At 71.1% G+C, this 56,968-nt stretch carries 47 protein-coding genes and 1 pseudogene (1 of these 48 only partly in view); 22 read left to right on the plus strand and 26 right to left on the minus strand.

Annotated elements, in window-relative coordinates:
• Nucleotides 1-189 precede the first annotated feature (189 nt).
• The 3 genes from pdhA to LQ326_RS30815 are packed head-to-tail and all read left to right on the plus strand — an operon-like array spanning nt 190 to nt 3,849.
• Nucleotides 190-1,425: a pyruvate dehydrogenase (acetyl-transferring) E1 component subunit alpha gene (gene pdhA, locus LQ326_RS30805; protein WP_234542323.1), complete on the plus strand. Its 1,236-nt coding sequence runs from the start codon at nt 190-192 to the stop codon at nt 1,423-1,425.
• A gap of 2 nt (nt 1,426-1,427) precedes the next feature.
• On the plus strand, nt 1,428-2,408 hold the full coding sequence (locus tag LQ326_RS30810) for an alpha-ketoacid dehydrogenase subunit beta (RefSeq protein ID WP_234542324.1): 981 nt from the start codon (nt 1,428-1,430) through the stop codon (nt 2,406-2,408).
• 10 nt (nt 2,409-2,418) lie between these two features.
• Nucleotides 2,419-3,849 (plus strand): dihydrolipoamide acetyltransferase family protein, encoded by a 1,431-nt coding sequence (locus tag LQ326_RS30815; protein ID WP_234542325.1) that lies wholly within the window; start codon nt 2,419-2,421, stop codon nt 3,847-3,849.
• A 150-nt stretch (nt 3,850-3,999) separates the two neighbouring features.
• On the opposite strand, the gene LQ326_RS30820 is transcribed toward LQ326_RS30815, so the two are convergent.
• Entirely contained in the window at nt 4,000-4,935 is a 936-nt protein-coding gene (locus LQ326_RS30820) for a BRO-N domain-containing protein (RefSeq protein ID WP_234542373.1), read from the minus strand.
• A gap of 173 nt (nt 4,936-5,108) precedes the next feature.
• Here LQ326_RS30820 and LQ326_RS30825 point away from each other — a divergent pair.
• From LQ326_RS30825 to LQ326_RS30835, 3 genes and pseudogenes are all read left to right on the plus strand, one after another.
• Nucleotides 5,109-5,201, plus strand: a pseudogene (locus LQ326_RS30825) (XRE family transcriptional regulator); the annotation flags it as partial.
• Between the two features lie 35 nt (nt 5,202-5,236).
• Nucleotides 5,237-5,422, plus strand: coding sequence for a DUF397 domain-containing protein (locus tag LQ326_RS30830; protein WP_234542326.1), 186 nt, complete (start codon nt 5,237-5,239; stop codon nt 5,420-5,422).
• On the plus strand, nt 5,419-6,267 hold the full coding sequence (locus LQ326_RS30835) for a dienelactone hydrolase family protein (protein WP_234542327.1): 849 nt from the start codon (nt 5,419-5,421) through the stop codon (nt 6,265-6,267). The genes LQ326_RS30830 and LQ326_RS30835 overlap by 4 nt, the downstream gene beginning before the upstream one ends.
• A 42-nt stretch (nt 6,268-6,309) precedes the next feature.
• Here LQ326_RS30835 and LQ326_RS30840 read toward each other — a convergent pair whose 3' ends face one another.
• The gene (locus LQ326_RS30840; RefSeq protein WP_234542328.1) at nt 6,310-7,209 is read right to left on the minus strand and encodes a D-alanyl-D-alanine carboxypeptidase family protein; all 900 of its coding nucleotides are present in this window, start codon (nt 7,207-7,209) and stop codon (nt 6,310-6,312) included.
• 196 nt (nt 7,210-7,405) lie between these two features.
• Here LQ326_RS30840 and LQ326_RS30845 point away from each other — a divergent pair, with 196 nt between their 5' ends.
• Both LQ326_RS30845 and LQ326_RS30850 read left to right on the plus strand, forming a co-directional pair.
• Nucleotides 7,406-8,056: a GntR family transcriptional regulator gene (locus tag LQ326_RS30845; RefSeq protein WP_234542329.1), complete on the plus strand. Its 651-nt coding sequence runs from the start codon at nt 7,406-7,408 to the stop codon at nt 8,054-8,056.
• Nucleotides 8,053-9,372: an MFS transporter gene (locus tag LQ326_RS30850; protein WP_234542330.1), complete on the plus strand. Its 1,320-nt coding sequence runs from the start codon at nt 8,053-8,055 to the stop codon at nt 9,370-9,372. The genes LQ326_RS30845 and LQ326_RS30850 overlap by 4 nt, the downstream gene beginning before the upstream one ends.
• Before the next feature lie 103 nt (nt 9,373-9,475).
• Here LQ326_RS30850 and LQ326_RS30855 read toward each other — a convergent pair whose 3' ends face one another.
• Nucleotides 9,476-10,237: an SAM-dependent methyltransferase gene (locus LQ326_RS30855; protein ID WP_234542331.1), complete on the minus strand. Its 762-nt coding sequence runs from the start codon at nt 10,235-10,237 to the stop codon at nt 9,476-9,478.
• A gap of 99 nt (nt 10,238-10,336) precedes the next feature.
• Nucleotides 10,337-11,161, minus strand: a complete 825-nt coding sequence (locus LQ326_RS30860) for a maleylpyruvate isomerase family mycothiol-dependent enzyme (RefSeq protein WP_234542332.1) — start codon at nt 11,159-11,161, stop codon at nt 10,337-10,339.
• Between the two features lie 220 nt (nt 11,162-11,381).
• On the opposite strand from LQ326_RS30860, the gene LQ326_RS30865 reads away from it, so the two are divergent.
• Nucleotides 11,382-12,200: a carbon-nitrogen family hydrolase gene (locus LQ326_RS30865; RefSeq protein ID WP_234542333.1), complete on the plus strand. Its 819-nt coding sequence runs from the start codon at nt 11,382-11,384 to the stop codon at nt 12,198-12,200.
• An 11-nt stretch (nt 12,201-12,211) separates the two neighbouring features.
• Here the strand turns inward: LQ326_RS30865 and LQ326_RS30870 are convergent, their stop codons facing one another.
• Nucleotides 12,212-12,706, minus strand: a complete 495-nt coding sequence (locus tag LQ326_RS30870; RefSeq protein WP_234542334.1) for an LURP-one-related/scramblase family protein — start codon at nt 12,704-12,706, stop codon at nt 12,212-12,214.
• A 195-nt stretch (nt 12,707-12,901) separates the two neighbouring features.
• On the opposite strand from LQ326_RS30870, the gene LQ326_RS30875 reads away from it, so the two are divergent.
• Together LQ326_RS30875 and LQ326_RS30880 are read left to right on the plus strand one after the other, a co-directional pair.
• Complete coding sequence (locus LQ326_RS30875) at nt 12,902-13,747, plus strand: calcium-binding protein (RefSeq protein WP_234542335.1); 846 nt, start codon at nt 12,902-12,904, stop codon at nt 13,745-13,747.
• Nucleotides 13,748-13,853: 106 nt separating this feature from the next.
• Nucleotides 13,854-15,722: a thioredoxin-like domain-containing protein gene (locus LQ326_RS30880; RefSeq protein WP_234542336.1), complete on the plus strand. Its 1,869-nt coding sequence runs from the start codon at nt 13,854-13,856 to the stop codon at nt 15,720-15,722.
• 78 nt (nt 15,723-15,800) lie between these two features.
• On the opposite strand, the gene LQ326_RS30885 is transcribed toward LQ326_RS30880, so the two are convergent.
• The 5 genes from LQ326_RS30885 to LQ326_RS30905 form a co-directional block, all read right to left on the minus strand.
• On the minus strand, nt 15,801-15,959 hold the full coding sequence (locus LQ326_RS30885) for a hypothetical protein (protein ID WP_181805044.1): 159 nt from the start codon (nt 15,957-15,959) through the stop codon (nt 15,801-15,803).
• A gap of 63 nt (nt 15,960-16,022) precedes the next feature.
• A complete protein-coding gene (locus tag LQ326_RS30890) occupies nt 16,023-16,937 on the minus strand; it encodes a glycosyltransferase family 2 protein (RefSeq protein ID WP_372497001.1) in 915 nt (304 codons plus the stop codon).
• A gap of 377 nt (nt 16,938-17,314) precedes the next feature.
• Nucleotides 17,315-17,551 carry a DUF6458 family protein gene (locus LQ326_RS30895; RefSeq protein WP_234542337.1) on the minus strand — a complete coding sequence of 79 codons (237 nt, stop codon included), beginning with the start codon at nt 17,549-17,551 and terminating at the stop codon, nt 17,315-17,317.
• 96 nt (nt 17,552-17,647) lie between these two features.
• Nucleotides 17,648-18,970 (minus strand): M18 family aminopeptidase, encoded by a 1,323-nt coding sequence (locus LQ326_RS30900; RefSeq protein ID WP_234542338.1) that lies wholly within the window; start codon nt 18,968-18,970, stop codon nt 17,648-17,650.
• Between the two features lie 81 nt (nt 18,971-19,051).
• Nucleotides 19,052-20,878, minus strand: a complete 1,827-nt coding sequence (locus tag LQ326_RS30905) for an acyl-CoA dehydrogenase (RefSeq protein ID WP_234542339.1) — start codon at nt 20,876-20,878, stop codon at nt 19,052-19,054.
• A 176-nt stretch (nt 20,879-21,054) separates the two neighbouring features.
• Between LQ326_RS30905 and LQ326_RS30910 the strand changes: the two genes are divergently transcribed.
• The 4 genes from LQ326_RS30910 to LQ326_RS30925 all read left to right on the plus strand — a co-directional run bounded on the left by LQ326_RS30910 (nt 21,055) and on the right by LQ326_RS30925 (nt 26,524).
• Nucleotides 21,055-21,537, plus strand: coding sequence for an SseB family protein (locus tag LQ326_RS30910; protein ID WP_181805049.1), 483 nt, complete (start codon nt 21,055-21,057; stop codon nt 21,535-21,537).
• 382 nt (nt 21,538-21,919) lie between these two features.
• Nucleotides 21,920-23,875 (plus strand): NHL repeat-containing protein, encoded by a 1,956-nt coding sequence (locus LQ326_RS30915; RefSeq protein WP_234542340.1) that lies wholly within the window; start codon nt 21,920-21,922, stop codon nt 23,873-23,875.
• 113 nt (nt 23,876-23,988) lie between these two features.
• Nucleotides 23,989-24,966, plus strand: a complete 978-nt coding sequence (locus LQ326_RS30920) for a pirin family protein (RefSeq protein ID WP_234542341.1) — start codon at nt 23,989-23,991, stop codon at nt 24,964-24,966.
• Between the two features lie 499 nt (nt 24,967-25,465).
• Nucleotides 25,466-26,524 carry an AI-2E family transporter gene (locus LQ326_RS30925; protein ID WP_234542342.1) on the plus strand — a complete coding sequence of 353 codons (1,059 nt, stop codon included), beginning with the start codon at nt 25,466-25,468 and terminating at the stop codon, nt 26,522-26,524.
• Nucleotides 26,525-26,572: 48 nt separating this feature from the next.
• Here the strand turns inward: LQ326_RS30925 and LQ326_RS30930 are convergent, their stop codons facing one another.
• Entirely contained in the window at nt 26,573-28,687 is a 2,115-nt protein-coding gene (locus tag LQ326_RS30930) for a SpoIIE family protein phosphatase (protein ID WP_234542343.1), read from the minus strand.
• 168 nt (nt 28,688-28,855) lie between these two features.
• Here LQ326_RS30930 and aspS point away from each other — a divergent pair, with 168 nt between their 5' ends.
• Both aspS and LQ326_RS30940 read left to right on the plus strand, forming a co-directional pair.
• Nucleotides 28,856-30,619, plus strand: coding sequence for an aspartate--tRNA ligase (gene aspS, locus LQ326_RS30935; RefSeq protein WP_234542344.1), 1,764 nt, complete (start codon nt 28,856-28,858; stop codon nt 30,617-30,619).
• A gap of 143 nt (nt 30,620-30,762) precedes the next feature.
• Complete coding sequence (locus tag LQ326_RS30940) at nt 30,763-31,692, plus strand: intradiol ring-cleavage dioxygenase (protein WP_234542345.1); 930 nt, start codon at nt 30,763-30,765, stop codon at nt 31,690-31,692.
• Between the two features lie 65 nt (nt 31,693-31,757).
• On the opposite strand, the gene LQ326_RS30945 is transcribed toward LQ326_RS30940, so the two are convergent.
• The 9 genes from LQ326_RS30945 to LQ326_RS30985 all read right to left on the minus strand — a co-directional run bounded on the left by LQ326_RS30945 (nt 31,758) and on the right by LQ326_RS30985 (nt 45,394).
• On the minus strand, nt 31,758-33,164 hold the full coding sequence (locus tag LQ326_RS30945) for an FG-GAP-like repeat-containing protein (protein WP_234542346.1): 1,407 nt from the start codon (nt 33,162-33,164) through the stop codon (nt 31,758-31,760).
• Between the two features lie 63 nt (nt 33,165-33,227).
• Nucleotides 33,228-33,704, minus strand: coding sequence for a hypothetical protein (locus LQ326_RS30950; RefSeq protein ID WP_234542347.1), 477 nt, complete (start codon nt 33,702-33,704; stop codon nt 33,228-33,230).
• Between the two features lie 157 nt (nt 33,705-33,861).
• Nucleotides 33,862-36,555: an HD domain-containing protein gene (locus LQ326_RS30955; protein ID WP_234542348.1), complete on the minus strand. Its 2,694-nt coding sequence runs from the start codon at nt 36,553-36,555 to the stop codon at nt 33,862-33,864.
• Nucleotides 36,556-36,564: 9 nt separating this feature from the next.
• Complete coding sequence (locus tag LQ326_RS30960) at nt 36,565-37,050, minus strand: hypothetical protein (RefSeq protein ID WP_234542349.1); 486 nt, start codon at nt 37,048-37,050, stop codon at nt 36,565-36,567.
• A gap of 110 nt (nt 37,051-37,160) precedes the next feature.
• Nucleotides 37,161-38,618, minus strand: coding sequence for an AAA family ATPase (locus tag LQ326_RS30965; protein WP_234542350.1), 1,458 nt, complete (start codon nt 38,616-38,618; stop codon nt 37,161-37,163).
• Nucleotides 38,619-38,807: 189 nt separating this feature from the next.
• Nucleotides 38,808-40,424, minus strand: coding sequence for a methionine--tRNA ligase (metG, locus tag LQ326_RS30970; protein WP_234542351.1), 1,617 nt, complete (start codon nt 40,422-40,424; stop codon nt 38,808-38,810).
• A 108-nt stretch (nt 40,425-40,532) separates the two neighbouring features.
• The gene (locus tag LQ326_RS30975; RefSeq protein ID WP_234542352.1) at nt 40,533-42,299 is read right to left on the minus strand and encodes a VWA domain-containing protein; all 1,767 of its coding nucleotides are present in this window, start codon (nt 42,297-42,299) and stop codon (nt 40,533-40,535) included.
• A gap of 258 nt (nt 42,300-42,557) precedes the next feature.
• Entirely contained in the window at nt 42,558-44,513 is a 1,956-nt protein-coding gene (locus LQ326_RS30980) for an FUSC family protein (protein ID WP_234542353.1), read from the minus strand.
• 77 nt (nt 44,514-44,590) lie between these two features.
• A complete protein-coding gene (locus tag LQ326_RS30985; protein ID WP_234542354.1) occupies nt 44,591-45,394 on the minus strand; it encodes an alpha/beta fold hydrolase in 804 nt (267 codons plus the stop codon).
• Nucleotides 45,395-45,472: 78 nt separating this feature from the next.
• On the opposite strand from LQ326_RS30985, the gene LQ326_RS30990 reads away from it, so the two are divergent.
• Nucleotides 45,473-46,810, plus strand: coding sequence for an aminotransferase-like domain-containing protein (locus tag LQ326_RS30990; RefSeq protein WP_234542355.1), 1,338 nt, complete (start codon nt 45,473-45,475; stop codon nt 46,808-46,810).
• A 234-nt stretch (nt 46,811-47,044) separates the two neighbouring features.
• Here the strand turns inward: LQ326_RS30990 and LQ326_RS30995 are convergent, their stop codons facing one another.
• A complete protein-coding gene (locus tag LQ326_RS30995; protein ID WP_234542374.1) occupies nt 47,045-47,956 on the minus strand; it encodes a hypothetical protein in 912 nt (303 codons plus the stop codon).
• Nucleotides 47,957-48,317: 361 nt separating this feature from the next.
• On the minus strand, nt 48,318-48,758 hold the full coding sequence (locus tag LQ326_RS31000; RefSeq protein ID WP_234542356.1) for a hypothetical protein: 441 nt from the start codon (nt 48,756-48,758) through the stop codon (nt 48,318-48,320).
• An 86-nt stretch (nt 48,759-48,844) separates the two neighbouring features.
• Here LQ326_RS31000 and LQ326_RS31005 point away from each other — a divergent pair, with 86 nt between their 5' ends.
• Together LQ326_RS31005 and LQ326_RS31010 are read left to right on the plus strand one after the other, a co-directional pair.
• Nucleotides 48,845-50,002 (plus strand): PP2C family protein-serine/threonine phosphatase, encoded by a 1,158-nt coding sequence (locus LQ326_RS31005; protein ID WP_234542357.1) that lies wholly within the window; start codon nt 48,845-48,847, stop codon nt 50,000-50,002.
• 496 nt (nt 50,003-50,498) lie between these two features.
• Nucleotides 50,499-51,554 (plus strand): hypothetical protein, encoded by a 1,056-nt coding sequence (locus tag LQ326_RS31010; protein WP_234542358.1) that lies wholly within the window; start codon nt 50,499-50,501, stop codon nt 51,552-51,554.
• A 38-nt stretch (nt 51,555-51,592) separates the two neighbouring features.
• On the opposite strand, the gene LQ326_RS31015 is transcribed toward LQ326_RS31010, so the two are convergent.
• Nucleotides 51,593-52,357 (minus strand): NPP1 family protein, encoded by a 765-nt coding sequence (locus tag LQ326_RS31015; RefSeq protein WP_234542359.1) that lies wholly within the window; start codon nt 52,355-52,357, stop codon nt 51,593-51,595.
• Nucleotides 52,358-52,583: 226 nt separating this feature from the next.
• Entirely contained in the window at nt 52,584-52,745 is a 162-nt protein-coding gene (locus LQ326_RS31020) for a hypothetical protein (RefSeq protein WP_234542360.1), read from the minus strand.
• Nucleotides 52,746-52,905: 160 nt separating this feature from the next.
• On the opposite strand from LQ326_RS31020, the gene LQ326_RS31025 reads away from it, so the two are divergent.
• Complete coding sequence (locus LQ326_RS31025) at nt 52,906-54,249, plus strand: helix-turn-helix domain-containing protein (protein WP_234542361.1); 1,344 nt, start codon at nt 52,906-52,908, stop codon at nt 54,247-54,249.
• Between the two features lie 195 nt (nt 54,250-54,444).
• Here LQ326_RS31025 and LQ326_RS31030 read toward each other — a convergent pair whose 3' ends face one another.
• Together LQ326_RS31030 and LQ326_RS31035 are read right to left on the minus strand one after the other, a co-directional pair.
• The gene (locus LQ326_RS31030; protein WP_234542362.1) at nt 54,445-55,236 is read right to left on the minus strand and encodes a hypothetical protein; all 792 of its coding nucleotides are present in this window, start codon (nt 55,234-55,236) and stop codon (nt 54,445-54,447) included.
• 123 nt (nt 55,237-55,359) lie between these two features.
• Nucleotides 55,360-55,926 (minus strand): TetR/AcrR family transcriptional regulator, encoded by a 567-nt coding sequence (locus LQ326_RS31035; protein ID WP_234542363.1) that lies wholly within the window; start codon nt 55,924-55,926, stop codon nt 55,360-55,362.
• 124 nt (nt 55,927-56,050) lie between these two features.
• Between LQ326_RS31035 and LQ326_RS31040 the strand changes: the two genes are divergently transcribed.
• Nucleotides 56,051-56,968, plus strand: the 5' portion of a protein-coding gene (locus LQ326_RS31040; protein WP_234542364.1) for a saccharopine dehydrogenase family protein. The gene runs 207 nt beyond the window's last position; 918 of the gene's 1,125 nt are visible here — the first part of the coding sequence; its start codon is at nt 56,051-56,053; its stop codon lies beyond the right edge, outside the window.

The raw sequence follows: 56,968 nt of genomic DNA on the forward strand, positions 1-56,968 counted from the left end.
CAGGTCAGGAGGGGTTTCCCAGAAATGTGGAGCACTGGGTAACGTGCTTGTTGCAGGGCGCTCGCCGGGGCACCTGTTACGCCTGTTCCCGGCCGAGTGGCACCCACCCCGTGCCACGGGTGTCGGAAACAGGTGAGCCGCACTGGTTCACCCGGCAACCCCGGGGGCCGGACCGACGGAGGAGCACACGTGACCGTGGACAGCAGTGCCGCGAGCGAACCGCGACGCAGCGCCGCAGGCAAGGCCGGTACCACCGGCAGCAAGACCGGCACCAAGCGCACCACCCGCACCACCAGCCGAAGCACCACGCGTGCCGCCACTGGCAGTGGCACGCGCACGAGCACCGATCCCGAGCTCGTCCAGCTGCTGACGCCCGAGGGCAAGCGGGTCAAGAACGCCGAGTACGACGCGTACGTCGCCGGGATCACCCCCGAGGAACTGCGCGGCCTGTACCGCGACATGGTGCTCACCCGCCGCTTCGACGCCGAGGCCACCGCCCTGCAGCGCCAGGGCGAGCTGGGCCTGTGGGCGTCCCTGCTCGGCCAGGAGGCCGCCCAGATCGGCTCCGGCCGGGCCACCCGCGAGGACGACTACGTCTTCCCGACCTACCGCGAGCACGGCGTCGCCTGGTGCCGCGGGGTCGACCCGACCAACCTGCTGGGCATGTTCCGCGGCGTCAACCACGGCGGCTGGGACCCCAACAGCAACAACTTCCACCTCTACACGATCGTCATCGGCTCCCAGACGCTGCACGCCACCGGCTACGCGATGGGCGTCGCAAAGGACGGCGCGGACAGCGCGGTGATCGCCTACTTCGGTGACGGCGCCTCCAGCCAGGGCGACGTCGCCGAATCGTTCACCTTCTCCGCGGTCTACAACGCCCCGGTCGTGTTCTTCTGCCAGAACAACCAGTGGGCGATCTCGGAGCCCACCGAGAAGCAGACCCGCGTCCCGCTCTACCAGCGCGCCCAGGGCTTCGGCTTCCCCGGCGTCCGGGTCGACGGCAACGACGTGCTGGCCTGCCTCGCGGTCACCAGGTGGGCGCTGGAGCGCGCCCGCAGCGGCGAGGGCCCGACGCTGGTCGAGGCGTTCACGTACCGGATGGGCGCCCACACCACCTCCGACGACCCCACCCGCTACCGGGGCGACGAGGAGCGGCTGGCCTGGGAGGCCAAGGACCCGATCCTGCGCCTTCGCCGGTACCTGGAGGCCTCGAACCACACGGACGACGGGTTCTTCGCGGAACTCGAAGCCGAGTCCGAGGCGTTGGGCAAGCGAGTACGCGAAGCGGTACGGGCCATGCCGGACCCGGACAAATTCGCCATCTTCGAGAACGTGTACGCGGACGGGCACGCGCTCGTCGACGAGGAGCGAGCCCAGTTCGCCGCCTACCAGGCGTCGTTCGCGGACGTAGAGGGGGTCTGACCATGGCAGCGGAAAAGATGGCTCTGGCCAAGGCGATCAACGAGTCGCTGCGCCGCGCGCTGGACTCGGACCCCAAGGTCCTCGTCATGGGCGAGGACGTCGGCAAGCTCGGCGGCGTCTTCCGCGTCACCGACGGTCTGCAGAAGGACTTCGGCGACAGCCGCGTCATCGACACCCCCCTCGCCGAGTCCGGCATCGTCGGCACGGCGATCGGCCTCGCGCTGCGCGGCTACCGCCCGGTGGTGGAGATCCAGTTCGACGGCTTCGTCTTCCCGGCGTACGACCAGATCGTCACCCAGCTCGCCAAGATGCACGCCCGCTCGCTGGGCAAGGTCAAGATGCCGGTCGTCGTCCGCATCCCCTACGGCGGCGGCATCGGCGCGGTCGAGCACCACTCCGAGTCGCCGGAGTCGCTGTTCGCGCACGTGGCGGGCCTGAAGGTCGTCTCGCCCTCCAACGCCTCCGACGCGTACTGGATGATGCAGCAGGCCATCCAGAGCGACGACCCGGTGATCTACTTCGAGCCCAAGCGCCGCTACTGGGACAAGGGCGAGGTCAACACGGAGGCCATCCCGGGTCCGCTGCACAAGGCCCGGGTGGTCCGTGAGGGCACCGACCTGACCCTCGTCGCCTACGGCCCGATGGTGAAGCTCTGCCAGGAGGCCGCCGACGCGGCCGCCGAGGAGGGCAAGTCGCTGGAGGTCCTGGACCTGCGGTCCGTCTCCCCGATGGACTTCGACTCGATCCAGGCCTCGGTCGAGAAGACCCGCCGCCTGGTCGTGGTCCACGAGGCACCGGTCTTCTTCGGTTCGGGCGCGGAGATCGCCGCCCGCATCACCGAGCGCTGCTTCTACCACCTGGAGGCGCCGGTTCTCAGGGTCGGCGGCTACCACGCCCCCTACCCGCCGGCCCGCCTGGAGGACGAGTACCTGCCGGGCCTTGACCGGGTGCTCGACGCCGTCGACCGTGCCCTGGCGTACTGAGGAGAGGGTCGTGACGACGATGACGGAAGCGTCCGTACGCGAGTTCAGGATGCCGGACGTGGGCGAGGGGCTCACCGAGGCCGAGATCCTCAAGTGGTACGTGCAGCCCGGTGACACGGTGACCGACGGTCAGGTGGTGTGCGAGGTCGAGACGGCGAAGGCGGCCGTCGAACTCCCCATCCCCTACGACGGCGTGGTCCGCGAGCTGCGCTTCGCCGAGGGCACCACGGTGGACGTGGGCACGGCGATCATCGCGGTCGACGTGACGGGCGGGGCGCCGGCCGCCGAGCCCGCCGCGGCCCCGGCCGCGGCCGCGGCGCCAGAGTCGGAGAAGAAGCCGGAGGGCCGCCAGCCGGTCCTCGTCGGCTACGGCGTGGCGGCCTCCTCCACCAAGCGCCGCCCCCGCAAGGGCCCGGAGGTCACGGTCGCGGAGGCGGCGGTCCAGGCGGCGGTCCAGCAGGAGCTGAACGGCCACGCCCCCGCTCCGGCCCCCGCCCCCGCCCCTGCCCCCGTCCCGGCCGCCGGGGATGGCCCCCGTCCGCTGGCGAAGCCGCCGGTGCGCAAGCTGGCGAAGGACCTGGGCGTCGACCTGGCCACGGTGACCCCGTCCGGCCCGGACGGCATCATCACCCGCGAGGACGTGCACGCCGCGGTGGCGGTGCCGGAACCGGTGGCGGCGGCCGAAGCGCCGGCACCCGCCGCTCCCATGGCAGCCCCCGCCGTCGCGTCGTACGACACCGCCCGCGAGACCCGCATCCCCATCAAGGGTGTCCGCAAGGCGATGGCGGCGGCCATGGTCGGCTCCGCGTTCACCGCACCCCACGTCACCGAGTTCGTGACGGTGGACGTGACGCGCACGATGAAGCTGGTGGAGGAGCTGAAGCAGGACAAGGACCTGCAGGGCCTCCGGGTCAACCCCCTCCTCCTCATCGCCAAGGCGTTGCTGGTCGCTATCAAGCGCAACCCGGACATCAACGCGTCCTGGGACGAGGCGAACCAGGAGATCGTGCTCAAGCACTACGTCAACCTGGGCATCGCCGCGGCCACCCCGCGTGGCCTGATCGTGCCGAACATCAAGGACGCCCACGCGAAGACACTCCCGCAACTCGCGGAGGCGCTCGGCGAGCTGGTCGGCACGGCCAGGGACGGCAAGACGTCGCCCGCCGCGATGCAGGGCGGCACGGTGACCATCACCAACGTCGGCGTCTTCGGCGTCGACACGGGCACGCCGATCCTCAACCAGGGGGAGGCGGCGATCCTGGCCGTCGGCGCGATCAAACTCCAGCCGTGGGTCCACAAGGGCAAGGTGAAGCCGCGTCAGGTCATGACCCTGGCCCTGTCCTTCGACCACCGGCTGGTGGACGGAGAGCTGGGCTCCAAGGTGCTGGCGGACGTGGCGGCGATTCTGGAGCAGCCGAAGCGGTTGATCACCTGGGGGTGAACCTTCCGCGCCCCTCTCTGACCTGTGCGGACGCTAAGAGCGTAAGTTCTCCTTACGGTCTCGCGGACACTCTCGGGCCGGGGTAATAGGCTGACGTCGGGCGGCCGCAACTACGGATTGCGACCGCCCACTTCCCTTCCTTCGCCGCTCTCAGGGCTGGTTCAGCACGTAGACCGGCGCCCCGTCCTCCGTCCCACCTCGCGAGTGAATGCAGGCGTGCTTGCGCAGCAGACGGAGACACTCGTTGACGCGGTGCACCGTCAGGCCGGTACGCCCGGCGATCGATTCGAGCGGCTCGCGCAGCTCACCCTTCTCGACGAGGACGGGGGCGATCACGACGGCCACCGTCCATACGTCCTCGGTCACGGACAACCGCCGCCGCCAGTCGGCGAGTACGGACTCGGTGGTCGGGAGGGCCGTGGGCCCGCCGTGGGGCGTACGACGTTCGAGGACGGGGGCGTCGAGCCGGTCCGCGATGCGTTCCATGGCGTGCACCATGGCTTGCTGCACGGCGAGTGAGGCTTTCTGGAGCTCGATCGATTCGCGCTGACCGTTCGCCAACTGCTCATCGAGCTGAAGGTTGTGCGCCTCAAGACGGACGATGGCCTCGGCCACTTGCTCAGGCATGGCGTACGCGATGGGTGCGCCCGGCTCGGTCGGCTGCACCTCGGCTTCTTCGAGAGTGTAAGAACCCTCTCGCTGAACTGTCTCGATGACCTCCGCGACCCACTGCTTGAAGGGGGCGCAGGCGGGCTTCGTACAGGCCTGGACGAGGAGGATCAGACCTTGGAGATCGATGAGATTCAGGTCTCGGCGCCACTCCCTACCTGCGGGAATGCTGAGACCGTGACCTCCAGTCACGGTCTCAAGACACTCTCGATGCGCCTCCGGTACGTGATCCGCCAGTGCCTTACCAGGCGTGGTGTATCCGAGTTCCTTGCAGACATCCACCGCCGGAAACCAGCGCCTCCCGTCCGGCACGGTCAGCCGTCGTACTCGCGCTCCGGTCGCCGCGTACACGAAGTCGCTGATGTCGATGGCCTCGTGGCGGCCGGCGGGTTTCGCCTTCTTGTCGGGTTCGTTCATGTGAACCACCTCCGCCGCGGAACCTAGGGTGAAAAAAAATCGAATATGCCAGTCAAATACCCTGATATTCATGAATGCGAGGGAAGAACTCGCGTTCTGCTGCGGTGAGCGGCTCGGGTATGGCAAAGGCCGTCGCAGCGGTGGTCCCCTTCGTCGCCGGTTCCCACCCTGGCATGACCAGCTCTTTCAACGTCGTTTCGTTCGCTGGACCCGGCGCGATGGACGTGGTCTACATGGACACGAGCTCGTCTACGCTGTGGCTGGAGAGTGAGAGGGACGCATTCGCAAGGAGTTGTGAGCGGTGCCGTTCTTTCAGTTCGTCAAGTCCAGCTACAGCAGCGGCAACGGTGAGTGCGTCGAAGTCGCCCGCAACATTCCCCGTGTCGTGGCTGTCCGGGACTCCAAGGACGTGGGCGGGCCAATGATCCGGGTCTCTGCGTCGGCCTGGGCATCGTTCGCGATATCCGTGGGACGCTCTCGGGTATGAGCGCTCGCCGGGCACCGGCCGTGGACCCGGGATCGGCACTCGAGTGGGGCGACCGGCACGCTGTTGACGGCAGCGCCGTAGAGCGGACGTTTCTTCTGGACAGGCGGACCGGCGCTGTTCCGGGCGTGCTCTGGCTGCCGTCCGCGTCCCTCTCGTCGCCGCCCGCCCTGGTCCTGCTGGGGCACGGTGGCAGCGGGCACAAGCGAAGTGAGCGCATCGTCGGCCTGGGCCGTTGGTTCGCCGCACGGGGCATTGCCGCTCTCGCGATCGACGGGCCGTACCACGGTGACCGGGTTCCCGGTCCGTTGAGCGTCGCGGAGTATCAGTCCCGCCTGGTCGAAGAAGGGATCGACGTCGTTCTCGACCGGATGGCCGAGGACTGGCAGGCGTGTGTGGACGCTGTCGCCGGCGTGGGTGTCGTCGACGGGGACAACCTCGGCTATCTCGGGATGTCCATGGGAACCCGCTTCGGCCTCCCCCTGACGGCCACCCTGGGGGACCGGCTCCGCTGCGCGGTCCTGGGCAAGTTCGGCCTCGGCCAGGCCCCGGCCCTGCCCAGCGGACTGGCTGTCCCGGAACGCGTCGCGACGGACGCCGGACGGACCACCGCCCCCGTCCTGTTCCACATCCAATGGGATGACGAGATCTTTCCCCGGGACGGGCAACTGGCCCTCTTCGAGGCGTTCGGGTCGAGGGAGAAGGCGCTGGTCGGTTTCACCGGCCGCCATGGCGAGACCCAGGACGCTGCCGTCGACCTGTGGCGGGACTTCGTGTGCCGCCACCTTGCCGCCGGCTGGGCCGAGGGCGGGGAAAGGCGAAGGCCCGCCGCGGACCTTCCGTTCTAGTGGTCGCTGCGGCGGGCCTTCGTCGGATCGGTGCGCGGTGGGTCAGATCTTCGAGAAGCCGTAGTTGAGGAGCTTCGTGGCGTCCGTCGCGCGCTGTGCGTACGTGGTGGAGGCGAGGACGGTGCCGATGACCGTCTTGCCGTTGCGGGTCGCGGCGAAGACGAGGCAGGCGCCCGCCTCGGGGCCGGAACCGGTCTTCACGCCGATGGCGCCGCTGTAGCTGCTGAGCAGCGTGTTGGTGTTGGTCCAGGTACCCATGGTGCGGGTGGAGCCGGTCTTGGTGATCGTCTTCGCCGTGTACGCCTTCGTCTTGACGACCGTGCGGAACGTCGAGTTCTTCATCGCGCTGCTGGCGATTTTCGTCAGGTCGCGCGGCGTCGAGTAGTTGTTGCCGTTGCCGATGCCGTCGAAGGAGTCGAAGTGGGTGTGGGTCAGGCCCAGGTTCTTCGCGGCGGTGTTCATCTTGGAGATGAAGTTGGCGACGCGCTTGGCGCGGGTGGTGCCCGAGCCGTACGTGTCCGCGAGCGCGTAGGCGGCGTCGCAGCCGGACGGCAGCATCAGCCCGTAGAGCAGCTGACGGACGGTGACCTTGTCGCCGACGATCAGGTGCGCCTGGGAGGCGTTGTTGGCGACGACGTAGTCGCTGTACGCCTTCTGGATCGTGACCTTCTTGTCGAGGTTCAGGTTCGACTGTGCGAGCACGACCTTGGCGGTCATGATCTTCGTCGTGGAGCCTGTCGAACGCTTGGTGTCGGCTGCCTTCGTGTACAGCGTCTTCGCGTTCGCGTTGTTCATGACGTAGCCGCCCTTGGCCACGATCGAGGGCGCGGTGACGGCCTGCGCGGGAGCCGCGGTGAGGGCGCCGGTGGCGAGCATCGCGCCGGACGTGACGGCGACGGCGACGGCCCTGCGGAGAGTGGTGCCCTTATTACCGGTAATCAACTGAAATACCCCGAGTCGAGTCGAGTCGTAATGCCCCTGGCGTGCGGCCGAGTTGGGGGTGCCAAAGCGAGTGGGGCCGCACGAGTGTGACACGTAAGTAGCACAGATGGTTGTGCGGCCGCTGAGAGCGATTTACCTCACGTCCGGATCGTGGACCCGATGCACGTTGCGTACGTGTTGTATCTAAGCTGTGGGCATGAGCCTGGCCGTCAAGCAGCCCCCCGCCGCCGACCGTGTCTACTCCCATGTCAAGCAAGGAGTCCTGGACCGCCGTTACGAAGGCGGCACGCTCCTCACCGAGGGCGAGCTGGCCGAGGCCGTGGGAGTCTCCCGCACCCCGGTACGCGAAGCACTGCTGCGTCTCGAGGTCGAGGGCCTGATCAAGCTCTACCCGAAGAAGGGCGCCATGGTGCTGCCCGTCTCCGCGCAGGAGATCGCGGACGTGGTGGAGACCCGGATGCTGGTCGAGGAACACGCGATGCGCAGGGCCGTACCCGCGTCCGCGCGGCTGGTGGCCCGGCTTCAGGAACTGCTCGACCGGCAGAAGGCCGAGGCCGCCGCCGGCGACCTGGCCGCGGCGGCCGTCACGGACCGCTGCTTCCACGCCTCGATCGTCCGCGACGGCGGCAACGAGATCCTCTCCCGCCTCTACGACCAGCTCCGCGACCGCCAGTTGCGGATGGGCGTCGCGATCATGCACGCGCACCCCGACCGCATCGCCAAGTCGCTGACCGAGCACGAGGAGATCCTGGACGCGCTGCGTGCCGGGGACGCCGAGCGCGCGGTCGCGCTGGTGCACCGGCACGTCGACTGGTTCTCGCACCTGGCGCGGGGTGAGGTCCGATGAGCCGCGCCGGCGCGTCGTTGCCCGGGTCCCCTCCCCCGAAGGGGGCACCGCCGGGCGGCCGCCGGGCCGTCGTGGTCTGGGGCACAGGCGTCTCGGTCTACTTCGTCGCCGTCATCTTCCGTACCTCCCTCGGAGTCGCGGGCCTGGACGCCGCCGACCGCTTCCACGTGGGCGCCTCGGCCCTGTCCACGTTCTCGATCCTCCAGCTGCTGGTCTACGCCGGCATGCAGATACCCGTCGGCCTGCTCGTCGACCGCCTCGGCACGAAGAAGATGCTGATCATCGGCGCGGTGCTGTTCACCGGGGGTCAGCTGGGCTTCGCCTTCTCCCCGTCGTACGGCACCGCGCTCGCCTCGCGCGCGCTGCTGGGCTGCGGTGACGCGATGACGTTCATCAGCGTGCTGCGGCTCGGCACCCGCTGGTTCCCGGCCCGGCGCGGCCCGCTCGTCGCCCAGCTCGCCGGTCTGGCCGGCATGGCGGGCAACCTCGTCTCCACGCTGGTCCTGGCCCGGCTGCTGCACGGCGTCGGCTGGACGCCGGCGTTCGCGGGCAGCGCCCTGGCCGGTGCGGTCGTCCTGGTCCTGGTGTTCCTGTTCCTGAAGGACCACCCCGAGGGACACGAGCCGGAGCCCTTCCCGCACCACGGGGCGGCGTACGTGCGCAAGCAGATCGCCGCGTCCTGGCGGGAGCCGGGGACCCGGCTCGGTCTGTGGGTGCACTTCACCACCCAGTTCCCGGCGATGGTGTTCCTGCTGCTGTGGGGGCTGCCGTTCCTGGTCCAGGCGCAGGGGCTGTCCCGCGCCACGGCCGGTGAGCTGCTCACCCTGGTCGTCCTCTCCAACATGGTGATCGGCCTCGTCTACGGCCAGATCGTCGCCCGGCACCACGCGGCGCGGCTGCCGCTGGCGCTGGGCACGGTCGCGGCGACGACCGTGGTGTGGGCGGCGACGCTGGTGTACCCGGCCGACCACGCGCCGATGTGGCTGCTGGTGGTGTTGTGCGTGGTGCTGGGGGCGTGCGGGCCCGCGTCGATGATCGGCTTCGACTTCGCGCGTCCCGCCAACCCGCCCGAGCGGCAGGGGACCGCGTCGGGGATCACCAACATGGGTGGGTTCGTGGCCTCGATGACGACGTTGTTCCTGGTGGGCGTGTTGCTGGATGCCACCGGCGACAACTACGCGGTGGCCTTCTCGTGCGTGTTCGTGCTGCAGGCGCTCGGGGTGAGCCAGATCCTGCGGTTGCGCGGGCGGGCGGTTCGGCGGGAGCGGGAACGGCTGGTGGCGAGCCGGGTGGAGACGGTGCACGTGCCTGCGTGACTCTTTCGCCCACCCGCGCACTGCCCACCCGCGCACCGCCCGCCTGTGGGGGCGCCCGCCGTCGGCGGCTTTCCGTGCGTGTGATCAGTGACGATCAGTGGGATCAGGCCGTCGGCACGAGGGTCAGGTACGCCATCCCCAGCACGCCCCGGTACGTCAGCCAGGCCGCGCGGTGGGCGTCGAGGCGTTCGCGGGTCTCCGTCGCCACGGGGTGGCCGGGGTTGGCCGCCAGCCATACCTCGGTGTCCGCCTGGTACGCCGACTCGAACTCCTCCCACTCGTCCGGGTTCGCCGTCTCGATCCACTCCGGGCGGAAGCCGGCGGCCACCGTCAGGCCGACCAGGGCGGCCAGGTCGTGGTGGTCGGTGGCCGAGGCGCCCGGCCACATCCCGGCCAGCTCCGCCTCGGTCGGGGCGCGCTGCCAGAAACCCTCGCCGAGCAGGACGCGCCCGCCGTCGGCCACCAGCCGCCGCAGCTCCCGCAGGGCGGGCACCAGGTCGTCGCTCAGCGCCTGGCTCGCCCCGACGCACAGCACCACGTCGGCCGGGCCCCGGCCGGTGCCCACCGCCGACTCCTCGGCGAACTCCACCCGGCCGGCCAGTCCCCGCGCCCGCGCGGTTCGCCGCCCCCGCTCCAGGTCCGCCGCGTTCACGTCCACCCCGACACCCCGTGCCTGCGGTACGGCCGTCAGCAGCCGGAGCATCAACTCGCCCCAGCCGCAGCCGACGTCCAGCACGCTGCCGGGCCGCGGGCCCGCGAGACGCCGTACCATCGCGGCCGCGCGGGCCTCGGAGAGCGGGCCGTGGAAGGTGAGCCGGGTGAGGCGGGGCGGGAGGTCGTCCCGCGGTGCGGTGGCTGTGGTCATGCGGGGAAAGATAGGCCGCGACGGCCGCCGCGGGGCACTGAATTAACGGCGCACCCGGCTCCCGCCTCTTTCCCGATTCTTACGGCGTGACCGCGATTCTTACGGCGTGACCGTGAAGTTGCGCAGGACCGCCGCCGTCAGCTCCGGGTCGCCCTCCGCCTTCACCCGGTCCGCGACCGCGTCCGGGGTGGTGCGGCCGCAGGCCAGGCGGACGTAGGTCTCCCAGTCCAGGATGAAGGTGGCGGCGGGGCCGAGGGCGGGAGCCGTTTCGAGGGTGCCGCGGCCCTGGATGTCGATGCGGATGGTGCGCAGGAACTCGATGGGGCCGTGCACGTCGAAGACGACCGCCGAACTGCGTGGTGCGTTCGACTTCTCGGCGACGACGGCGGGCAGCTCGCCGAGCAGCACGTCCCGGGCGATGTGCGCGCCGGGGGAGTCGAGGTTGCCGGGGCGGCCGAGGGCGGCCCGCAGATCCTGCTCGTGCACCCACACGTTGAACGCGTGGCCGCGCATGGACTCCTCGAGGGTGAGCTCGCTGCCGAGCGGACCGCGCACCTTGGCGCCCGGGTCCCGCGACTCGTTCCGCAGCTGGCGGTTGCGGCGGATGATCACGTACTCCAGCTCGGAGGTCATCTCCGGCGCCGTGTGGTGGCGGCGGACGTCGACCTGCATCTCCATGTAGCGCTGCTGGTCGTTGGTGACGTGGAAGAGGTCACGCGGCAGGGCGTGGATGGGGCGCGGATCGCCGAGCATCTCGCAGTCCAGGCCGATGACGTGGGAGACCACATCCCGCACCGACCAGCCCGGGCACGGTGTCCGCCGGTTCCACTCGCCCTCGACGAGCGGCGTCACCAGCTCGGATATCGCTTCGATGGAGTGGGTCCAGGCGTCGGCGTAGGGCTGGAGGGTGGGATGCAGACTCACGGAACGGGACCCCTCGGCGGTCGGTACTCGGGCAGGTGGTGGCGGCGCTGCCAGTGGGCGGTGGCTGCTGTCGGCGGGTGTCTTGAGACTCCCCCAGTTCTCGAACTGCGCTCGAACCGGGGGGACCCCCAAGTTACGCTGCTGTGAGGCACCCCGGCAGTGCTTTCGTGTGACGATCGTAGGCCCGTGTGAACGGCTCGAATGCCAGGACGGTGGTAGTGTGCGCGCCTCGCTCATCCAGATCGATGTAAACGAGGGCGAAACGGTCGAATCTCGTCGGCAACGCGTGACCGCCCTGGTGCGCGAGCAGGCGGCTGCCGACCTCGTCGTGCTGCCCGAACTGTGGACGACGGGCGCGTTCGCCTACGAGCGGTTCGCCACGGAGGCCGAGCCCCTCGAAGGCCCGACGTACGAGGCGATGGCGAAGGCGGCGAGCGACGCGGGGGTCTGGCTGCACGCCGGCTCCATCCCCGAACGGGCTCCGGCCGACAGCGGCTCCGCCGCGGGGGACGGCCCCCTCTACAACACGGCTCTCGTCTTCTCCCCCTCCGGTGAGCTGGCCGCGGCCTACCGCAAGATCCACCGCTTCGGCTTCGACAAGGGCGAGGCGGTGCTGATGGGCGCGGGACAGGAACTGGTGACGGTCCGGCTGCCCGAGACCACGCTTGGCGTGGCCACCTGCTACGACCTCCGTTTCCCCGAACTCTTCCGCGGACTCGTCGACGCCGGCGCGGAGACGCTGCTGGTCTCGGCGGGCTGGCCCGAACGGCGACGGGCGCACTGGACGCTGCTGGCCCAGGCGCGGGCGGTCGAGAACCAGGCGTTCGTGCTCGCGTGTGGAACGGCCGGGACGCACGCCGGAGTTCCGCAGGCGGGTCACTCGATCGTGGTGGATCCGTGGGGCGAGGTGCTGGCCGAGGCGGGCGCCGGCGAGGAGGTCCTCACCGTCGACCTGGACCCGGCCAGGGTCGCCGTGACCCGCGAACAGTTCCCGGCCCTCAAGGACCGCCTCCTGGGCCTTGCGCCCCCGCGCCGTTAGCCGTACGTCCGTCAGTCCCCCTCCCGCTCCTTGCCGGCGAGGTGGATCACGCACACCGCCACCGCGATCAGCAGCGCCGGGTCCGCGTCGTCCCGGACGACGTCGACGCCGTAGGTCTCCCGCACGTGCAGCCAGCGCCGGGAGACCACGGCCAGCAGCTCACCGTCGTACTCGACGGCGAACTCCCGGTCGAGGATCTTGCCGCTGACGTCGAGTTCGGTGCCGTCGGCCAGATGGACCCGGTAGTGGTTGCGCAGCAGGGACAGCCGCTTGCGCCTGATGGTCGCCAGGGGCTCGCCCGCGCGTTCGAGCACCATGGTGTCGCGCAGGGCGAACATCTTCTGGTGGATGTCGACGAGCACGCGCCCCTGCCGGTCCTTCAGCTCGAACGTGTCGCGCAGCCGCATGGCCTTGCCGTCGACGAGGAACACCTTGTCGCCGTGCTCGTCCTCGATCCAGTAGTCCTCGCCGAAGCCGAGGAGCCGGTCGCGTACCAGGAATCTCATACCGCTACCGTTCCCCGCCGGGTGCCGGACATCACTGTCCGGCCGGCCGAACCGTCGGGCGGACAGGTGTCTCGCAGGTGAACTTTCCGTACGGGGGCGCGCGCCGCCCAACCAGGGGCGGGGGTTCCGAGTCGAACGGTGTGCAAGTCCTCACGAACGATCCGCGCGTTCCCGTTCCTCCCGGAGGTACCTCGCATGACACGTATGTCCCGCGTGCGCACGGCCGTTGCGGCCCTCGCCCTCGGCACGGCCCTGGCCGCGCCCCTCGCCCTGGCCGGCACCGCCGCCGCGGCCACGTCCTCCGCCACCGCCTCGGTCAACCAGTACGACTGGCAGCTCACCTACAAGGCAGCCGCCGGTCAGGCCAACAAGGCCACGGTCACCGCGTCCCTCACTGCGGACCGTACGGGCATCGCCTATGTGATCGACGACGTCGTCCCGATCACCGCGGGCCACGGCTGCGCTCATCCCGACAGCGCGGACCACACCAAGGTCTCCTGCAGGGTCGCCCTCGTGGACAGTCAGGACCCGTACGCCGCGCTGATCGTGAGCCTCGGCGACCGCGACGACACGCTCGCCTACAAGAACGCCACGGACCAGATCTATTTCTACGCGCAGATCTCACTCGGCACGGGCAACGACAAGGCCACCGACTCCGGCCGCCTCGACGGCGCCTACGTCTCGGGCGACGCGGGCAACGACACCGTCACCGTCGGCGCGGAGGGCCTGGCCTGGGGCGGCGACGGCAACGACACGATCAACGCGAGCGGCGGAGACAACATCGTCCAGGGCGGCAAGGGCGACGACAAGCTGCACGGCGGCAACGGCGCCCAGAACCTGTCCGGCGACGCGGGCAACGACACGATCACCGGCGGTACCGGGAACGACACCCTGTACGGCGGCACGGGCAACGACGTGCTGTACGGCAACAGCGGGAACGACAAGCTGTACGGCAACAGCGGCAACGACAGGCTGTACGGCGGAGCCGGCCGGGACACCCTCTCCGGCGGCCCCGGCACGGACGTGGTCCGCCAGGACTGAGACCGCTCGCCGCAGGCACCTGTGGACTTGTCCGCCTTGTCGATCTCGTCGATCTTGTCCACAGGTGTCTGAACGGCTGTCGGAGACAGGTGGCACCCTTGGAGCCATGACCCACTCCGCACCCCGACGCGCACGTGTCCGTGCCCCCGAGCTGACCGGCAAGGGCGGCTGGCTGAACACCGGCGACAAGCAGTACACCCTCGCGGACCTGCGCGGGCGCATCGTCGTCCTGGACTTCTGGACGTTCTGCTGCATCAACTGCCTGCACGTCCTGGACGAGTTGCGCGAGCTGGAGGAGCAGCACCGGGACACCGTGGTGATCATCGGGGTGCACTCGCCCAAGTTCGTGCACGAGGCCGAGCACCAGGCGGTCGTCGACGCCGTGGAGCGGTACGGCGTGGAGCACCCGGTGCTGGACGACCCGGAGCTCGCCACCTGGAAGCAGTACGCGGTCCGGGCCTGGCCGACGCTGGTCGTCATCGACCCCGAGGGGTACGTCGTCGCCCAGCACGCCGGCGAGGGCCACGCGCACGCGATCGCGCGGCTGGTGGAGGAGCTGGAGGCGGAGCACGAGGCGAAGGGCACCCTGCGGCGCGGCGACGGTCCGTACGTGCCGCCGGAACCCGAGCCGACCGCGCTGCGCTTCCCCGGCAAGGCGCTGCTGCTGCCCTCGGGGAACTTCCTGGTCAGTGACACCACCCGGCACCAGCTGGTGGAGCTGGCCGACGACGCGGAGACGGTCGTACGACGGTTCGGCTCCGGCGCGCGCGGTCTCGTCGACGGCCCGGCGGACACCGCCTCCTTCAACGAGCCGCAGGGTCTCGCGCTCCTCGGCGACGGCTCGGTGGTCGTCGCCGACACCGTCAACCACGCCCTGCGCCGCCTCGACCTCGCCACCGGTCGGGTGACCACCCTCGCCGGCACCGGCCGCCAGTGGTGGCAGGGCTCCCCGACCTCCGGTCCGGCCCGCGAGATCGACCTGTCCTCCCCCTGGGACGTGGCGGTCTTCGGCGGCCGGGTGTGGATCGCCATGGCGGGCGTGCACCAGCTGTGGGCGTACGACCCGGACGGGGACACCGCCCAGGCTCTCGGCTCCGGGGGAGGAACGGTCGCCGTGGCCGCCGGCACCACCAACGAGGGACTGGTCGACGGGCCGCCGGACGAGGCCTGGTTCGCGCAGCCGTCCGGCCTCGCGGCCACCGCCGACCGCCTCTGGGTCGCCGACTCCGAGACGAGCGCCCTGCGCTGGGTCGGCCTGGACGGCCATGTCCACACGGCCGTGGGCACCGGCCTCTTCGACTTCGGCCACCGGGACGGCGCGGCCGGCCAGGCCCTGCTCCAGCACCCGCTGGGCGTGACGGCCCTGCCCGACGGCTCGGTCGCGGTGTCCGACACCTACAACCACGCGCTGCGCCGCTACGACCCGGCGACCGGCGAGGTCACCACGCTGGCGACGGATCTGAGAGAGCCGAGCGACGCGGTCCTGGCAGGCGACGACATCGTGGTGGTCGAGTCGGCCCGCCACCGCCTGACCCGGCTGCGGCTGCCCGAGGAGGCGGTCCGGGTGGAGTCGGTCGCCCACCGCACCCGGCGCGCGGCGACCGACGTCGCTCCCGGCGGGCTCCGCCTGGACGTGATCTTCCAGGCCCCGGCGGGCCAGAAGCTCGACACGCGTTACGGCCCGTCGACCCGCCTCCTGGTCTCCTCGACCCCGCCCGAGCTGCTCCTCAAGGGCGAGGGTGCCGACACCGACCTGTCGAGAGACCTGGAGCTGAACCCGGCGATCGACGAGGGCGTCCTGCACGTCTCGGCGATGGCGGCGTCCTGTGACGACGACGAGGCGAACCAATATCCGGCCTGCCATGTGCACCAGCAGGACTGGGGGGTGCCGGTGCGGATCACGGAGGGCGGGGCGAGCCGGCTTCCTCTTGTCCTGGCCGGTATGGATCAGGACGCCCAGCAACGGGACGCCTAGGAACAGAGGGGGGCGACCCGCGGCTGCCGCCGCGCGGGCGCGCCCAGCCCCGCTCACCCGCGGACGAAGTACGGCCGGCTACCGCCTGCGGGGAGCCAGCTTGAACAGCGCCACCCCGGCCGCCACCAGGGTCGTGGCCGCCACCACTATCGCCATGCTGTTGATCCACAGCCCGGTGGCGGCCAGGGTCGCGCCCCCGGCGCCCGCGGTGCCCGCGCCGATCACTCGTCCGTACATCGTGCTTCTCCTCTGAGGGTTGAAGGTGGGGGTCAGGGTCGGTGCGGTTGCCCGGCGACGGGCTCAGGTCGCCACCCACTTCTCCTCGCTGCGGCGTATCAGCCCCCACAGCGAGGAGAAGTAGACGGCGTGCTGGAAGAGGTCGTAGAGCATCTCCGGGACCATCAGCGCGGCGACCAGGACGGCCTTCGGCCCGGCCCGCCGTACCGAGACGGTCTTCTCGACCATGAAGATCAGGCCGATCGCCGTCCAGAACGGCGAGAGGCCGGGCCAGCCGTACAGGGTGGTGTACGTCGCCATGTAGGTCAGGTAGATCAGGAAGGAGAGCGCGCCGAAGCCCATCAGGAACTGCTGGAGGAAGTAGCGGGCGGTGACCTGGGTCCAGCCGTAGTCGCGGAGGTTCTCCAGGGCGCCGCGCTGCCACCGCAGCCGCTGGTGCCAGAGTTTGGGGAGTGTCGGCATGACCTCGGTGGTGACCGCGCAGCCCGCCGGGGACATCGCCCGGTAGCCGAGGGTCTTGACCGCCTTGGTCATCTCGTCGTCCTCGGTGAGCGAGGCGAGGCTGTAGTAGCTGCTCCCGCCGCCGAGCTCGCCGGAACGGCGCGCCGCGCGGACCTCGCGCAGCACGCGGGCGCGGAACATCGTGCCGGTGCCGGTGAGGACCTGGGCCTTGCCGCCGGTGCGGTCCAGTTCCCAGGCGTAGCGGTGGAACTCCATGCGCTGGAGCAGGCCGAGGAAGCCGCCGCCGTCCTCGCCGTAGAAGACCCCGCCGACCGCGCCGACCTTGCGGTTGAAGGTGGCGAGCGCGGTCTCGACGAACCAGGGGTTGCCAACTGGTTGCCGGGAGCGCGGTGCACAAGGGTGGTTTAGCCCGATCGTGTGGCAGTCGGCGTCTGGGCTTGCGGTGGCTTGGGCTGTTCGGGCTACGGTGATCGTGCGACCTGGGACGCCGGGTGCGGCGCCTGAGGGTACCTTCAGCGGTAGTTGGGGGAGTGCGGGGCCCCTGCTCCACCAGAGTGATGGTGCAGGGCCTCCCCGTCGCCTCTGGCCGCACTCACATGGCCAGGTCGTGGAGGGAGTCGGCCTCCCGGGATCGGACCACGGACAAGATCCGTTTCGCTGCCCCGGGGCTGAGTACGCCGGGGACCAGTGCGCCCAAGACCGTTCGGGGCGTGCGGCTGAGTTGGCTCAGTCCAAAGGAACGGTTGAGGACGGTGTCGGCATCCTGCATGAATTGCAGGTCGCAGCCGTTCATGTGGGGCAGTACCCAGGTGATGTCGTCCGTTGCCGTCGGTGCGATTGTCGGCGGCAACGACGATCAGGGCAAGCTGCCAGGTCTGGTGCTGTGGTTCGGTTTACGCGCCGTAACCATCACGCCCGTGATGGTGCCGTTCCTCCTCGACCACGGCCGTCGGCGGCACGACGACCCGGCGGCGCCGGGCGATGCTGCTGAACGTGGCGACTCCGATGATGCCGACGGCCATCAGGATCAGGCCCACGACGTCGAGGTTGACGCCCTGCATGTGCCAGTCGGTCGCGAACGCGAGGATGGCCCCCACGGCGATGAGGATGATGCACCCGCCGAGCCCCATGAGCGTTGCCTCCCCTTCAGGTTCGGTGGCTTGGTTCACACCGGGTACCCAGGGGCGGGCGGGCCATGTGCGGCCGCGCCCTACGGCTGCCCGCAACTACCCTTCCAGGAACGCCACCAGCGCGTTCGCCAGCAGGAACGGGTCGTCGGCGCCGCACAGTTCGCGGGCGCTGTGCATGGAGAGGATGGCCGCGCCGATGTCCACGGTCCGGATGCCGTGGCGGGCCGCGGTGATCGGGCCGATCGTGGTGCCGCAGGGCATCGAGTTGTTGGAGACGAAGGTCTGGAAGGGCACCCCGGCCTTGTCGCAGGCGGCGGCGAAGATCGCCCGGCCCGAACCGTCGGTGGCGTAGCGGTTGTTGACGTTGACCTTGAGGATCGGGCCGCCGTTCGCGCGCGGCTGGTGCGTCGGGTCGTGGCGCTCCGGGTAGTTGGGGTGGACGGCATGGCCCATGTCGGAGGAGAGGCAGACGGTGCCCGCGAAGGCTCTCGCCCGGTCCTCGTACGACCCGCCGCGCGCCAGCACCGTGCGCTCCAGCACGCTGCCGAGCAGCGGACCGTCCGCGCCGGTGTCGGACTGGGAGCCGGTCTCCTCGTGGTCGAAGGCGGCGAGGACGGGGATGTACGGCAGTTCCGCGCCGCCTGCCGCGACGGCCGCGAGGGCCGCCGTGCCGGCGTGCACGGAGAGCAGGTTGTCCATCCGGGGACCGGCCAGCAGCTCCTGGTCGCGGCCCAGGTAGGCGGGCGGTTCCACGGCGTAGGTCATCAGGTCCCAGCCGGTCACCGAGCCGGCCGGCAAGCCCGCCTCGTGCTCCAGGAAGGCGATCAGGTCGCCGTCGCGGACGTCGTCGCCGAGACCCCAGACCGGCTGCAGGTGGCGCTGTTTGTCGAGCTTGAGGCCATCGCTGTTGACCGAGCGGTCCAGGTGGATGGCGAGCTGGGGCACCCGCAGCAGCGGCCGGTTCACGTCGACGAGGCGGGTGGAGCCGTCGCGCAGGCTGAGCCGTCCGGCCAGGCCCAGGTCCCGGTCGAGCCAGGAGTTCATGAGCGGTCCGCCGTAGATCTCCACGGCGACCTGGCGGAAACCGTGCGCCCCGGCGTCCGGGCGGGGCTTGACCCGCAGGTTCGGGGAGTCGGTGTGGGCGCCGACGATCCGGAACGGCGTGTGGGGCGCGGCGCCCTCCGGGACGTACCAGGCGATGATCGCGCCGCCGCGCAGCACGTACCTGCCGCCCGACCCCGCGGCGGAAACCGCTGATGACTCCGCGTCCCAGGCGTCCGTCTCGGCGACCTGCCGGAAACCGGCCTTCTCCAGCCGGGCGGCGGCGTTCGCCACGGCGTGGTACGGCGTGGGACCGGCCGCGAGGAAGGACATCAGGTCGTCGGTGTGGCCGCGATCGAAGCGGGAGGGTTCGCTCATGCTCTTCACCTTAACGACGCGCGGTGGCCCGCTCCCGGGAAGGAGCGGGCCACCGTGGGGGAACCTGTGCCGGTCGGATCCTCAGAAAGCCGCCTCGTCCAGATCCATCAGGTCGAGGTCGACGTCGGCCGCGACCTTGCGGGCCAGGGTGACACCCGGCAGCACGTTGGCCGCGAAGAACTTCGCCGCCGCGATCTTGCCGGTGTAGAACGGCACGTCCTTGCCGGTGGCGGTCTCCAGCTTCTCGGCGGCGATCGCGGCGCCCTTGAGCAGCAGGTAGCCGACGACCACGTCACCGGAGGCGAGCAGCAGGCGGGTGGTGTTCAGGCCCACCTTGTAGATGTTCCTGACGTCCTGCTCGGTGGCCGCGAGGTCGGTCAGCATCAGGCCGACGATGGCCTCCAGCTCGACGGCCGCCTTCGCGAGGTGCTCACGGGCGCCCGCCAGCTCCTCGCCGCCCGTCCCCAGCGCCAGGAACTTCTTGATGTCCTCGGCGAGGGAGTTCAGCGCCGCGCCCTGGTTGCGGACGATCTTCCGGAAGAAGTAGTCCTGGCCCTGGATCGCGGTGGTGCCCTCGTACAGGGTGTCGATCTTGGCGTCGCGGATGTACTGCTCGATCGGGTACTCCTGGAGGAAGCCGGAGCCGCCGAAGGTCTGCAGCGACTGCGCGAGCTGCTCGTAGCCCTTCTCGGAGCCGTAGCCCTTCACGATCGGCAGGAGCAGGTCGTTGAGCGCGTGCTCCGTCTTCGCGTCCTCGCCGGCCGCCTCCTTGACGGCGATCGCGTCCTGGATGGAGGCCGTGTAGAGGACGAGGGCGCGCATGCCCTCCGCGTACGCCTTCTGCGTGAGCAGCGAGCGGCGCACGTCGGGGTGGTGGGTGATGGTGACCTTCGGCGCGGTCTTGTCCATGAAGTTCGCGAGGTCGGGGCCCTGGACCCGCTCCTTGGCGTACTCCAGCGCGTTGAGGTAGCCGGTCGACAGCGTCGAGATGGCCTTCGTGCCGACCATCATGCGGGCGAACTCGATGATCCGGAACATCTGGCGGATGCCGTCGTGCCGGTCGCCGATCAGCCAGCCCTTGGCCGGGTGGCGGTCGCCGAAGGTCATCTCGCAGGTGTTGGAGGCCTTCAGGCCCATCTTGTGCTCGACGTTCGTCGCGTAGACGCCGTTGCGCTCGCCCAGCTCGCCGGTCTCGAAGTCGAACAGGTACTTCGGGACGAGGAAGAGGGACAGGCCCTTGGTGCCCGGACCGGCACCCTCGGGGCGCGCCAGCACGTAGTGGAGGATGTTCTCCTCCATGTCGTGCTCACCGGAGGTGATGAAGCGCTTCACGCCCTCGATGTGCCAGGAGCCGTCCTCCTGCTGGATGGCCTTGGTGCGGCCGGCGCCGACGTCCGAACCCGCGTCGGGCTCGGTGAGCACCATGGTCGAACCCCAGGTCCGCTCCACGGCGATCTGCGCGATCTTCTTCTGGACCTCGTTGCCCTCGTCGTAGAGGATGCCGGCGAACGCCGGGCCGGAGGAGTACATCCACACGGCCGGGTTCGAGCCGAGGACCAGCTCCGCGTACGACCAGATCAGGGACGGGGGAGCCGTCGTGCCGCCGATCGCCTCGGGCAGGCCGAGCCGCCAGTACTCGGACTCCATGAAGGCCTTGTAGCTCTTCTTGAAGGACGCCGGCACCGGGGCCGTGTTCGTCTCGGGGTCGAAGACCGGCGGGTTGCGGTCGGCGTCCGCGAAGGACTCCGCCAGATCGTTCTCCGCGAGCCGGGTCAGCTCCTCGAGGACGCTCTTCGCGGTGTCGGTGTCCATCTCGGCGAACGGGCCGGTGCCGTACAGCTTGTCGCGCCCGAGCACTTCGAACAGGTTGAATTCGATGTCGCGGAGGTTGGACTTGTAGTGCCCCATGGTGACGGCTCCGTATCCGGATCGGCGAGGCACTGAATCCTCGCGCAAGCTTTCACATACCAACGAGTAGTTCCGATGATGCTACCCGTCGGTAATAAGACGCAACCCCCATCGGGTGAAGTGTGAGAAGGGTCTACCTTCTCGCGGACGCCGCGTGTCTCGGTAGGCTTGCGCGCATGTATGGATACGGCCAGCCCATGGACGGTGGGGCCGCTCAGCAGCAGTACGCCTCGTCGCAGCAGCAGATGGCCGGCGGTCTCGGCGGATACGGCCAGCAGGCGCCGCTCTACCCCGAGCCGTCCCCGCCCTCGCTCGCGGACGCGGTGCGCGCCTTCACCACCGGGCAGGTGACGGCCGAGGACTTCCAGCAGGTCTTCGCCACGTCCAAGGTGTACTGCCCGCGCGGCGACAACCCGGGCTTCCTGGCCCTGCACAACACCCAGCAGCCGGTGATCCCGATGTTCACCTCGCTGAAGGAGCTGCGCCGGTACGCGGGCAAGGAGTCCAAGTACTTCGTGATCACCGGCGCGGAGGTCATCGACCTTCTCCCGACCGGCTACGGCTTCGTCCTGGACATGGAGGGCGAACACCGGATGGTCTTCGACGCGAAGGCCGTCGAGCAGATGGTCGACTTCGCGATGCGGCGGATGTACGGCTAGCCGCTCCGACCCGAGGCCGCGATCTGCCGATCGCGGTGCCGTGGTGGCGGGCCGCTCCGCCGAGTTCCCGGCTTCGCCCGAGCCCGGGGACCCCCATCGCGGTGGTGGCCGCGTACCGGATACGGCCCCGCACCCCTTCGGGGCGCTGCCGAGCCGCGGCGGACCTCGGCGGACCCGCTCCGGCCGCGACCCCTGGACGGCGTCCTTCGAAGGCCGCTCCCCGGAAACTCACCCCCTGTCTGTCACAGCCATGCCATAGGCTGCCCTGTGGCAGCCGCGCCCCGCGCGCACCGCTCTTCTCGCGGTCGTGCACGGGTGCCGCGCGGCGCTCTCATCCACCCGGCCAACCCGGGTTCTCACTGGGGGTTTCATCACTGTGCGCATGCGCAGCACTTCGGTCGCGACGGCGCTCGCGGTCGTCTTCAGCTCGGCGGCGCTGAGCGTCGTGGCGGCGGGGACCGCCTCGGCGGCCGCCACCACCGTCACCAACATCGGCGGGTTCGTCGTGGACGGCGCCCTCCAGCGGGTGTTCGTCGGCGACGCGGCGAACGGCCGGATCGTCGCCTCCGACTACAACGGCACCCTCGTCGACTCGGACGCCGGCCTCGGCAGCGTCAGCGACCTGGCCCTGTCGGACGACGGCAGCACCCTGTACGCGACCCTGCCCAACACCCACCAGGTCCTCGCCCTCGACCCGGCCACGCTGGACGTGAAGACGACGTACAGCATCCCGACCGACACCGGCCCCCGCCACGTGGCCTTCACCGGCGGCAAGGCGTGGTTCTCGTACGGTGACCAGTGGGACGGCGACATCGGCTCCATCGACCCGACGGTGGACCCGGCGGGCGGTACCGACCCGGTGGCGATGGCACAGTTCCCCACCGACGGCACCTCGGTCGGCCTCTGGGGCCCGGCGCTGCTGGACACCGACCCGAACCGGCCGGGCGTGCTGGCCGTCGGCCAGACCGGCATCTCCACCGACTCCATGGCCGTTCTCGACGTCTCCGGCGGCACCGCCAAGGCCACCGCCTGGTACTTCGGCGACTACACCCTGAACAGTGGTATCGCGGACATCGACCTCGTCCCCGGCGCCGACCAGGTGCTGGTCAACGGCACCGACCGGGACGCGTGGGCGGACGGCAAGTTCAGCAAGGCCGGCTCCTACCCCGGAGCGTGGGGTGCCGACATCGCGCCGAACGGGCTGGTGGCCCAGTTCAACGCGGGCAAGGTCGCCGTCTACCGGCCCGACGCCACCAAGCCGCTGCGCACCTACAGCCTCGGCACCTCGACCGACTACGCCACCGGAAACCTGCGCTGGGCGCCGGACTCCTCGCGGATCTTCGCGCTGGCGTCGAACGGCAGTTCCTACACGCTGAAGGTCCTGACCCAGCCGACGCTCAACGTGCCGACGCTCACGGTCAACGCCCCGAGCTCGGCGCCCCGCGCCAAGAAGCTCACCGTCACCGGCAAGCTCTCGGCGACGGTTCCGCTGCCCGCCGGTGCCAGGCTCTCCGTCACCCGCACCGACATCGAGAGCCCCAGCGGCAGGACGCTCGCCGCCGTCACGGTCAAGGCGGACGGCACCTACTCCTTCGCCGACACCCCGCCGGCCGGCGGCACGGTCACGTACAAGGTGACCTACGCGGGCGACGCCGGGCACACCACCGCCACCGCCTCCGACAAGGTGGCGGTCTCCCGCACGGCGACCGGCCTGAGCCTGAACAACAACGGCAAGCTGTACAACTACGGCGCCGACGTGAAGTTCACCGCGCACCTGGGGACGACGTACAAGAACCGTTCGGTCAGGATCTACGCGGACCCCTTCGGCGGCGACAAGCCGAAGAAGCTGATCAAGACCGGCAAGGTGGACTCCCACGGCAACATCACCGCCTGGGTGGACATGACCCGCGACACGGCCGTCTCCGCGGTCTTCGACGGGGACGCCCGCTACGCGCCCAAGACCGCGAAGGTCACCGCGTACGCGCGGGTCAAGGTCTCCACCGCGGTCTCCAAGCACTACAAGACGGCGAAGATCGGCTCGACGTCGTACTACTGGTTCCACAAGAACACCGACCCGATCCTCACCACGACCATGACCTACTACCCGGGCCGCGAGCAGCGCCTGGACATCCAGGTCTACTACCAGGGCACGTGGTACACGACGGACTCCGAGTACTTCCCGGTCGCCTCGAACGGCAAGTCGGGCGTGCGCCTCGGGGCGCCGGGTGAGTCCGGGATCCGGGCGCGGGTGCGTTCGGCGTACGTCAACGGCTCGTCCGGCGACTCCGTGAACTCCACGACGTACGGCGCGTGGAAGTACCTCTACTTCAGCAACTGATCCCCTGATCGGGGGATGACCGGGCCCGGAGGGAATGTCCTCCGGGCCTTCTCCGTTAAGGGTGGCAGAAAGTTCAACGCTCAACTAAACTGGGCGCACAAGGAGGAGCCAACATGCCTGCAGTGACTGTCGAGAATCCGCTCACTCTGCCTCGGGTGGCCACCCCGGCCGACGCGGTGGCCCGTCCCGTGCTCACCGTCACGACCGCGCCGAGCGGTTTCGAGGGTGAGGGTTTCCCGGTGCGCCGGGCGTTCGCGGGGATCAACTACCGCCACCTCGACCCGTTCATCATGATGGACCAGATGGGTGAGGTGGAATACGCGCCGGGCGAGCCCAAGGGCACCCCCTGGCACCCGCACCGCGGCTTCGAGACCGTCACCTACATCATCGACGGCATCTTCGACCACCAGGACAGCAACGGCGGCGGTGGCACGATCACCAACGGCGACACCCAGTGGATGACCGCGGGCTCGGGCCTCCTGCACATCGAGGCCCCGCCGGAGCAGCTGGTCATGTCCGGCGGTCTCTTCCACGGCCTCCAGCTGTGGGTGAACCTGCCGGCCAAGGACAAGATGATGGCGCCGAGGTACCAGGACATCCGCGGCGGCAACGTCCAGCTGCTGACCACCCCCGACGGCGGCGCGCTGCTGCGCGTCATCGCCGGTGAGCTGGACGGCCACGCCGGCCCCGGCATCACGCACACCCCGATCACGATGATCCACGCCACGCTCGCCCCGGGCGCCGAGGTCACGCTGCCCTGGCGCGAGGACTTCAACGGCCTCGCCTACGTGCTGGCCGGCAAGGGCTCGGTGGGCGCCGAGCGCCGCCCGATCCACCTCGGCCAGACCGCCGTCTTCGGCAGCGGCTCCTCGCTGACCGTCCGCGCGGACGAGAAGCAGGACTCGCACACGCCGGACCTGGAGGTCGTACTCCTCGGCGGGCAGCCGATCCGTGAGCCGATGGCCCACTACGGCCCGTTCGTCATGAACACCAAGGACGAGCTCATGCAGGCCTTCGAGGACTTCCAGAAGGGCCGCCTGGGCACGGTCCCGGCCGTGCACGGCATGACCGAATCCGGCCCGCAGTCCTGACCGACACCGCCCTCCCGGGAGGCCCGACGCACCAGCGCCGGGCCTCCCGCCGTCCAACGACCTGCCCTCTTGCCCGACCGGGTCGTCTTCCGTCTTTCGGTCTGGCGTCTGGAGTGGCCGAGTTCGCCTTCCGTTCTCCGGCCTGGCGTCTGGAGTGGCCGAGTAGCCCTTCCGTCTTTCGGTCTGGGCTTTTGGGCGGCCGAGTCGCCCTCCTGCCTTCCGGTCTGGCCTCTTGGGTGGCCGAGTCGTCTTCCGTCTTTCGGCCTGGCGTCTTGGGTGGCCGGGTCGCCCTCCTGTCTTTCGGTCTGGGCTTTTGAGTGGCCGAGTCGCCTTCTGTCTTTCGGCCTCGCCTCTTGAGTGGCCGAGTCGGGTGGTGGGTGGGCGGAGGTTTCGGGGGGTCCGGGGGGCGGAGCCCCCTGGTACGGCGGCTGGGGGCGCGTTCACTCGGGAGGGGGTGTACGGCGGGGCGTTCGCCGGCCTCGCATGGTCCGCTGGACGCGTGCAGCTGTTGCCCGAGCCCGTGCGCCGTTTCGCCGCGTGGTGTGCCGTACTGCTGCTGGCCGCCGCCGTCGGATACGTCGGCATCCTGCTCTGCTCGGAGTTCCGCACCGCGGTGATCCCGGTGCTGCTCGCCCTGCTCGGCACCGCGCTCCTCGGCCCCCTGCACCGCCGGCTCGTGCAGGTCGGCGTGCACCGCTCCGTGGCCGCCGGACTCACCTGCGTCGCCGTCGCGGCCGTCGTCGGCGGTGCCGTCTACATCGTCGTCGCGGCCCTCGTCGACACCGGGGACCAGATCGTCGCCTCTCTCAAGGAGGCCGCGAAGTCCCTGGCCAAGCACTTCGGGGCCGCCGGGACCTCGCTCGGCGACCTGGCCGGCAACGCCCGGAACCTGCTGAGCAGGTTCGGCGGCACCGCCGCCTCCAACGTCATCAGCGGGGTGAGCGTCGTCGGCGAGAGCATCGCCATGGCCGTCCTCGCGCTGCTCCTCGTCTTCTTCTTCCTGCGCGACTCGCACCGGGTGGTCGACGCCATCCGCTCCGCCGCGCCCGCCTCCGGCGCCGACATGGTCGAGGCCATGGCCCGCCGTGCCTTCGAGGGCATCGAGGGCTTCATGCGCGGCACCACCGTCATCGCGTTCATCGACGCGGTCTGCATCACCGTCGGCCTGCTGGTCCTGCGCGTACCGGGGGCCTTCGGACTGGGCGCGCTCGTCCTCGTCGGCGCCTACATCCCCTACCTCGGCGCCTTCATCTCCGGTGCCGTCGCCGTCCTGGTCGCCCTCGCCGACCGCGGCTTCGTCATCGCGCTGTGGGCGCTGGGCGTCGTACTCGCCGTGCAGGTGCTGGAGGGGCATGTGCTGCAGCCCGTGATCCAGAGCCGCACCGTGCAGATGCACCCGGCGGTGGTGATGCTGGCCATCACCGGGGGCGCCTCGGTCGCCGGGATCCTCGGCATGCTGCTGGCCGTACCGCTCACCGCGGCCGCCTTCGGGGTCGTACACGAACTGCGCACCCGCTACGCGGGCGGTCAGCGTCCGCCGGCTGACGCCACGGGCTGACGCCACGGGCTGACGCCACGGGCTGACGCCCCGCGCCGACACCAGCGGCTACGACTTGACGCCCTCGTACAGCTCGAACCAGATGCTCTTGCCCTGCCCGCGCGGGTCGACGCCCCAGGCGTCCGCCAGGATCTCGATGAGCACCAGACCGCGGCCGGAGGAGGCCAGTTCGCCGGGGCGGCGCTTGTGCGGAAGGTCGTCGCCGGCGTCCGTGACCTCGATCCGCAGCCTGCGCTCGGGGGCCTGGCCGGAGACCTCGGCGAGCAGCAGCGCGTCCGCGTCGGTGTGGACGAGGACGTTCGTGAGCATCTCGGAGACCAGGAGGGCCGCGGAGTCGACCTGGTCGGGCGAGCCCCAGTCGTGCAGCAGTTCGCGCACGTGCTGGCGGGCCTCGGCGATCCGCTCGGGCTCGTCCTGGGCCACCGACAGCAGGGTCCGGCGGATCCGCGGCCGTACCGCCAGGGGTTCGTCGCCGGCCCGGCCGACGCCCGGCCGGGACAGCAGCAGGACCGCTATGTCGTCCTCGCGGCGGTCGGCCAGCGGCCCGGTGGTGTGGTGGGAGGAAGGGCCGTGCACGGCCTGGACCAGCCCGTCGGCCAGTTTCTCCAGGTCGCCGTCGTCGTGCTCCTCCATGATCGTGCGGATCCGCTGCCAGCCGCTCTCCATGTCGTGGCCGCCGGTCTCGATCAGACCGTCGGTGCACAGCATCATCGTCTCGCCCGGTTCCAGGGCGAACCGCGTCGTCGGATAGTCGGCGTCCGGGTCGATGCCGAGCGGCAGCCCGCCCGCCGTCGGCCGCCGCAGCACCGTGCCGTCGGCCATCCGGACCGTCGGGTCCAGATGCCCCGCACGGGCGATCTCCAGCACCCCGGTCGCCGGATCCGCCTCGACGTACAGGCAGGTCGCGAAGCGCAGGTCGGCGTCGTCCTCGGCGTAGGTGATCCCGTGCAGGAACCGGGAGGCCCGGGAGAGCACCGCGTCCGGGCGGTGGCCTTCCGAGGCGTAGGCGCGCAGCGCGATCCGCAGCTGGCCCATCAGGCCCGCGGCCCGTACGTCATGGCCCTGGACGTCGCCGATGACCAGGGCGTGCCGGCCGGAGGGCAGCGGGATCATGTCGTACCAGTCGCCGCCCACCTGGAGGCCGCCGCCGGTCGGTATGTAGCGGGCGGCCGTGCCCATGCCGGGTATCTCGGGGCCCAGCGTCGGCAGCATGGAGCGCTGGAGGCCGTCCGTCAGCTCCCGCTCCGAGTCCGCGATCCCGGCCCGGGACAGGGCCTGCGCCAGCATCCGGGCCACCGTGGTGAGCACGGACCGCTCGTCGGGGGTGAACGACACCGGGTAGGTGAAGCCCGCCATCCAGGCGCCCATGGTCCGGCCGGCCACCGTCAGCGGCAGGAAGGCCCAGGACCGGCGGCCGAAGCGCTCGGCGAGCGGCCAGGTCACCGGGTAGCGCGAGCGGTACTGCTCGGCGGAGGAGAGATAGACCGCCCGCCCGGTCCGTACCACCTCGGCGGCCGGGTAGTCCGTGTCCAGCGGCATGCTGGTGAAGAGGCTGTCCTCATCGATGTCCTGGCCGTGGCTGCCGGTCATCATCAGCCGGTCGCCCTTGACCCCGTAGACCACCAGCCCGTCCGGGGAGAACCCGGGCATCGACAGGCCCGCGGCGACCCGCAGCACTTCCTGCGTGGACCGCGCCTCGGCCAGTGCCCGGCCCGCGTCCAGCAGGAACGCCTCCCGGGAGCGCCGCCAGTCGCCGGTGACCGGGTGCTGGGCGGCGGTACCGGGGGACGGTTCGGAGACCTCCTGGATGGTGCCCGTCACCCGGTACACGCGCTCCTTGGAGTCGTACACCGGCCGGAAACGGCTGCGCACGGTGCGGATCAGCAGGCCCCGCTCGTCCATGACCCGCAGCCGGACTTCCCCGAGGGTCCCCTCGACCGCGGCCAGCCGGGTGATGCTGGTGTTCTCGTTCCAGTCCACGGGGTGGAACCGGGACCGGACCAGGGCCTCCGACAGGACGGACGGTTCGGCGGGCAGCCCGATCAGCCGGGCCGCCTCCGCGTCCGCGGTGACCAGACCGGTGGCGGTGTCCCAGTGCCACAGCCCGGTCGCGAGGGCGGCGAGCACGTCCTCCACGGCGGGCAGGGGCTCGCCAGTTCGCATTGCCCCACTTTAAGAAGATGAGATCGAAGACTGCCACTGTTTCCGGTGGGATAAATGGTGGGGAGGCGATCTTTGGGTGCCCGGTACCCTTGATGGGTCCGGGCCCGGTGGCCCGTCCCGGTCGAGGAGAGCACCTCGGCAGAACCCGAAGAAGAGGAACATCCGACGATGCATCGGTACAGGTCCCACACCTGCGGCCAGCTCCGCGCCTCTGACGTCGGCACCGACGTCCGGCTGAGCGGCTGGCTGCACAATCGGCGCGACCTGGGCGGCATCCTCTTCATCGATCTGCGCGACCACTACGGCATCACGCAGCTCGTCGCCCGCCCCGGCACCCCGGCGTACGAGGCCCTGGACAAGTTCTCCAAGGAGTCCACGGTCCGCGTCGACGGCCGCGTTGTTTCACGTGGAACCGAGAACATCAACTCCGACCTGCCCACCGGCGAGGTCGAGGTCGAGGTCGGTGAGGTCGAGCTGCTCGGCGCGGCCGCCCCGCTGCCGTTCACGATCAACACCGAGGACGGGGTCAACGAGGAGCGGCGCCTGGAGTACCGCTTCCTGGACCTGCGCCGCGAGCGCATGCACCGCAACATCATGCTGCGTACGGCCGTGATCTCGGCCATCCGCCACAAGATGGTCGCCCTCGGCTTCAACGAGATGGCCACGCCGATCCTCACCGCGACCTCCCCCGAGGGCGCCCGTGACTTCGTCGTCCCCTCCCGCCTGAACCCGGGCAAGTTCTACGCCCTGCCGCAGGCCCCGCAGCAGTTCAAGCAGCTGCTGATGATCTCCGGCTTCGACCGCTACTTCCAGATCGCGCCCTGCTTCCGCGACGAGGACGCCCGCGCCGACCGCTCGCCCGGTGAGTTCTACCAGCTCGACGTCGAGATGAGCTTCGTCGAGCAGGAGGACGTCTTCCGCCCGATCGAGCAGCTGATGACCGAGCTCTTCGAGGAGTTCGGGGGCGGCCGGCACGTCACGTCCCCCTTCCCGCGGATCCCGTTCCGTGAGGCGATGCTGAAGTACGGCTCCGACAAGCCGGACCTGCGGGCCCAGCTGGAGCTCGTCGACATCACCGACATCTTCGAGGGCTCGGAGTTCAAGGCCTTCGCCGGCAAGCACGTCCGCGCCCTGCCGGTCCCGGCGGTCCAGGACCAGCCCCGCAAGTTCTTCGACCAGCTCGGCGACTTCGCCGTCTCGCAGGGCGCCAAGGGCCTGGCCTGGGTGCGCGTCGGCGAGGACGGCTCGCTGAGCGGCCCGATCGCCAAGTTCCTCACCGAGGAGAACGTGGCCGAGCTCACCAAGCGGCTCCAGCTGGCCGCCGGGCACGCCGTCTTCTTCGGCGCGGGCGAGTTCGACGAGGTCTCCAAGATCATGGGGGCGGTGCGGGTCGAGGCCGCGCGTCGCGCCGGGCACTTCGAGGAGAACGTCTTCCGGTTCTGCTGGATCGTCGACTTCCCGATGTTCGAGAAGGACGAGGACACCGGGAAGATCGACTTCTCCCACAACCCGTTCTCCATGCCCCAGGGCGGCATGGAGGCCCTGGAGACCCAGGACCCGCTGGACATCCTCGCCTGGCAGTACGACATCGTCTGCAACGGCGTCGAGCTGTCCTCCGGCGCCATCCGGAACCACGAGCCCGACATCATGCTGAAGGCCTTCGGGATCGCGGGCTACGACGAGGAGACCGTCGAGCGCGAGTTCGCCGGCATGCTCCGCGCGCTCCGCTTCGGCGCCCCGCCGCACGGCGGCATCGCCCCGGGCGTGGACCGCATCGTCATGCTCCTCGCCGACGAGCCCAACATCCGCGAGACCATCGCGTTCCCGCTCAACGGCAACGCCCAGGACCTGATGATGGGCGCGCCGACCGAGCTGGACGAGACCCGCCTGCGCGAGCTGCACCTTTCCATCCGGAAGCCGCAGCCGAAGTAAGGCTCGAAAGAACAGCACAGCTGAAAGAAGCTGAACGAAAGGCTCGAAACCGGCGTCGGTTTCGAGCCTTTCGCCTGCGCACCGCGCATTCACAGCTCTCTCCGATGTCCCCACGGACTCCGTCCTGTCTACGGTCCCGGACCATGACAGACACCCACTCCCCCACGGATGCTCAGTCCTCCGAAGAGAAAAGGAAGTTGGCCCGTCGTACGGTCCTGGCGGCCGGCAGTGCGGCCGTGACCGCGGTGGGTGTCGGCAGCGCCTTCGCGGCGAGCGACGGCGCCACCGCCGCCGCGTCCGGTGCCAGAACCGAGGCCTCGCCGTCCGCCTCGGAGGGCGCCTGCTACACGCTCACCTCCGAACTGGTCGAAGGCCCCTACTACATCGACGCCGACAAGCTCCGCCAGGACGTCACCGAGGACCAGGCGGGCATCCCCCTGCACCTCACCCTCAAGGTGATCGACGCGGAGACCTGCAGGCCGCTCAGCAACGCGGCCGTGGACATCTGGCACTGCAACGCCTCGGGGGTCTACTCGGGGTACGAGTCGAGCGGCAGCGGCGGAGGCAGTGGCGGCGGAGGCGGCACCCCGCCGACCGGCGCGCCGACCGACGCACCGACCGGCACCCCCACCGGACCCCCGCCCGGCGGTGGCGGCGGCCACCAGGAGCCGACCGACGACACGCGGTACCTGCGCGGCACCTGGCACACCGACCGGCACGGGCACGTCACCTTCAGGACCGTCTTCCCCGGCTGGTACCGGGGCCGCTGCGTCCACATCCACGTCAAGGTGCACGTGGACGGCGAGTGGACGGACGCCGGCTACGAGGGCGGCCACACCTGCCACACCGGCCAGCTCTTCTTCGACGAGAAGTCGGTGCTGCTCTCGGCCGAGGCGGAGCCCTACGCGAGCAACACCACCACCCGTACCACCCTCGACGAGGACACCATCTACCCCGACAACGGCCACGAGGGCGGCCTGCTCCACCTCGGGTACGACCGCCACCACATCGCCCGCGGCGTCCGCGCCCACCTGACCCTGGGCGTCGAACCGGACGAGACGAACAACGGCTGACGCCGGCACCCGTGACACGGGCGCCCGGGACTCGGGAACGAGAACCCCGGGCGCCTTCGGTGCGTTCAGATCACCGAGAGCAGTCCGTCGCCGCCCAGCAGGGTGCCCCACCCCTGGGTGAGGCCGATGGCGTGCGGCGTGATGACGCGGCTGCCCGTGGCCGTCGGCCGGGTGGCGCCGCCGGGGAAGACCCAGACGGCTCCGGTGGAGTTGTTCTCGCCCGCCGCGCCGACGAACAGCTCCGGCCTGCCGTCCTTGTCGACGTCCCCGACCGAGACCGTCGTACCGAAGAAGTCGTCGGTCTCAGCGGCGCCCGGCACCCCCGCCGTGTCCTGGGAGAAGGAGTACGAGCCGGTGCCGAGGGCGCCGCCGCCGCGGCCGGGGACGACGGTGACCTGACCGGCCCTGCTCCTGGCGAGGTCCTCGTACGGCGACCCGATCACGATGTCCGCGAGGCCGTCCCGGTTCAGGTCGGCCACCGTCAGCGACCCGCCGAAGCCGTCGCCCTTCTCGCTCGCGCCGGGAACACCGGCGGTGTTCTGCGTGATCTGGACGGGCGTCGTGTTCGTCGTGACCCCCGCGGCGGAGCCGTACCAGACGAGGACGCGGCCGCCCGTCGCGCCGTCCACGCCCGCCTTCTCCGGCTCGTCCGGGTCGCCGGCCACGAGGTCGGCGAAACCGTCGCCGTTGACGTCGCCGGCGGCCACGATGAGGCCGTTGCCCCGCAGTTCGTTGCCGTACGCGGGATTCACATAGACGTCGCCGCCGCTCAGGCCGGTGTCCCGGAACGTGGCGGTGGCCAGGTCCGGTACCGCGTCGCCGTCGAAGTCACCGAGCGCGACGGACAGGGGGGACAGGGTGTTCTCGTTGTCCACGGCAGACCCGAACGTACCGCTCCGGGTGAACGGTCCGGTGAAGTACACGGTCGCGTCCATCGCGCTGACCGCGACCCGTGTCCTCGATCCGCCGCCGAGGCCGAGCGCGGCGATGTCCTCACCGTAGCGGTGCGTCGAGGACAACGGCGACGGCAGGTCCGTGCCGCTCGTCAGGCCGCTCCTGCTGCCCCAGAGCACGGTCACCGCACCGGAGTCGGTGCCCTTCGAGGTGTCCTCGTCCGGCGTTCCGACCACCAGGTCGGCGTACCCGTCCCGGTTCAGGTCCGCGGTGGCCGTGGTGGCACCGAAGGCGTCGTGGGCCTCGCTGGCACCCGGCACGCCCGCGGTGTTCTGGGTGATGGTCCTACGGCGGCTCGTCGACAGCCCGGAGGCGGAGCCGTACAGCACGACGACCGCGCCCGCGCCTTCCTTGCCGGACACGTTCGCGCCCGGCGCGGGCAGGACCGCGTCGCGGTAGCCGTCGCCGTTGAAGTCGCCGGGCACGGCGCCGTGTACGGCGGCGGCCGGGACGGCCGGCAGCAGAACGCCGCCGACCAGAGCGGCGGCCATGAACGCGGCCGCACTCCAGCTGCGCATGAGTGACCCCCTGTGGTGCGCAAGTGGAGGAACTTTAACAGCAGTTGGTTGTGTCCGGGCCGGTCAGGTGTCGTACCGGCCGTTCCAGGGCTCGCCGAAGCCCAGGTGGTCCGGGTAGAGCTCGGCCCAGCCCCCGTCCTCGTCCTCCTTCGCCACCAGTCCGAAGAACGCGCCGTCCACCACGAGCTGGAACGGGCGTATCGCGATGTCCTTGTACGTGCGCCTGGGCAGGCTGCGCAGCATGCCCGCCAGGCGTGCGCGGGCCCGCGACAGCACCGACTCGGCGCCGTCCGGGTCGAGCTGCTGCTCGGCCCAGCTGCCCGCGCACCAGATCTGGGAGTCGCGGTAGTTGCCCTCGGCGTCGAAGAGATGCAGCACCGAGTAGAGCCGTTTCTGCTGCTCCCAGCCCTCTTCGAGCCGGAACCCCTCGGGGAACGCGTAGGTGACCGACGCCAGGAACTGTCCGCCGGTGTAGTGACCGATGGCCTCGGTACGGCCGTGGGGCTCGTAGGCGATCGGGATGAGGTCGGGGATTGCCATGGCGAAACCATACGGATGTGTTGTGAGCATGCAGGTACGGGGCCGCCGCTCCTGCAAAAAAATTCACTTCTCTCCACCGGGCACGGCAGCGGGCGAGGCTGCCTCTCCGACGTCCTGAGGGGCTCCAGGCACCCGCACCCCGGCCGGTGGCACCGCGTCAGGTGGATGTCGCGACGGGCCTGCGAAGCAGGTAGCCCCACACAGAACCGAAGTTCTCGTCCTCCGGTGAGAGGGTGTCGGACCAGTTCCGCTTCTCGATGGGGGCCAGCAGCGACTCGAGGGTGCACGACCAGGCCTCGCACAGGCTGCGCAGGAAATATCCGTCCAGGTCACTCGACATCCGCCACCATCTCTTCTGCCAGGTCGCTCGGGTGTCGTTGCTCGCGGACTGGTAGGCGGTGTCGCGGTTCTCCGTGTAGGGGAAGACCTCGAACAGCGGCGAGCCGGGGTATTTCTCGCAGATGAGGATCCAGCTGTCGGGGAGCTGTACCCGCTGCCACGAGAGGTAGTGATAGACGCCTGGCGGTCGGGTGTTCCAGGCCAGCGGGGCGCCGACGGCCAGGAAGATCTGGTCATGCCGCGCGGCCCACTCGGCGATGTCGCGGGGGCGCATCGGGCCCTGTGAGGTGAGAGCGAATGCCACGTCGTCGGGGAGCGTGTCGAACGCCCGGTACAGAGTGCCGGCCAGTTCCAGCTGGAGCGGTTCGCCGAACTGTTCCGTATCGCGCAGCTGCTGTACCTGGGTCCGCATCCACTGCCGTACCTGTTCCTGGTTGGCGACCAGGTCGGCTCGGTCCCGTGAGGCACGATTCGGCCGCCCGCCGAGGTATCCGACGAAGGGCGTTGCCTGATCGGCCAGGAAACCATTGACCGTCACGATTCCCCGGTAGCGGTGACCGCCTCGGTAGTACACGCTGTTCCAGAGCGTGGCCAGTCCGATACGGGCTCCGGAATCGTCCAGCACCTCGGTGGCCCGTGCGGCGAACTCCTCGCGCATCTCCAGGCGCTGCTTCTCCTCCCCGATGCTCCAGCTGTCGAGCTCGGCGGGGTAGAGACGGTCGAAGACCTGCTCCGGGGAGGCGGTGGCGAGGGAGAACGGCGCGAGGGTGTCACCTGTGGCCGAGGCGGGCTCACGGGTGTGGATGGGAACCGAGTTCTCCAGGACCAGGCGCTGGACCAGCTGGCTGAGCCGGTCGTCCTCTGTGCGGTACAGGAGGCCCAGCGTGTCGTTGGGACTCTTCTTCAGGGTGACACGCACTGTCGTGCCCTCGGCCACCCAGCCCTGCGTGGGCATGGGCGTGAGCAGGGGACGGTGCGAGGGTCCCTTCAAGGTGAGACGCCGGGCGTCCTGGACCGAGGCGTCGTAACGGCGGGTGATCAGTTCCACGTGGTCGCCGAGCAGGAAGACCGAGAAGAAGCCGATACCGAACCGGCCACTGGGTTTGAAGCCGCCGCTGGCCAGTCCGGGCAGGCGGTTGCGGAGGCCGGGGGAGCTCCAGCCGCTGTTGCCGAAGTCCAGCAGGCCGTGGGTGAGCGTCTCCTCGTCCATGCCCACTCCGTTGTCACAGACTTCCAGGCGCCAGGAACCGCTCGTCTCGGTCAGGCGGATCTCGATCCGTCCGTCGGTGAAGTCCGGCTGCAGAGCCTGGCGGGCGAGGATGGCGTCCTGGGCGTTCTGAACGAGTTCACGTACCCCGACCTCCGGTTCGTTGCCGTAGAGCTGCTCTCCGCCCAGACTCTTGACCAGGGCGGGGACGTCGGAGACCTTGATGGTCGCGTCGATGGGGCGCCAGCCTTGCACCGGGAAATGCTCGGCGAAGCGCTCGGGGGAGTCGACTCCGGCGACGGCGCGGGCCGCGAGCCGGTCTTTGCCGAGGTCGTGCAGGAGAGCGTCGACCGCTTTCAGCTCCTGGTCGATACCGCGCAGATAGCCGAGGGCCAGCCACCAGGAGGACGCGTCCTCCGGGAGGAAGGGCCGCTGCGAGGTGTACGTGACCCGGTCGCCGTTCAGGTCCGGGCGCCCGGTGTAGGTCTGGAAACGCCAGTGCTCGCGGGAGGACTCCTGCGGATTGCGGAGCGCGAACAGCAGGGTGGGAGCACGCCGGCCGTCGATCTGGGCCGCGTCCGCCAGCCGTAGGATGCAGGCCAGCTTGAGCGGATCGATGGTCCAGTCACGCGACTGCCACGGCCATGAATTCAGCCTGCGACGGAACTCGTCGGCGAGTCGGTCGACCGGCCACCAGTGGCTGGCCGCGAGGCTGCCGATCAGCGGACCGTACGCCTCCCGTAACCGGACGTCGTCGATGAGGTAGATGTCGTTGCCCGCGCTGGATCTCCAAGCCTGGTCCACCAGCCGGCGTGCCTGCTCGGCATGTGATTCACGGATCGCTGTGACACGGCAGGCGGCGGCGATCTCAGCAGGTGGGGCGTCGAGCTGTTCCTGGTCCGGCCAGCATCCCTCCTGGCGGTAGTAGGCCACCGACAGCAGGTCGCGCCATCGCTCCTCGCCCAGAGACGCGGGTACACCCGGCGCGTACGCGGCCTCCCCCATCGCCGCATCGTGCAGCACGAACGCGCAGCCCAGCACGTAGGCTTCAGCGGGATTGAGCGTCACCTCCTTTCCGCAGACGAGATCGGCCGTTTCCCACAGGGCGTCCACATGACTGATGTCGTGAACGGTGAAATCGGGCACGCTGCGAGCGTTCTCCTGAAGCAGCGTGGCTGCTTCCTGCCGCAGTTTCAGATACGACGTGCGCAACCGCTCGCGCTGTTCGGAGTGCGGGTCGTCACCTGGGCACGCGGCAAGAGTGCTCTGCCACAGGGACGTGCTGGTGTAGTCGTGCTCTGACACCGGGGACGATCACCTCATCGCGGGCAGGAGGAAGAGTGCGGCGATCAACCACATCGCGATCACCGATACGACGATGAAGAGCAGGACGTAGGTTTCGTACCAGCGCGGGAAGTTGCCCGGCCGGGGGCGTTTACGGAAGCCGGGGCCGACGATCTCGTCGGTGATGTCGCACTCTTCGTTGCGGTAGTCCAGCCAGTTCATCGCGCCCACCACGATGAGGGTGCCGGTGAACGCGGCGACGACGGTGACGAGGGCGAGCAACCCGATCACTCCGCCTCGCGCGGTGGCCGGTGCCAGATTCCACTTCCGGTAACCGACGAACAGGGCGAGAGCCGCACTGACCAGTGCGGTGGCGAGCGTCTGATAGAGGGCGAGGAAGCGGTACGCGTTCTCGTTCACCATGTGGATCTGCTGGAGGATGTAGCGGTAGCGCTCCAGCGCGAACTCGTTGCGGACCGCAGCCGTCTCCGGCCTGGTCTCCCCCGGTGCCGTCATCGCCCCCCACCTGTCCGGTTCAGCAGCATAGGCAACTCACGGCTGCCCGGCTTCAGTTTCGCCGACACTTGTGGACCGGACCAGGGCGCCGCAGGGAGACCGGCCGTCGATCACGACTTCCACGCCGAGACCACCTCCCGTGGCCCCCAGACCAGTCCGACCGCGTCGGCGGTCACGGCGGGCGTGGTACCGGACAGGGATACGACGGCCAGGTCGGCCGCCGTCTTGGTGCCGAAGCCGGGGATCTCCCTGGCGCCATGGGCGAGGGCGTTCAGGTCCTGCCGGCCGAAGGGGGTGGTCAGCCACTTCACGGACCCCGCGAAGAAGACGGTGCCGGCGACGGGGGCGCGGTCGGCCCCGACGAGGTCGATCTCCGGTGCGAACCGGCGGTTCCACCAGCCGCCGACGACCTCGGTGTCGGGCCAGGGGAAGTCCCCCGTCGCGGCGACGAGTTCCAGCGCCTCACGGATCAGGGGCTCGACGGCCCGGCCGCGCCAGGCGGCCCAGCGCCGCTCGACCACCCGGTAGGCCCCCTCGGGGCGACCGCGCCGAGACAGCTCCTGGGCGGAGCGGGTGGCAGCCAGGTAGAGCCGGAGACTGCTGTCGGCCACACGGTAGAGGGCGGGTTTGCCCGGCTTGGCCGAGAGAGGGATGTCCGATGCGAGGACCCGCTTCTCTTCGGTGAGCCGGCGGAGGAGAGGGGACAGTATCCCGGACGGCAGGGCCCCGCTCTGGCTGCCTGCCGTCGCCGCGACGTTCGCGTGTGTACGGTCACCGCTGCCCACTGCCTCCAGCACCCGGCGGGCCTGGTCGGGCGCCGGGAACTCGGCCAACAGGGCGGCCTCGGGAACGCCGAACAGCGCGGAGGCCGGATCGGCGCACTCGGACTTGATGAAGTCGAGTGCGGGAGTGCCGTGCGGCCAGGCGCGCAGGATTCCCGGCAGGCCGCCGGAGACGAGGTGCGCGTCGATGGCGTCGGCTGCTACCAGGCCCAGTGCGCTGCCTGTCTCCGCCGGATTGAGCGGACCGAGGATGAACGCGTCGGCGCGCCCGTAGAAGGGGCGATCATACGCGGTGAACCGCTCCATCATGTGCAGATTGCTGCCGAGCAGGAGAAGCAGGACAGGACGGCCGGACAGCAGCCGGTCCCAGGCGGTTTGCAGTGCGCCGTCGAACACGGGGTCCTGCTCGGCGAGCCAGGGAAGTTCGTCGAGGACGACGATGCTGGGCGTGTCGGGCAGCAGGGCCGCAAGGGTACGGAAGGCGTCGGGCCAGTTGGTGGGGGCTGCCGTGGGTACGAGTTCCGGGTCGGAGGGAAGTGAGGACTCACGCAGCTCCGCGGTGAAGTCGGCGATGCCCTCCAGGGGTGAGGCGCCCTTGGTCGCGGTGAAGAAGACGTACGGACGCCGGGCCCGGTCGCAGAACTCCTGGACGAGCCGTGATTTCCCGACCTGTCGCCGTCCACGGATGGCGACCGCCGCTCCGGCCCCCTGCGCTCTGATTCGTTCGAGCCGCTTCTCCAGCACGGCGAGTTCGGCATGTCGGCCTACGAAGGGAGCGGTGGGCATGGAGCCTCCCGGGTGCCACGCGAGCGCTAGGTAGATTACTTCTACGTAGATTACTTCTACATAAAGCTCCGGGTCGTCTCGTGCCTGGGTTCGCCGCACGCACGGGGAAGGGCCGGCGGGAGGGGGTCCTCCAGCCGGCCCTTCGGGGCTGGTGCGGGGGCGAGGCGGAGCCGGGCACCCGTCCGGATGCTAGGCGGTCGGCTTCTCTTCCAGGCGTGGGAAGAGGATCGCTCCCTTGGTGACGACCGAACCGGCCGGCAGCCTGCCCCAGGTTCCGGCCTCCTGGACCTTCTGGTCCGCGACCGTGCCGAGGGCCGGCTCCGCGCCCAAGGAGTCCCAGAGCTTCTGAGAGGTGTCCGGCATGACGGGGTTGAGGAGTACCGCGACCCCGCGGAGCGATTCGGCGGCGGTGTAGAGGATCGTCGCGAGACGGGCCCTGCCCTCGGCGGAGTCGTCCTTGGCGACCTTCCACGGCTCCTGCTCGGTGAGGTAGCCGTTGACCTGCTTGACGAAGTCGAAGACGGCCAGGATGCCGCCCTGGAAGTCCAGCTCGTCACCGATACGGCGGTCCGCTTCGGCGACGGCCTTCGCCAGACCCTCGTGGACGGCCTTCTCCGCCTCGCCGTCAGCCGCCGGGGCGGGCAGTTCGCCGCCGAAGTACTTGCCGACCATGGCCGCCACCCGGGAGGCGAGGTTGCCGTAGTCGTTCGCCAGCTCGCTGGTGTAGCGGGCGGAGAAGTCCTCCCAGGAGAACGAGCCGTCCTGGCCGAAGGCGATCGCACGCAGGAAGTACCAGCGGTACGCGTCCACGCCGAAGTGCGAGGTCAGGTCCTGCGGCTTGATGCCGGTCAGGTTCGACTTCGACATCTTCTCGCCGCCGACCATCAGCCAGCCGTTCGCGGCGACCCTGCCCGGCAGCGGCAGGCCCTGGGCCATCAGCATGGCCGGCCAGATCACCGCGTGGAAGCGCAGGATGTCCTTGCCGACCAGGTGTACATCGGCCGGGAAGGTGTCCTCGAACTTCGCCTGGTTCTCGTTGTAACCGACCGCCGTGGCGTAGTTCAGCAGCGCGTCGACCCACACGTAGATCACGTGCTTCGCGTCCCACGGGATCGGGATGCCCCAGTCGAAGGTCGAGCGGGAGATGGAGAGGTCCTGCAGGCCCTGGCGGACGAAGTTCACGACCTCGTTGCGCGCCGATTCGGGCTGGATGAAGCCCGGGTTCGCCTCGTAGTGGGCGAGGAGCTTGTCGCCGTAATCGCTCAGCTTGAAGAAGTAGTTCTCCTCGCTGAGGATCTCCACGGGCGTCTTGTGGATCGGGCACAGCTTCTGGCCGGCGAAGTCACCTTCGCCGTCGAGCAGTTCGCCGGGGAGTTTGTACTCCTCGCAGCCGACGCAGTACGGCCCTTCGTAGCCGCCCTTGTAGATCTCGCCCTTGTCGTACAGGTCCTGCACGAACTCCTGTACGCGGTCCGTGTGCCGCTTCTGCGTGGTGCGGATGAAATCGTCATTCGCGATCTCGAGGTGCTCCCACAGGGGCTTCCACGACTCCGTGACGAGCTTGTCGGCCCATTCCTGCGGGGTGACCCCGTTGGTCTGGGCCGTGCGCATGATCTTCTGACCGTGCTCGTCCGTGCCGGTGAGGAACCACACCTTCTCGCCGCGCTGACGGTGCCAGCGGGAGAGCACGTCGCCTGCGACGGTCGTGTAGGCGTGGCCCAGGTGAGGAGCGTCGTTGACGTAATAGATGGGGGTGGTGACGTAGTACGCCTTTCCACCCTGCTTCTCGGATCCAGTGGCCGCCATAGGTCGAAATCCTACTTGGCCCGAGGAGATCGACTCACAGGCGTTTCGGGGGGTGGACCGGCAGCTTCCGGTTCACCCCCCGAAACGCACTGCGTGTCGCCGCGGCTCCTACGGGCGCCAGTCGATCAGGAGACCGTCGTAGAGTTCCGCGTCCGTGAGCTCCAGGGGGGTCGGGCCCGCGTGGAAGAAGGCCGCGTTGCCGGTCTTCAGCTTGCGGAGGTAGTCGAAGGCCTTGTTCTCGTGCTCGCCGAAGGCGACGAAGGAGAAGAAGACGGCGGGGTGGGACTTCGCGGCGTCCGTGAGGGACTGGGTGGCGGGGGTCTTGGCGTCCGGGGCGCCGTCGGTCTGGAAGACGACGAGGGCGGGGGCGCCGGGGGCCTGGGTCTTGTCGTAGTGCGCGAGTACGGCTTCGACGGCGGCGTGGTAGCTGGTACGGCCCATGCGGCCGAGGCCGGCGTGGGCCTCGTCGATCGCGTTCTCGGGGGAGGCGGGGGTGAGGTCGGTGGTGCCGTCGACCTCGGTGGAGAAGAAGACCACGTGGACGGAGGGGGTCTCGCCGGCCGGGGTGAGCCGGGTGGCGAGGGCGAGGGTCTGGTCGGCGAGGGCCGCGGCGGAGCCGTCCTTGTAGTACGGGCGCATGCTCGCGGAGCGGTCGAGGACGAGGTAGGCGGCGGCGAGGGTGCCGGTGAGGCCGGCCTTGGCGAGGGCGGAGGTGGCGGCGTCGCCGGGGGCGTCGGCCTCGGCTTCGCCTTCGGCGGGAGTGCTCCCGCCCGCACCACCCGTGACGGTTTCGTGGTCGGGTGCGGGTGGCCCCTGTGGGGCGGATTCGCCGTCGGCGGCTGCGGCGGCGGGTTCGGGGACGGCGGCGGGCTCCGGGGTGGCGGTCCCGGCCGCCGCCTCGGCCGGTTCGGCCTCCGCCTCGGGGGCGGACTCGGACGCGGACTCGGGCTCGGGCTCGGGCTCGGGCGTCGGTTCGGCGGCCGCCTCGGCGACCGGCTCCGGCGTCGCCTCGGGCTCCGGCTCGGCTTCGGTGTCCGCCTTCGCGACCGGCTCGGGTTCGGACTCGGGAGCCGGGTCGATCACCGCCTCCGGCTTCCCCTCCCCCTCGGCCACGGCTTCGGCTTCCGGCGTCGGCTCGGCCTCGGTCTTTGCGGCGGGCTCGGCCTCGGCCTGCGGCTCCGGCGTCGGTTCGGCTGCCGGCTCCGCGGCCACTTCAGCGACCGGCTCGACCTCGGCCTCCGGCTCCGCGGCCGCCTCTGCCACCGGCTCCGGTTCGACCACCGCCTCGACCACGACCTCGGCCTTTACGGCGGCCTCGGCCTCGGTCTCCGATTCCGGCGTCGGTTCGGCCTCGGTCTTCGCGGCGGGCTCGGCCTCGGCTTCCGGTTCCGGGGCCTCCTCCTCCTTCGCCTCTGTCGGCAGCTCCGGCTCGGCTTCCGCCACCGGCTCTGCCGCCTCGACCTCAACCTCGACCTTGATCACCGGCTCCGCGACCTCGGCCTCGGGTGCCGTCTCGATGTCAGGTGCCGCCTTGGGCTCGGTCTCAGCCGGCGCTGGCTCGGCCTCAGCCTCAGCCGGCACCGGCTCGGCCTCGGCCTCAGTCGATGTGGCGGGCTCCGGCTTGATCTCGACCTCCGGTTCGATCAGGCGCGTCGCCTGCTTCGGAACCGTGATGTTGTCGAAAGCGGCGGAGACCAGATCGTGTTCGTCGGTCGTTGCAAGGCGGGGCTCCGGAACCGCCGCCGGGGCTTCCGGTTCCGGTGTCGGCGCTTCCTGCTTCGACTGCGAAGGGAGCTGGTCTGCACCCTCTGCCTCGGCGGGGCGCGGCTTTCGCGACCGGCCGAATGCATTCCGCAGGAGAGTGAGAATGCCCATGTGTGCAACCCTTCGCGTGAGTTGATACCCGTCAATCGCTGGCCAGGACGGACACGTAAGGTTAGCGGCCCCAGGTTGCGATCTTGGGGAGGGTCGATGACTCCTGTCGGGCGTAGGGACGGTCGAGTCCCAGCCCGTTCTCAAGTCCCCCTCGGCTTCGCCCGGTTCTTCTTCCGTTCGCCGGGCGGCCGTTCGTGTGCGCGGCTTCGATGTCACGCTTGCGCCAAGATTTCGCAACAATGGGGCAAAAGGGTGCGTTCAGTGCGGGGAGGCGATCGCCCTGGCCGCCGCCACCTCCTGGCGCAGTGGTTCCAGGACGCTGTCCGGTGGGCCGGTGAGGTCCGTGCGGACCGCGACGAGGGTCTCCGAGCGGCGGACGCCCTCCGCCAGCTCGCGCAGTTGCAGGGTCACCTGATCGACCTCGGCCCGGTCCGGGGGCGGTGCTCCGTGTCGTACCCGGACCCGGGCGGCCGTCGTCGCGTCGACGATGCGTTCCACGGCGACGACCAGGGGCCACCAGGCGGCCGCCCGGCGGCCGGTGGGCGGGGGTTCGCTCAGGGCGCGCTGGAACTCGGTGCGGATCACGGACAGATCGCGGTAGAGGCGGCGGCGCATCCGGGCCCGGGCGGCGGGGTCCGCGCCCACGCCGAAGGCCAGCTCGACGTAGGCCGCGGTGTCCGCCACCGCGTCGGCCAGCCGGTCGCCGACCCGGGTGCGCCAGCTCTCCGGCCAGAGCAGGTAACCGGCGATCAGCGCGATCGCGCAGCCCATCAGGGAGTCGAGGAGGCGGGGTAGGAGCAGGGCCGTGCCCTGGTGGTTCAGCAGGTCGGAGAGGAGCAGGATGACCGGGGTGATCGCCGCCGTCTGGAAGCCGTAGCCCCGGGGGGTCAGGGTGGGGACCAGCGGGGCCAGGAGGGCCATCACCGGCACGTCCCACCAGCCGCGGGGTACGACGGTGAGGACCGTCGCCGCCACCACCAGGCCCGCCACCGTGCCCAGCGCGCGCAGCAGGGCGCGGGAGAAGACCGAGCCGAAGTCGGGCTTGAGGACGAAGGTGATGGTGAGGGCGACCCAGTAGGAGCGCGGGACCGGTACCAGCGAGACCAGGGCCTGGGCGATGCCGATGCACAGGGCGAGACGGAGGCCGTAGCGCCAGGAGTTGGCGGACAGGATCACGTTGCGGGCGGCCCGGGCGGTGCGGATGCCGAGGGTCGCGGGGCGGCCCAGGCGGTCGTCGATGCCCCGGGGGTCGACGTCGGGGGTGGTGGCGACCTCGGCCACGTGCCGCACGGCGTGGTCGACGGCACGGCCGGTCTCGTTGCCGGGCTCGGGCAGGTGCAGCCCTATCGGGCCGGTGTAACCGGTCTCGATGGCGCCGGCGATGTGCAGCACCGCCGCCGGGACCTCCGGCGGCAGCGGCCTTCCGGCGAGGCGGGCGAGCCGGACGGCGGGGGCGGCCTCCACCACCGGGGTGATCGCGTTCAACTGGGCCAGCATTCGGGTGAGTTCGCGGCTGCGGCCGCGGTACCGGGCGCGCCGGGCCAGGATCAGGTCGTATGCCTGGTTCAGCGACTGGGTGACGGTGTGCCGGGCGCGGTCGTACGCCTCGCCGTCGTCGGAGTCGCAGACGGACAGCAGGTCGGCGACCGTGCGGTAGGTGGCGGCGACCGCCGAGCGTTCCGGTACGCCCGAGCGCAGTGGCCAGGCCAGCAGGGCGAGGAGCAGGACCAGCAGGCCGCCGCCGGTCATCAGCACCGGCGTGAGCCACCAGGCGCCGGGCAGCGGCAGGCCCGCGCCGATCACGGAGTTGAGCAGGAGGAGGAGACCGGAGACGGAGGACACCGCGCCGATCGTCGAGATCATCCCGGAGAGCAGCGCGATGCCGGTGACGACGGCGACCGTGAGCCAGCCCTGGCCGTAGACCAGGGAGCCGGCGGTGACGCCGACGGCGCCGAACAGCTGCGGGACCGCGATGTTGAGGATCCGCATCCGGTAGGCGTCGGCGGTGTCGCCGATGACCCCGGACAGGGCGCCCATCGAGGCGAGCGCCCCGTACGCGGGCTGTCCGGCCGCGAGTCCGACGGCGAGCGGGAGGCTCATGGCGGTGGCGGCGCGGGCGACGGCGGCCCAGTTGAGGGGGGCTGCCTGCTGGGGCCGGAGGTTCCGTACCAGCCAGTCGGGAGGGGTGAGGCCGATGGGAAGCTCGCGGGACATGCGCCCATTATCGAGGGACTCGGGGACGGTGCCGGTGGCGGGTGAGAGCCACCACGAGGGCGCGGTGGGCCGCCGCGTCACCCGCCGGGGATCACGAAGGCCTCGTCCACCCGGGCCAGGAAGTCCCCCAGCACCCGGTTGAACTCCTGCGGGCGTTCCAGGTTGGGCAGGTGGGCCGCCCCGTCGATGACGTGCAGGGCCGAGTCGGGGAGGAGGGCGTGCATCGCCTCGGCGTCGGAGACCGGGGTGTACTCGTCGTCCGCGCCGACGACGACCAGAGCGGGGACCGTGACCCTGGTCAGCAGGGGGCGGTAGTCGGGGCGTTCGGCACGGCCGCGGAGGGCCGCTGCCGCGCCCTCCGGGTTCGTGGCCGTCATCATGCGGTGGACGTGGGCCTTCACGTCGGGGTGGGCGCGCGGCGCGACCATCTTCTCCAGGACCTCGTCGGCGTAGCCGCGCATGCCGTCGCGGAGGAGGCGGTCGGCCATGGCGTTCCGGGTCCGTCTGCCCTCCGGGGTCTCGGGGTCGGCGAACGTGTCCGCCAGGACCAGGCCCCGGATCCGGGCGGGGCCGAGGCGGCCGTAGCACTCCATCGCGATCTGGCCGCCCATGGAGAGGCCGGCGAGAACGCAGGTCGTCACGCCCAGTGCGTCGAGGAGTTCCGCCAGGTCCGCCGCGAATCGGGAGAGCGGGGTGATGCCCGGGGTGAGCGGGGAGGCGCCGTAGCCGCGCAGGTCGGGGACGATGACGCGGCGGGCGGGGGCGAAGGCCGTCCGCTGGGGGTGCCACATCGTGCGGTCGAAGGGGTGGCCGTGGACGAGGAGGAGAGGGGTGCGGGGAGTTCGCGGGTTGTCGTCGTCGTGGGCGAGGCAGGGGGGCATGCGATCGACCCTAGGGATCCGCGACTTCTCGGTGCAATAGAATCTTTGCCCTCGGTGCAATGAGGGTGGAGGGGGAGCGTGGACGACTTCCGGGGGATCGCGGACAGGATCGCGCTGGACATCGCGCGGGGGCGGCTGCGGGCCGGGCAGCGGCTGCCGCCGCAGCGGGCGTTCGCGCGGCGGCACGGGATCGCCGCCTCGACCGCCGGGCGGGTGTACGCCGAACTGGTGCGGCGCGGGCTGGTGGTGGGCGAGGTCGGACGGGGCACCTTCGTGCGGGCCGCGCCACCCGCACCGCAGGGACAGGCGCTGGTCGAGGACGGTGCCGCGCGGGTCAATCTGGAGCTCAACTACCCCTCTGTACCAGGGCAGTCGGAGCTGCTGGCCCCGGCTCTCGCTCCCCTGCTGCGGCCCGACGCGCTCACCGACGCGCTGCGGCCGGCCGCCGCCGCCGGCACCCCGCACGCCCGGGAGGCCGCCGCCGCGCTGCTCGCCACCGGCGGCTGGCGGCCCGACCCCGGCCGCGTCCTCTTCACCGGCAACGCCCGGCAGGCCGTCGCCGCCACCCTGGGGTCCCTGGTCCGGCCGGGTGGCCGGGTCGGGGTGGAGCCGCTTACGTATCCGCTGGTCAAGGAGATCGCGGGGCGGCTCGGCGTGACGCTCGTCCCGGTGCGGGCGGACGAGGAGGGGCCGGTCGTCGAGTCCGTCCTGGCCGTGCACCGGACCGCCCCGCTCTCCGCGCTCTACCTCCAGCCGACCCTGCACAACCCGACCTCGGTGACCGTCCCGGCCGAGCGCCGGATCCACCTGGCACGTGCGGTGAGCGACTTGGGGCTGCCGGTCGTGGAGGACCGGATCTGGTCGTTTCTGCACGACGGCCCCGAACCGCCGCTCGCCGCCCTCGCGCCGGGGCTCGTCCATCTCGTCGACGGGCTCTCCAAGCGGGTCGCGCCCGGTCTCACCGCCGGGTTCGCCGTCGTACCGGAGGACCGGGTGGGGGCGGTGGCGGCCGCCGTGCGCTCCGGAGGGTGGAGCGCGGGGGCGTTCGCGTTGGAGGCGGCCGTGCGGTGGATCGGGGACGGGACCGTGGCGCGGCTCGTGGCGGCCAAGCGGGAGCAGGCGGCGCGCCGGCAGCGGCTCGCCCGCGAGGCGCTGACGGGGTTCGCCGTACGGTCCGATCCGGCAGGGTATTTCGCCTGGTGGGAGCTGCCCGAGCCGTGGCGGGCCGACGGTTTCACGGCGGCCGCGGCCGACCTTGGGATCGCGGTCACGCCGGGTACCGCGTTCCGCGTCGACCCGAAGCGGACGCCGGACGCGGTACGGATCGGGCTCGCGTCGGCGACGGAGCCGGAGCTGGTGGGGGCGCTGCGGACGCTGGCCGGCCTCGCGGCGGGCGGCGGGACCGCGGGGCGGTGAACGGCATGAAAGGCAGGGGGAGACCGGCCGTGCGGGTGACGGCGGTGCGGCGCGCGGGGAGGCGGTCAGTCCAGGCGGTTCGTCCGGCGGGAGCTCCCGCGGACGCGTCGGTCACCGGTGTTCTGGGCCGGTGTTGTGTACCGGTGTCCCGTACCCGCGTCCCGTACCGGGCCGTTGCCGCGTCGGGGTGGCCGGCCGGGGTGCCCGCCGGGTGACTCCCGGAGAAGCGGCCGGTCATCTGACGGTCATGTTCTCGTCAGGAGCCTGCGGATCCGCGCTCACGGACGCGGAATCGGCTGCGCCGGGGACCTGCGGCCGCGCCCTCCGCCGCCTGGACGGGCGCAGCCGGCCACTGGTCCAGGCCGCCGCGGCCACCGTCAGGCCGAGCGCCAGGAGCAGCCAGGAGACCGTGCGCAGGGTGGACGTCAGGGCGTCGTAGACGGCGGCCGCGGCCGGGTGTGAGACATCCGGCGGCAGGTCGTCCAGGGTGAGCCGGCGGCCGATGGCCAGGGCGAGGCCGAGCAGGGCGCCGCCCAGGGCCGTGCCCAGCGCGGTCGCCGTGACGGCACGGCGGCGGCGGACGGCGAGGGCGATGCCGCCGACCGCGAAGACGACGGCCGCGACGGGCAGCCAGAAGCCGGCGACTTCGAGCACGTGGAACCCCTTCCGGAGCCGGTCCAGTTCGGCGGCCGGGAGTACGGCGACGGCCGTGTGCTGGACCGGGATACGGGCCGCGAGCGGCACATGGTCCTGGGTGAGCTGGTCCCTGACCTGGGCGGTGACCGGAGCGAGGTCGACGGTCACGGCCTCCTCGCGCTCACTGTGGAGCGCGCGCAGCACGGCGTCATGGGTGGCCCGGTTGCCGGCGTCCCAGGCCAGCCGGAACGCCCGGGTCTGGGTGAAGGAGCGGACCGCGTCGCGCACGAACGGCGCGACCGTGCCGCGCATCGGCCGGCCGACGTCCACCTCGCGCATGATGCCGTCGCCGACGGTGTCCGCCACGGCGTCCCGGACATCCGGGTCGTCGGCCAGCGGTGCCATCGTGCTGACGTACTGTCCGGTGTCCACCAGCCCGTACGCCGCCCAGGCCGCGAGCGCGCCGAACGGCAGCAGCAGACAGGCCAGCGCGATCAGCAGGGCCGACAGGGCGCGTCGCAGACGTGCGGGCGGCGCGGGCCAGGGGGACCCTGGAGACCCCGGGAGCACTGAGGGTACTGAGGGCACGTCTCCAGGCAAGCCCCTGAAGGCCGGTCAGGCGAGCGGGGTGACTGCATTCGGGGCATCCCGCGGGCCCGGCGCCGAGCCGAACGGGTGGTACGACGGCCCCGGCGCGCTCGAACCCTAGGGGCGCCGCGCTCCGGTGGAGGGCTGACCCGAACGGGTGTTTCATGGTTTGGGAGCGTCGTCGGGTGCCCGCAGTGGCCCCGGCGACCGGTGAGGGGAACAAGGGGAACACGTGGGCCCCGGCCGTGGGGGCCAGGGCCCACGCGTACCCGGCGGGGCGCCGCTACCGGACGCGGTGTCCGGCCACGTCCTCGTGCGTGTAGAACCGGTAGAACATCCAGATGAACGTCACCGCCGCGACCGCGACCGACATGCCGACGGACCGGATGACCGCCTCGCCGGTCTGGCTGTACAGGAAGCCGAAGGCGATGCCCATGAACGCCGTCCACACCAGCGCGTGCAGTTCTCGCGGCAGCCGGGGCGAATAGGTCAGCACGGCGAACAGCACCACCGCGAAGACGAGCGCGGTCAGGAAGCCGAACAGCAGGTTCCAGCCCGTGATGGGCCCGCCGCTGCGCCGGTTGGCGGCGGCCCAGTAGCCGTAGATCAGCCCGGTCGCGATCGGCATCGCCACCCGGGACCTGGCGTGCGCCGACGCGCTGAACACGTCGGGCGTACGGCCGCTCCGGGGCATCCTGCCGGACGTGGGTGCCGCTTGAGCCATGAGCGTCTCCTCTCTCCTCGCCCCCGCCTTCCAGGGCACACCTGCGGGTACCCCCTGGCAAGTCGGTCGGCACGTCCCGTTACGACATGCGATGCGCACCCGCCCGTGTTTCCCTGGCTCTCGTGAGGGACCACCAGGCGCTGCGGCGGCGGCAGGAACTGCTGCGGGCCCGGGGGCGGAGCATCGCCTGGGTGGCGCCGCTGCTGCTGCTCGCCGGGATCACGGCGGCCGACCTCTACACCACGGAGCGGTTCCGGATCATCTCCTGGATCGTCCTGGTCCCCGGTATCGCTGCGGCGCTCTGCGGGGTGTGGACGACGGCGGTCTTCGCGGTGCTGTCGATGCTCGACTACATCGCCGTGGACAACGTCTTTCCCCACGAGTCCCAGGCCGAAATGCCCGACTTCGTCCTGGTCGGCTGTGCGGGGCTGCTGGCCGTCCTCGCCTGCGTGGTCCGCAGGAACGGCGAACGGCGGATGCTGCACATGCGGGACATCGCCGAGACGACCCGGCGTACCGTGCTGCGGCCGCTGCCGCCGGAGTGGGCCGGGCTGGACCACGCGGCGGCGTATCTCGCCGCCGACACCGAGGCCCGGGTGGGCGGCGACTTCTACGACATCCAGCCGGGGCCGCACGGCACGCGGGTGCTGGTCGGGGACGTCCAGGGCAAGGGGCTGGGGGCGGTGGAGACCGCGGCGGCGCTGCTGGGGACGTTCCGGGAGGCGGGCTACCACGAACGGGACCTCGCGACGGTGGCCGACCGGCTGGAGACCCGGATGGTCCGGCACCGGAACCACACGGCGGCGCTGGGCCGAGGCGACGGCGACCGCTTCGCCACGGCGGTCCTGCTGGGGTTTCCGCCGGACGCCCCGCACCTCGTGGAGCTGATCAACTTCGGCCACGAGCCGCCGCTGGCGGTGGGGCCGACGGGGGTACGAGCGCTGCCGTCGGGCGGCGGACTGCCCCTCGGCATGGCCGGCCTGACGACGGCGACCGGGCCGCCACCGACCCTGACGGCCGCCCTCGCCCCCGACGAGACCCTCCTCATCACCACGGACGGCGTGACCGAGGCCAGGAACGCGGACGGCGCGTTCTACGCCCTGCCCGAGGCGGTCGCCCAGGCCCCCGCCGTCGACCCCGCCCACCTCGTCGCCCACATCCGCGACGGCGTACTCCGCCACAGCCGCGGTCACCTGTCCGACGACACCACGATCTTCGCGGTACGCCGCACCGGGACGCTTTGAGAGTGCCCGTCAGGGGCGCGGGGAACTGCGCGCTCAGCCACGACGCAGCGGCACACCGCACTCATCCCATGCGCCACGGCGAGCACCGGCAGTTCGACACCGCCGAGTACCACCGTCGTGGCTGAGCACCGTCGCGGCGGCGGACAAGGGGCGGCGTGAAGAAGGGGCGGCGGAGAGGAGCGGGAGGAGGACGGGAAGGGGAGGCGTGGAGGGGGAAGGGGGCGGAGGGGAGGGGCGGCGAGGGAACGGGGCGGCGGAGGGGGAGCGGGGTCGGTGTGGAGGGGGGTAGGGGGGCGGGGTCCGGTGTGGGTGGTTCGGGGGTGGAAGGGCGGGGTGTCGAACGGGAGTGGGGGCGGGAGGGGTGGTCCTGGGGGCGTCGGTGGTGGTCGTACCGGTTGTTAACCTGCCCAAACCTCCCTCGCGCGCCCCGCTTTGCAAGCGCAGCGGTTAACGTGCTGGACGTAAGTGAAACCGGGGAACACAGGGGGAGGGCCCGATGCCCGGAACCGTGCTGCTGCTCGCGGCCTCGCCGACCGGCAAAGGGCGTCTGGTGGACGCGGCCTCCGTGCTCCCCGTGCTCGCGGCCGTGCCCCCGTCGATACTCTCCGGCACCGAGACCGCCAACGTCGTCGAACTCGCGGACCCGCTGGAGCCGCAGGCCGTGCTGACCAGGCTGCGGGCCGCCGCGGCGGCGCCCGGTCCGCTGACCGTGTTCGTCACGGGCCAGCTGCACCTGGACCGCAGGCAGCGGCTGCCGCATCTCGCGCTGGCCCGGACCACGCCCACCACCGTCCGCTACACCGGCCTGCCCTGGCACTGGGTCCGGGAGGAGCTGCGGTTGCGGCCGGCCGGGGCGACGACGCTGGTGCTCGATCTGCACGCGGATCCGGAGACCTGGGAGCAGTTGCACACCGTGCCGCTCGACTCCGGGCGCAACAACGCCGTGCACGGGCGGATCGCGCCGCCGCCCGCCCGGCGGGAGGTCGGCTCACCGTCGTACATGAAGGCCGTGGCGACCGTGCTGAGGAGCGGGCACCGGCCGGCGATGGCGGAGCTGCACCGGCAGGTGCTCGCGCGGCTCGGGGCCGATGTCGCCGCCGACATGCTGCTCAGCACGCACACCCCGGACAGCGGGGATCCCCACGACGCCATCAGCGCGGCCGCGCGGGACGGGCGGTACGCCGAGGCGGACGAGCTCGCCGCCCGCTGGGAGGAGGCGGCCGCACGGGCGCACGGGCCGGCTTCCGAGGACGCCCTGCACTGGTCCGAGGTGCGGGCCGACCTCGCGATGTTCGCGGGGGACGCGGCGCGCAGCTGCCGTACCTGGCTGACCGTGGCGCACGCCCGGCTGGCCGCGGGGCAGCCGTCCGACGCACCAGCCGTCGAGGCGGCCGCGGACCGCGCCCACCACCAGTGGGGCCATATCAAGGACGCGGCGCGGGCCCGCGAACTCGGGCCCGCGCTCGCGGAGTTGAGACTCAGGGTGCCGGGTCGCCGGGAGGGCGCCCTGGAGAACGTCCAGCAGCACCTGCGGCAGCTCCAGACGAACTAGCCGGACGTCCGGTCCGGGGCCCGGATCCGGTGCCTGGCTCAGGCGTACGGGTCGAACGTGATCGCGCTCGGCTTGGCCTTGTTGAGGTGATCGTCGAACTTGGCGTCCTGGAGCGGCAGGTTCGCGTTGCCCCAGTCGGAGGCGTTCAGGATGCCGCGGAGGTTGGACGCCATGTTGTCCCAGGTGAGCAGGTTCTCCTGGTGCCAGGCGGCGTCGTCGTTCTCCGGGGTCTCGCCCCACTTGGCGAACCGGAAGTCGTGGGTGCTCAGGCCGTCCTTGTGGTAGACGACCTGGACGCGCTGGCCGCTCATCGGCACGTCGGCGACGGCCTGGGTGTCGAAGGCGCCGTGCTGGGAGGCGGACAGGTACGACGGGTAGTCGGCGCCCTGCTTGACCCAGACGACGATGCACTCCCAGTCGTGGCGGTGGCCGATGCCCGGGGACGCCTCGTCCTTCTCGAAGTAGCTGGCGTAGATGATCCCGCACCAGCCGTTGTTGCACTTCGCCCGCGAGTAGGTGTTGGCGTGGTCGAGATGGCCGGAGCGGCACTGGCCGGTGACCGAACCGGTCGGCTTCAGGCCGCCGTTGAGGTTGCCGTCGGGGTCGATGGCGGCGGCGGGGTAGCAGCCGTCCGTGTCGTAGTCGTACAGCGGCTCGAAGAACTTCTGGAACGTGGTGGCGTTCTCCGGCAGGTTCTGCAGCACGCCCGCGGAGGCGCTGAAGGGAAGGGCGAGGGTGAGCGCGGCGGCGCTGCCCGCGACGGCGGCGGCTCGGCCGAGGCGGCGGGTCCTGGTTCGGGACATCGGGGGCTCCAGTCGACGGTCCGGGGGTCATTGGTACGGTCTTTTTGCCCCGGACATGACATCAGGGTGCTCGGTCAAGAGTGGCAAGCGGAGAGCCCGATGGAAGGGCTTTCTGTCAAACGGAGGGCGGCATTTCGCGGAACTGGCCAGTGCGCGCTGGCAGCGCGGAAACCCCCGGCGGGACTGGGGGAGAGTCCCGCCGGGGGCGATCTGGGGAGGGCAGACGCTAGTGGCCGGTGCTGTGCCGGGCGGTCGCCGCGGCGGGGGAGTCCGGGGAACTGTCCGTCGCCCGCGCCGGGCCGGCGTTGGCGGCTGTGATGAGCGCGGCCACGGCGATCACGGCCGCGACGAGACTGCGGGCGGTGGGGGTCCCGCCGATCGAGCGCATTCGAGACCGGGCTAGTGCGGTGGGGCGTGCGGATGTGCGTCCGGGCACGGCGACCTCGCAACAACAGGGGCGGGTTAAGCACGTTTAATTCGCGGTTTAACCTAGGGGTTGTCAGAGCGCAACGGCAAGAGGTTCAGGGGGAGTTGGGGGGAATGGCAGGATGCAGGAGCGGAACGATCCGGAGACCATAGGGCGGCGGGTGCAGCAACTGCGCACCGAACGCGGACTCACCCAGCGGCAGTTGGCCGAACCGGCCTACACGCCCGCGTACATCTCCACGCTGGAGGCCGGGCGGGCACGGGCCTCCGACGAGGCGCTGCGGCACATCGCGGGCCGGCTCGGCGTCGGCTTCGAGGAGCTGGCCAGCGGGCGCCCCGCCCACCTCGCCACCGACCTGAGGCTACGGCTCACCGAGGCCCAGCGCACTCTGGCCACCGGCGAGGCCGAGGCGGCCGCCGCCCAGTACGCGGCCCTCTTCGAGGAGGCGGAGGCGCACGGACTCGCCGTCGAGCAGGCCACCGCGCTGCTCGGGATGGGCGAATGCGCCCTGGACACCGGTGAGCTGGGGCAGGCCAGGGAGTACTTCGAGCGGGCCGAGCTGTGGACGGCCGAGGAGCCGCTGCCGGTGCGGGTGGCGGCGATCCGCGGCCGGGCGGTCAGCCACTACCTCGCCGGTGAGCTTCGTTATGCCGTCTACCTCCTTGAGTCCACGCTCGACGAACTGAACCGCAGCGGTCTGCACGACCCCGACGCGCTGCTGCTCCTGTACGCCTCCGCCATCGGCCCGTACATGGACATGGGCGCCCACGCCCGCGCCGCCCAGGCCGCCGAACTCGCCCTCGCGCTCGCCCCGCAGGCCGGCGACCCCGCGCTGATCGCCCGGATGCACCGCTCCGTCGCCCGCACCCTGCTCGCCGAGGGCCGGGTCGCCGAGGCGGACGCCTCCCTGGCCAAGGCCGCCGAGCTGTACCGCCAGCTCCAGCTCCGTACCGAACTCGCCAACTGCCACTGGATGCGCGGCTACGTCTACGCCCAGAACGGTGAACTGGACGGGGCCGAGCGGGAGTTGCGGGAGGCGCTGGCGATGCTGTCCGAGACCCGCGCCGCCCTGTACCGCAGCCAGGCGGCGGTCGAGCTGGCCGACGTACTGCACCGCCGCGGCAAGTCCACCGAGGCCGCCGAGCTGCTGCACGACGTCCTCGGCGACTTCTCCTCGGAGCGCGGCGCGGTCCACTCGGCCGCCGCGCACCGGCTGCTCGGCATCATCGCCGAGGACGCCCGGGACACGGAGGCGGCGGAGGAGCACTACGTCCGCGCGCTGAGCCTGCTGGAACGGGCGGGCGCGGCCGGCGACCTGGCGGACCTGTGCCGGCTGCTGGGCGACCTGCTGCGCCGGACCGGCCGGGTGGAGGCGGCACTGGACGCGTACCGCACCGGCCTCGGCCACCGTACGGCCCCGGGCACCACGACCCTGGGACCGGCACCGGCCCAGCCGCCGCTGTAGGGGACGGCGGTCGGCTCTGCCGTCGTCTGCCGTCGTACGGTTCCGGGCATCACGCCCCTGGGACCGGCACCGGCCCAGCCGCCGCTGTAGGGGGCGGCGGACGCGGCGACAGTCGCGGCCGCCGGGCCGGACGCGCCGTCGGCGAGGACGGTGGAGCGGCCGCCGGATCCGTACGGGATCCCAGGAGCCCGGCCGTCATGCCTGCGCGCGCCCCCGCTCCCTTACCTGGGCGAGGCGTTGGACGCCGATGCCGAGGGCCTGCTCGGTGGTGGTGTCGGGGAGGGTGCCGAGGGCGCCGGCGGTGAGGACGATCGCGTCGTCGCCGATCCGGACGACGGCGACGTCGAGGGTGAGGGTGGTGGGGTCGGCGGCGGCGGAGGGCTGCGCGGTGACGGTGATCCGCAGACCCTGCCGGGCGTCGCCGAAGTCCCGCAGCCCGGCGTCGGCGACCTGGACGGTCTCGGTGCCGGCCGCGGTCGTCCGCGCGGTGAACTGGGCACAGGTGCGGGGCAGGGCGCGCAGCCAGGCAAGGGTCCGGTCGACGTCGGCGGAGCGGCTCGCGTCGACCTGGTAGCGGAGCTGGGCCGCGTCGTCGCCGTCGTCGAGGGCGGTGGCGGCCCGGGGGCCGGCCGGGGCGCCGAGCAGTTCGTCGGTGTACAGGGCTTCGAGGAGACGCTGGCAGTCCGGCTCTCCGGTGGCCGCCTTGAGCAGCTCGTCGTGCCAGGTGGCGGTGCCCTCGGTCGCCGTCCACGGTACGCCCAGGTCGCCCTCGCCGATCAGCGCGGCCTGCGCCTGCTCGACGGTGAGCGCCGGGGTGCCGGGTGAGGCGCCGGGACTGGCCGGGGCGGCCCGTTCGGCAGCGGTCGCGGCGGCGCCCGGGGCGGAGGCGGAGGCGGGAGCGTCGGCCTGTGGCGGGTCGGCGGCCGTACAGGCGCTGACGGCGGTCAGGAGGCCGGCCATGACAAGGCCGGAGGCGGTGACTCTCATGACGGGGCCTCCCCGGAAGCCAGGAACAGCGGAGCGCGTGCCCCCACGCCACCACCCCTCGCCCCCGCCCGCCACCGCTGCCGGTCCGTCCGGGTGAGGGCCGGGTCCGGCCGGGCGCCCCGCTCACGCCCCGGCGAGGGCGGCTCGCAGGTCGTCGGTCACCGCGTCCAGGCAGCTGCCGAAACCCGCCTCTCCCCTGGCCCCGATCCAGCGCCGGAAGGCGTTGTCCCAGGCCACCGCGGCGAGCTGTGCGACCAGTCCGGCCGTCCCCGCGTCCACCTGGCGCTGGAGCAGAGCGTCGCGGATCGCCTCGGTGATCGCGGCCGCCTTGGTCCGTTCGCGCTCCTGCAGCTCCGGGCTGGCGTCGATCACCGCCCGGCGCTCCGTCGCGCCGTCCAGGTACTCGACGAGCTGGGCGCCGACTCGCGCCAGGGCGTCGAGGACAGCGGCGAGCGGAGCCGCGTCCGGGTCTGCCGCCAGGACCGCCTCCGCGAGGGCCGGGGGCAGGCGTTCCGAGCCGGCGAACAGGACCTCGCGCTTGTCCGGGAAGTAGCGGAAGTAGGAGCGCCGGGTGAGCCCGGCCCGTTCGGCGATATGGGTCACCGTCACGTTGTCGTAGCCACGCTCCAGGCAGAGCTCCAGAGCCGCCCGTTTCAGGCGCTCCTCGGCACCCGGATCCCACCTCGCCATGGGCCGACGGTAACAGGTGATGTCCCACCGTGTCATCAGTGCTAGCCTGCAGTCACGACACACTGTGTCATCACTGGGGGCGCCCGTCCCCGGTGCGGCCCGGAGCAGGCAGGGTGACGTGCGGATGACCGAGACCGGTGAGACCGGCGAGACCGGCGGGACGACAGGTGAGAGCAGGGTGAACGACGAGGTGTGGGTGGTCGGGGCGACCGGCCGGGTGGGCCGGGGCGTGACCGCGCGACTGGCCGCGCGGGGACTGACGGTCGTGCCGGTCGGCCGCAGCCGGGAGCGGATGGCCGCCGCCGGGACCGCGGCCGGTCTGCCCCGGGGCGCGAAGGTGGTCGTCGCCGACTCGGCCGAGCGGATCGCGGACGAGATCGTCCAGGGGCGCCCGCGGGTGGTGGTGAACACGATGGGCGCCTTCGCCGCCACCGCACCGGTGATCGCCCGTGCCTGCATGCCCGGCGGCCACTACGTCGACCAGGCCAACGACGTGGTCGCCGTGGACCGGCTGCTCGCCCTGCACGACGAAGCGGCAGGGGCGGGCAGCACCCTGGTCACCGGCGCCGGATTCGGCGTACTGGCGACGGAGGCGGTGGTGGCGAAGCTGTGCGAAGGGCGTCCCGTGCCGCACCGGGTGCGGGTCGACGCCGTGGGCTCGGTGGCCGTCGAGGCGGGCGTGCTCGGTGCCGCCCTCGCGGCCAGCATCGTGGACGCGCTCACCGCCGGCGGGCGGCGGTACGAGAACGGGCGGCTGGTGTCGTCGCGCCTCGGCGCGGACCCACGCCGGCTCGCCTTCCCGGACGGGGAGTCCGCGACGTCGGCAGGGGTCGCGTCCGGCGAACTCCTCGCGGCGCACGCGGTGAGCGGAGCACCGTTCGTCACCGCCGCCTCCGCTCTCGTGCCGACCGGGGCGCCGATACGCGCCCTGCTCCCGCTGCTCGGCCGCCTGCTGTCCGTTCCGGCGCTGCGACGCCTCGCCGTCGACCGGCTCGGCCGGGCCCCGGTGAAGGCCGCGCCCCGTCCGCGCGAGCACTCCTGG

The sequence above is a fragment of the Streptomyces shenzhenensis genome, from assembly GCF_021462265.1.
GTDB lineage: Bacteria > Actinomycetota > Actinomycetes > Streptomycetales > Streptomycetaceae > Streptomyces > Streptomyces shenzhenensis.

Bases quoted from the DNA above. Each gene is read 5' to 3' on its own strand.
- LQ326_RS30950 (WP_234542347.1), bottom strand. From the start codon at position 33,704: ATGGCAATCCCCGACCTCATCCCGATCGCCTACGAGCCCCACGGCCGT.
- LQ326_RS30820 (WP_234542373.1), bottom strand. From the start codon at position 4,935: ATGAACGAACCCGACAAGAAGGCGAAACCCGCCGGCCGCCACGAGGCC.
- LQ326_RS31010 (WP_234542358.1), top strand. From the start codon at position 50,499: ATGCCCGGAACCGTGCTGCTGCTCGCGGCCTCGCCGACCGGCAAAGGG.
- LQ326_RS30900 (WP_234542338.1), bottom strand. From the start codon at position 18,970: ATGAGCGAACCCTCCCGCTTCGATCGCGGCCACACCGACGACCTGATG.
- LQ326_RS30965 (WP_234542350.1), bottom strand. From the start codon at position 38,618: ATGCCCACCGCTCCCTTCGTAGGCCGACATGCCGAACTCGCCGTGCTG.
- LQ326_RS30910 (WP_181805049.1), top strand. From the start codon at position 21,055: ATGTATGGATACGGCCAGCCCATGGACGGTGGGGCCGCTCAGCAGCAG.
- LQ326_RS31015 (WP_234542359.1), bottom strand. From the start codon at position 52,357: ATGTCCCGAACCAGGACCCGCCGCCTCGGCCGAGCCGCCGCCGTCGCG.
- LQ326_RS30835 (WP_234542327.1), top strand. From the start codon at position 5,419: ATGAGCGCTCGCCGGGCACCGGCCGTGGACCCGGGATCGGCACTCGAG.
- LQ326_RS30930 (WP_234542343.1), bottom strand. From the start codon at position 28,687: ATGCGAACTGGCGAGCCCCTGCCCGCCGTGGAGGACGTGCTCGCCGCC.
- LQ326_RS30885 (WP_181805044.1), bottom strand. From the start codon at position 15,959: ATGTACGGACGAGTGATCGGCGCGGGCACCGCGGGCGCCGGGGGCGCG.
- LQ326_RS31030 (WP_234542362.1), bottom strand. From the start codon at position 55,236: ATGAGAGTCACCGCCTCCGGCCTTGTCATGGCCGGCCTCCTGACCGCC.
- aspS (WP_234542344.1), top strand. From the start codon at position 28,856: ATGCATCGGTACAGGTCCCACACCTGCGGCCAGCTCCGCGCCTCTGAC.
- LQ326_RS30875 (WP_234542335.1), top strand. From the start codon at position 12,902: ATGACACGTATGTCCCGCGTGCGCACGGCCGTTGCGGCCCTCGCCCTC.
- LQ326_RS30960 (WP_234542349.1), bottom strand. From the start codon at position 37,050: ATGACGGCACCGGGGGAGACCAGGCCGGAGACGGCTGCGGTCCGCAAC.
- LQ326_RS30850 (WP_234542330.1), top strand. From the start codon at position 8,053: ATGAGCCGCGCCGGCGCGTCGTTGCCCGGGTCCCCTCCCCCGAAGGGG.
- LQ326_RS30940 (WP_234542345.1), top strand. From the start codon at position 30,763: ATGACAGACACCCACTCCCCCACGGATGCTCAGTCCTCCGAAGAGAAA.
- LQ326_RS30915 (WP_234542340.1), top strand. From the start codon at position 21,920: ATGCGCAGCACTTCGGTCGCGACGGCGCTCGCGGTCGTCTTCAGCTCG.
- LQ326_RS30905 (WP_234542339.1), bottom strand. From the start codon at position 20,878: ATGGGGCACTACAAGTCCAACCTCCGCGACATCGAATTCAACCTGTTC.
- LQ326_RS31025 (WP_234542361.1), top strand. From the start codon at position 52,906: ATGCAGGAGCGGAACGATCCGGAGACCATAGGGCGGCGGGTGCAGCAA.
- LQ326_RS30895 (WP_234542337.1), bottom strand. From the start codon at position 17,551: ATGGGGCTCGGCGGGTGCATCATCCTCATCGCCGTGGGGGCCATCCTC.
- LQ326_RS30810 (WP_234542324.1), top strand. From the start codon at position 1,428: ATGGCAGCGGAAAAGATGGCTCTGGCCAAGGCGATCAACGAGTCGCTG.
- metG (WP_234542351.1), bottom strand. From the start codon at position 40,424: ATGGCGGCCACTGGATCCGAGAAGCAGGGTGGAAAGGCGTACTACGTC.
- LQ326_RS30870 (WP_234542334.1), bottom strand. From the start codon at position 12,706: ATGAGATTCCTGGTACGCGACCGGCTCCTCGGCTTCGGCGAGGACTAC.
- LQ326_RS30985 (WP_234542354.1), bottom strand. From the start codon at position 45,394: ATGCCCCCCTGCCTCGCCCACGACGACGACAACCCGCGAACTCCCCGC.
- LQ326_RS30855 (WP_234542331.1), bottom strand. From the start codon at position 10,237: ATGACCACAGCCACCGCACCGCGGGACGACCTCCCGCCCCGCCTCACC.
- LQ326_RS30880 (WP_234542336.1), top strand. From the start codon at position 13,854: ATGACCCACTCCGCACCCCGACGCGCACGTGTCCGTGCCCCCGAGCTG.
- LQ326_RS31020 (WP_234542360.1), bottom strand. From the start codon at position 52,745: ATGCGCTCGATCGGCGGGACCCCCACCGCCCGCAGTCTCGTCGCGGCC.
- LQ326_RS30945 (WP_234542346.1), bottom strand. From the start codon at position 33,164: ATGCGCAGCTGGAGTGCGGCCGCGTTCATGGCCGCCGCTCTGGTCGGC.
- LQ326_RS30980 (WP_234542353.1), bottom strand. From the start codon at position 44,513: ATGTCCCGCGAGCTTCCCATCGGCCTCACCCCTCCCGACTGGCTGGTA.
- LQ326_RS31035 (WP_234542363.1), bottom strand. From the start codon at position 55,926: ATGGCGAGGTGGGATCCGGGTGCCGAGGAGCGCCTGAAACGGGCGGCT.
- LQ326_RS30975 (WP_234542352.1), bottom strand. From the start codon at position 42,299: ATGGGCATTCTCACTCTCCTGCGGAATGCATTCGGCCGGTCGCGAAAG.
- LQ326_RS30920 (WP_234542341.1), top strand. From the start codon at position 23,989: ATGCCTGCAGTGACTGTCGAGAATCCGCTCACTCTGCCTCGGGTGGCC.
- LQ326_RS30845 (WP_234542329.1), top strand. From the start codon at position 7,406: ATGAGCCTGGCCGTCAAGCAGCCCCCCGCCGCCGACCGTGTCTACTCC.
- LQ326_RS31005 (WP_234542357.1), top strand. From the start codon at position 48,845: ATGCGATGCGCACCCGCCCGTGTTTCCCTGGCTCTCGTGAGGGACCAC.
- LQ326_RS31000 (WP_234542356.1), bottom strand. From the start codon at position 48,758: ATGGCTCAAGCGGCACCCACGTCCGGCAGGATGCCCCGGAGCGGCCGT.